The sequence below is a fragment of the Arthrobacter sp. STN4 genome (assembly GCF_024539665.1).
Classification (GTDB): Bacteria; Actinomycetota; Actinomycetes; order Actinomycetales; family Micrococcaceae; genus Specibacter.
Map to the genome: position 1 here is coordinate 1 of NZ_JAKZGX010000022.1, position 55565 is coordinate 55565.

General features: G+C 68.0%; 54 protein-coding genes (1 of these 54 running past the window's edge). 25 read left to right on the forward strand and 29 right to left on the reverse strand.

Annotation, left to right across the window (positions count from 1 at the left end; translation table 11 throughout):
• On the reverse strand, positions 1-286 hold a 286-nt coding region (locus tag MMF96_RS14400; protein WP_256883928.1), incomplete at its 3' end, for a hypothetical protein.
• Between the two features lie 345 nt (positions 287-631).
• Here MMF96_RS14400 and MMF96_RS14405 point away from each other — a divergent pair.
• Both MMF96_RS14405 and MMF96_RS14410 read left to right on the forward strand, forming a co-directional pair.
• Complete coding sequence (locus MMF96_RS14405; protein WP_256883929.1) at positions 632-2143, forward strand: NCS1 family nucleobase:cation symporter-1; 1512 nt, start codon at positions 632-634, stop codon at positions 2141-2143.
• Positions 2144-2184: 41 nt separating this feature from the next.
• Complete coding sequence (locus MMF96_RS14410) at positions 2185-2913, forward strand: aspartate/glutamate racemase family protein (protein WP_176617523.1); 729 nt, start codon at positions 2185-2187, stop codon at positions 2911-2913.
• Here MMF96_RS14410 and MMF96_RS14415 read toward each other — a convergent pair.
• Entirely contained in the window at positions 2910-3890 is a 981-nt protein-coding gene (locus tag MMF96_RS14415) for a zinc-binding dehydrogenase (RefSeq protein ID WP_256883930.1), read from the reverse strand. The genes MMF96_RS14410 and MMF96_RS14415 overlap by 4 nt on opposite strands.
• Positions 3891-4043: 153 nt before the next feature.
• On the opposite strand from MMF96_RS14415, the gene MMF96_RS14420 reads away from it, so the two are divergent.
• The gene (locus MMF96_RS14420; protein ID WP_176617522.1) at positions 4044-4823 is read left to right on the forward strand and encodes an SDR family oxidoreductase; all 780 of its coding nucleotides are present in this window, start codon (positions 4044-4046) and stop codon (positions 4821-4823) included.
• Between the two features lie 95 nt (positions 4824-4918).
• Here MMF96_RS14420 and MMF96_RS14425 read toward each other — a convergent pair whose 3' ends face one another.
• From MMF96_RS14425 to MMF96_RS14455, 7 genes are all read right to left on the reverse strand, one after another.
• The gene (locus MMF96_RS14425) at positions 4919-6397 is read right to left on the reverse strand and encodes a nucleobase:cation symporter-2 family protein (protein WP_176617521.1); all 1479 of its coding nucleotides are present in this window, start codon (positions 6395-6397) and stop codon (positions 4919-4921) included.
• 108 nt (positions 6398-6505) lie between these two features.
• Positions 6506-7417, reverse strand: a complete 912-nt coding sequence (gene pucL / locus MMF96_RS14430; protein ID WP_176617520.1) for a factor-independent urate hydroxylase — start codon at positions 7415-7417, stop codon at positions 6506-6508.
• Positions 7418-7419: 2 nt separating this feature from the next.
• Positions 7420-7758 (reverse strand): hydroxyisourate hydrolase, encoded by a 339-nt coding sequence (gene uraH, locus MMF96_RS14435; protein WP_176617519.1) that lies wholly within the window; start codon positions 7756-7758, stop codon positions 7420-7422.
• Positions 7755-8252, reverse strand: coding sequence for a 2-oxo-4-hydroxy-4-carboxy-5-ureidoimidazoline decarboxylase (gene uraD / locus MMF96_RS14440; RefSeq protein WP_176617518.1), 498 nt, complete (start codon positions 8250-8252; stop codon positions 7755-7757). The genes uraH and uraD overlap by 4 nt, the downstream gene beginning before the upstream one ends.
• Before the next feature lie 253 nt (positions 8253-8505).
• Positions 8506-8973, reverse strand: a complete 468-nt coding sequence (bcp, locus tag MMF96_RS14445) for a thioredoxin-dependent thiol peroxidase (RefSeq protein WP_176617517.1) — start codon at positions 8971-8973, stop codon at positions 8506-8508.
• A gap of 139 nt (positions 8974-9112) precedes the next feature.
• Positions 9113-9478 (reverse strand): helix-turn-helix domain-containing protein, encoded by a 366-nt coding sequence (locus MMF96_RS14450; protein ID WP_176617516.1) that lies wholly within the window; start codon positions 9476-9478, stop codon positions 9113-9115.
• A 13-nt stretch (positions 9479-9491) separates the two neighbouring features.
• Positions 9492-10970 (reverse strand): amino acid permease, encoded by a 1479-nt coding sequence (locus MMF96_RS14455; RefSeq protein ID WP_176617515.1) that lies wholly within the window; start codon positions 10968-10970, stop codon positions 9492-9494.
• 102 nt (positions 10971-11072) lie between these two features.
• On the opposite strand from MMF96_RS14455, the gene MMF96_RS14460 reads away from it, so the two are divergent.
• Both MMF96_RS14460 and MMF96_RS14465 read left to right on the forward strand, forming a co-directional pair.
• On the forward strand, positions 11073-12116 hold the full coding sequence (locus MMF96_RS14460) for a Gfo/Idh/MocA family oxidoreductase (RefSeq protein WP_306295905.1): 1044 nt from the start codon (positions 11073-11075) through the stop codon (positions 12114-12116).
• A 53-nt stretch (positions 12117-12169) separates the two neighbouring features.
• The gene (locus MMF96_RS14465) at positions 12170-13429 is read left to right on the forward strand and encodes an MFS transporter (protein ID WP_176617513.1); all 1260 of its coding nucleotides are present in this window, start codon (positions 12170-12172) and stop codon (positions 13427-13429) included.
• A 15-nt stretch (positions 13430-13444) separates the two neighbouring features.
• On the opposite strand, the gene MMF96_RS14470 is transcribed toward MMF96_RS14465, so the two are convergent.
• The gene (locus MMF96_RS14470) at positions 13445-14215 is read right to left on the reverse strand and encodes a sulfite exporter TauE/SafE family protein (RefSeq protein ID WP_256883931.1); all 771 of its coding nucleotides are present in this window, start codon (positions 14213-14215) and stop codon (positions 13445-13447) included.
• A 102-nt stretch (positions 14216-14317) separates the two neighbouring features.
• Positions 14318-15790, reverse strand: coding sequence for a DUF2079 domain-containing protein (locus tag MMF96_RS14475; RefSeq protein ID WP_256883932.1), 1473 nt, complete (start codon positions 15788-15790; stop codon positions 14318-14320).
• A gap of 42 nt (positions 15791-15832) precedes the next feature.
• Between MMF96_RS14475 and MMF96_RS14480 the strand changes: the two genes are divergently transcribed.
• Positions 15833-16333 carry a DUF456 domain-containing protein gene (locus MMF96_RS14480; protein WP_256883933.1) on the forward strand — a complete coding sequence of 167 codons (501 nt, stop codon included), beginning with the start codon at positions 15833-15835 and terminating at the stop codon, positions 16331-16333.
• A gap of 22 nt (positions 16334-16355) precedes the next feature.
• On the opposite strand, the gene MMF96_RS14485 is transcribed toward MMF96_RS14480, so the two are convergent.
• Positions 16356-16826 (reverse strand): hypothetical protein, encoded by a 471-nt coding sequence (locus tag MMF96_RS14485; protein WP_176617509.1) that lies wholly within the window; start codon positions 16824-16826, stop codon positions 16356-16358.
• Between the two features lie 56 nt (positions 16827-16882).
• Complete coding sequence (locus MMF96_RS14490) at positions 16883-17701, reverse strand: metal-dependent hydrolase (RefSeq protein ID WP_176617508.1); 819 nt, start codon at positions 17699-17701, stop codon at positions 16883-16885.
• A gap of 139 nt (positions 17702-17840) precedes the next feature.
• On the opposite strand from MMF96_RS14490, the gene MMF96_RS14495 reads away from it, so the two are divergent.
• Together MMF96_RS14495 and MMF96_RS14500 are read left to right on the forward strand one after the other, a co-directional pair.
• The gene (locus MMF96_RS14495) at positions 17841-18326 is read left to right on the forward strand and encodes a thioesterase family protein (protein WP_176617507.1); all 486 of its coding nucleotides are present in this window, start codon (positions 17841-17843) and stop codon (positions 18324-18326) included.
• Positions 18327-18392: 66 nt separating this feature from the next.
• The gene (locus tag MMF96_RS14500) at positions 18393-19034 is read left to right on the forward strand and encodes an NADPH-dependent F420 reductase (RefSeq protein WP_375141444.1); all 642 of its coding nucleotides are present in this window, start codon (positions 18393-18395) and stop codon (positions 19032-19034) included.
• Positions 19035-19043: 9 nt separating this feature from the next.
• Here MMF96_RS14500 and rraA read toward each other — a convergent pair whose 3' ends face one another.
• Both rraA and MMF96_RS14510 read right to left on the reverse strand, forming a co-directional pair.
• Complete coding sequence (rraA, locus tag MMF96_RS14505) at positions 19044-19526, reverse strand: ribonuclease E activity regulator RraA (protein ID WP_256883935.1); 483 nt, start codon at positions 19524-19526, stop codon at positions 19044-19046.
• A 51-nt stretch (positions 19527-19577) separates the two neighbouring features.
• The gene (locus MMF96_RS14510) at positions 19578-20225 is read right to left on the reverse strand and encodes a GntR family transcriptional regulator (RefSeq protein WP_256883936.1); all 648 of its coding nucleotides are present in this window, start codon (positions 20223-20225) and stop codon (positions 19578-19580) included.
• A gap of 83 nt (positions 20226-20308) precedes the next feature.
• Between MMF96_RS14510 and MMF96_RS14515 the strand changes: the two genes are divergently transcribed.
• Both MMF96_RS14515 and MMF96_RS14520 read left to right on the forward strand, forming a co-directional pair.
• Positions 20309-23158: an FAD-binding and (Fe-S)-binding domain-containing protein gene (locus MMF96_RS14515; RefSeq protein WP_256883937.1), complete on the forward strand. Its 2850-nt coding sequence runs from the start codon at positions 20309-20311 to the stop codon at positions 23156-23158.
• 92 nt (positions 23159-23250) lie between these two features.
• Positions 23251-23676, forward strand: coding sequence for a universal stress protein (locus MMF96_RS14520; protein ID WP_176617502.1), 426 nt, complete (start codon positions 23251-23253; stop codon positions 23674-23676).
• A 67-nt stretch (positions 23677-23743) separates the two neighbouring features.
• Here the strand turns inward: MMF96_RS14520 and MMF96_RS14525 are convergent, their stop codons facing one another.
• Both MMF96_RS14525 and MMF96_RS14530 read right to left on the reverse strand, forming a co-directional pair.
• Positions 23744-24037 (reverse strand): hypothetical protein, encoded by a 294-nt coding sequence (locus tag MMF96_RS14525; protein WP_176617501.1) that lies wholly within the window; start codon positions 24035-24037, stop codon positions 23744-23746.
• 131 nt (positions 24038-24168) lie between these two features.
• The gene (locus MMF96_RS14530; RefSeq protein ID WP_256883938.1) at positions 24169-26133 is read right to left on the reverse strand and encodes an acyl-CoA dehydrogenase family protein; all 1965 of its coding nucleotides are present in this window, start codon (positions 26131-26133) and stop codon (positions 24169-24171) included.
• A gap of 224 nt (positions 26134-26357) precedes the next feature.
• On the opposite strand from MMF96_RS14530, the gene MMF96_RS14535 reads away from it, so the two are divergent.
• Complete coding sequence (locus MMF96_RS14535) at positions 26358-28376, forward strand: glycogen debranching N-terminal domain-containing protein (protein WP_176617499.1); 2019 nt, start codon at positions 26358-26360, stop codon at positions 28374-28376.
• Between the two features lie 1196 nt (positions 28377-29572).
• On the opposite strand, the gene MMF96_RS14540 is transcribed toward MMF96_RS14535, so the two are convergent.
• The gene (locus MMF96_RS14540) at positions 29573-32722 is read right to left on the reverse strand and encodes a glycoside hydrolase family 38 C-terminal domain-containing protein (protein ID WP_176617498.1); all 3150 of its coding nucleotides are present in this window, start codon (positions 32720-32722) and stop codon (positions 29573-29575) included.
• Positions 32723-32839: 117 nt separating this feature from the next.
• Here MMF96_RS14540 and MMF96_RS14545 point away from each other — a divergent pair, with 117 nt between their 5' ends.
• Positions 32840-33940 (forward strand): serine hydrolase domain-containing protein, encoded by a 1101-nt coding sequence (locus tag MMF96_RS14545; protein ID WP_176617497.1) that lies wholly within the window; start codon positions 32840-32842, stop codon positions 33938-33940.
• Here the strand turns inward: MMF96_RS14545 and MMF96_RS14550 are convergent.
• From MMF96_RS14550 to MMF96_RS14570, 5 genes are read right to left on the reverse strand one after another with little or no spacing between them, the layout of a single operon-like run.
• Positions 33937-35370 (reverse strand): NAD(P)/FAD-dependent oxidoreductase, encoded by a 1434-nt coding sequence (locus tag MMF96_RS14550; RefSeq protein WP_176617496.1) that lies wholly within the window; start codon positions 35368-35370, stop codon positions 33937-33939. The genes MMF96_RS14545 and MMF96_RS14550 overlap by 4 nt on opposite strands.
• A gap of 9 nt (positions 35371-35379) precedes the next feature.
• The gene (locus tag MMF96_RS14555) at positions 35380-36333 is read right to left on the reverse strand and encodes an ABC transporter substrate-binding protein (protein WP_176617495.1); all 954 of its coding nucleotides are present in this window, start codon (positions 36331-36333) and stop codon (positions 35380-35382) included.
• Complete coding sequence (locus MMF96_RS14560; RefSeq protein ID WP_176617530.1) at positions 36330-37082, reverse strand: ABC transporter permease; 753 nt, start codon at positions 37080-37082, stop codon at positions 36330-36332. The genes MMF96_RS14555 and MMF96_RS14560 overlap by 4 nt, the downstream gene beginning before the upstream one ends.
• The gene (locus MMF96_RS14565; RefSeq protein WP_176617494.1) at positions 37079-37735 is read right to left on the reverse strand and encodes an ABC transporter permease; all 657 of its coding nucleotides are present in this window, start codon (positions 37733-37735) and stop codon (positions 37079-37081) included. Before MMF96_RS14565 ends, MMF96_RS14560 begins: the two co-directional genes overlap by 4 nt.
• The gene (locus MMF96_RS14570) at positions 37735-38937 is read right to left on the reverse strand and encodes an ABC transporter ATP-binding protein (protein ID WP_371131006.1); all 1203 of its coding nucleotides are present in this window, start codon (positions 38935-38937) and stop codon (positions 37735-37737) included. The genes MMF96_RS14565 and MMF96_RS14570 overlap by 1 nt, the downstream gene beginning before the upstream one ends.
• Positions 38938-39073: 136 nt before the next feature.
• Here MMF96_RS14570 and MMF96_RS14575 point away from each other — a divergent pair, with 136 nt between their 5' ends.
• Complete coding sequence (locus MMF96_RS14575) at positions 39074-40087, forward strand: glutathione S-transferase family protein (protein ID WP_256883940.1); 1014 nt, start codon at positions 39074-39076, stop codon at positions 40085-40087.
• Between the two features lie 221 nt (positions 40088-40308).
• On the opposite strand, the gene MMF96_RS14580 is transcribed toward MMF96_RS14575, so the two are convergent.
• Positions 40309-40944: an NADPH-dependent F420 reductase gene (locus tag MMF96_RS14580; protein WP_256883941.1), complete on the reverse strand. Its 636-nt coding sequence runs from the start codon at positions 40942-40944 to the stop codon at positions 40309-40311.
• Positions 40945-41071: 127 nt separating this feature from the next.
• On the opposite strand from MMF96_RS14580, the gene MMF96_RS14585 reads away from it, so the two are divergent.
• The 7 genes from MMF96_RS14585 to MMF96_RS14615 all read left to right on the forward strand — a co-directional run bounded on the left by MMF96_RS14585 (position 41072) and on the right by MMF96_RS14615 (position 47220).
• Complete coding sequence (locus tag MMF96_RS14585) at positions 41072-41572, forward strand: MarR family winged helix-turn-helix transcriptional regulator (RefSeq protein WP_371131005.1); 501 nt, start codon at positions 41072-41074, stop codon at positions 41570-41572.
• 152 nt (positions 41573-41724) lie between these two features.
• Positions 41725-42777, forward strand: a complete 1053-nt coding sequence (locus MMF96_RS14590; RefSeq protein WP_256883942.1) for an iron-siderophore ABC transporter substrate-binding protein — start codon at positions 41725-41727, stop codon at positions 42775-42777.
• An 11-nt stretch (positions 42778-42788) separates the two neighbouring features.
• Entirely contained in the window at positions 42789-43838 is a 1050-nt protein-coding gene (locus MMF96_RS14595) for a FecCD family ABC transporter permease (protein WP_375141445.1), read from the forward strand.
• Between the two features lie 71 nt (positions 43839-43909).
• Positions 43910-44914 carry a FecCD family ABC transporter permease gene (locus MMF96_RS14600; protein WP_375141447.1) on the forward strand — a complete coding sequence of 335 codons (1005 nt, stop codon included), beginning with the start codon at positions 43910-43912 and terminating at the stop codon, positions 44912-44914.
• A 2-nt stretch (positions 44915-44916) separates the two neighbouring features.
• Complete coding sequence (locus tag MMF96_RS14605) at positions 44917-45771, forward strand: ABC transporter ATP-binding protein (protein ID WP_256127963.1); 855 nt, start codon at positions 44917-44919, stop codon at positions 45769-45771.
• The gene (locus MMF96_RS14610; protein ID WP_256883943.1) at positions 45768-46733 is read left to right on the forward strand and encodes a siderophore-interacting protein; all 966 of its coding nucleotides are present in this window, start codon (positions 45768-45770) and stop codon (positions 46731-46733) included. The genes MMF96_RS14605 and MMF96_RS14610 overlap by 4 nt, the downstream gene beginning before the upstream one ends.
• Positions 46734-46806: 73 nt before the next feature.
• Entirely contained in the window at positions 46807-47220 is a 414-nt protein-coding gene (locus MMF96_RS14615; protein ID WP_176617488.1) for a VOC family protein, read from the forward strand.
• A 38-nt stretch (positions 47221-47258) separates the two neighbouring features.
• Here the strand turns inward: MMF96_RS14615 and MMF96_RS14620 are convergent, their stop codons facing one another.
• Positions 47259-47720 carry a MarR family winged helix-turn-helix transcriptional regulator gene (locus MMF96_RS14620; protein WP_256883944.1) on the reverse strand — a complete coding sequence of 154 codons (462 nt, stop codon included), beginning with the start codon at positions 47718-47720 and terminating at the stop codon, positions 47259-47261.
• A 102-nt stretch (positions 47721-47822) separates the two neighbouring features.
• Between MMF96_RS14620 and MMF96_RS14625 the strand changes: the two genes are divergently transcribed.
• The 5 genes from MMF96_RS14625 to rpsN all read left to right on the forward strand — a co-directional run bounded on the left by MMF96_RS14625 (position 47823) and on the right by rpsN (position 51488).
• A complete protein-coding gene (locus MMF96_RS14625; protein ID WP_256883945.1) occupies positions 47823-49646 on the forward strand; it encodes an ABC transporter ATP-binding protein in 1824 nt (607 codons plus the stop codon).
• A 73-nt stretch (positions 49647-49719) separates the two neighbouring features.
• Positions 49720-50520, forward strand: coding sequence for an SGNH/GDSL hydrolase family protein (locus MMF96_RS14630; protein ID WP_176617485.1), 801 nt, complete (start codon positions 49720-49722; stop codon positions 50518-50520).
• 253 nt (positions 50521-50773) lie between these two features.
• Positions 50774-51010: a 50S ribosomal protein L28 gene (rpmB, locus tag MMF96_RS14635; RefSeq protein ID WP_113716244.1), complete on the forward strand. Its 237-nt coding sequence runs from the start codon at positions 50774-50776 to the stop codon at positions 51008-51010.
• Entirely contained in the window at positions 51010-51177 is a 168-nt protein-coding gene (gene rpmG / locus MMF96_RS14640; RefSeq protein WP_044574616.1) for a 50S ribosomal protein L33, read from the forward strand. The genes rpmB and rpmG overlap by 1 nt, the downstream gene beginning before the upstream one ends.
• 5 nt (positions 51178-51182) lie before the next feature.
• Complete coding sequence (gene rpsN, locus MMF96_RS14645; RefSeq protein ID WP_176617484.1) at positions 51183-51488, forward strand: 30S ribosomal protein S14; 306 nt, start codon at positions 51183-51185, stop codon at positions 51486-51488.
• An 82-nt stretch (positions 51489-51570) separates the two neighbouring features.
• Here rpsN and MMF96_RS14650 read toward each other — a convergent pair whose 3' ends face one another.
• The 4 genes in view from MMF96_RS14650 to MMF96_RS14665 are tightly spaced (at most 34 nt apart) and all read right to left on the reverse strand, a layout consistent with a single transcriptional unit that may run on beyond the window.
• Complete coding sequence (locus MMF96_RS14650; RefSeq protein WP_256883946.1) at positions 51571-53244, reverse strand: glycoside hydrolase family 13 protein; 1674 nt, start codon at positions 53242-53244, stop codon at positions 51571-51573.
• A gap of 26 nt (positions 53245-53270) precedes the next feature.
• A complete protein-coding gene (locus MMF96_RS14655) occupies positions 53271-54173 on the reverse strand; it encodes a carbohydrate ABC transporter permease (RefSeq protein WP_256883947.1) in 903 nt (300 codons plus the stop codon).
• Positions 54174-55064 (reverse strand): carbohydrate ABC transporter permease, encoded by an 891-nt coding sequence (locus MMF96_RS14660; RefSeq protein ID WP_176617482.1) that lies wholly within the window; start codon positions 55062-55064, stop codon positions 54174-54176.
• 34 nt (positions 55065-55098) lie between these two features.
• Positions 55099-55565 carry the 3' end of an extracellular solute-binding protein gene (locus tag MMF96_RS14665; RefSeq protein WP_306295908.1) on the reverse strand. 739 nt of this gene lie beyond the right edge of the window, so 467 of the gene's 1206 nt are visible here — the last part of the coding sequence; the start codon falls outside the window, past its right edge; its stop codon occupies positions 55099-55101.

A 55565-nucleotide genomic window follows, 5' to 3' on the forward strand; every position in this document is an offset into this window, starting at 1 on the left:
ACGCCCGGTACTTCCGCTCGATCTCCTCATTGCCCGGGAACACCGGCTCCTGGTCCGCAGGAATCGTGTTCACATAATCCGTCGTCGTGACCATCGGCACGCCAACACTCTGCGCCCCGGCACGCTGCAGCAAGCTACGCATAATGAACTGCGCCCGCTCCGTGCCACGCTCACCAATCAACGCATCCAACGACTCCAACCACTCAGCAGTCTCCTCCGGATCACGATCAGGCAACGCACCAGTCAACCCGCTCAAAATATGGGAGTTATCGTCTCGAAGAAACATGTCAACCTGTCTGTTTGAAGGCGTCCGGGCGTCGTGCGCTGTGCGGCCGTGGTTCCGGGGGGAGGGGACCACCTTGCGAATCGTTTTCGTAAGGTGAGAATTGAATCTTGTATCTTGAGAATATCGGGCCCCCGTCCGTGAATCAAGCTCGAACGCCGGTCCCCATGGAGTGTGGGGCGTGATGTGCGCCACTTGACACGGTGTGAACCACATCATAAAGTCTTCTCACTATTCAAAAATTGGTTTTCACGATACGAGAAATCGAGGCGTGGAAAAAACGAACAGCGGAGCCAAGGCATGAACGCTCGGATACCCAATGATCTTGAACCGGCAATGGTGCCGGCCATGACTGACCGCCTGCCGGCAGCGGCGCATGCAACGGAGCATGTGCCCTACGCAACCCCGGAGGGATACACGCTCAGCGCCACACTCTTCAACCAGGACCTTGCGCCCACCCGGAAAAAGGGGCGCCGCTGGTCGTCCTACAGCATCTTCACGCTCTGGGCCAACGACGTCCACAGCCTCGGCAACTATGCCTTCGCCATCGGCCTGTTTGCGCTGGGTCTGGGCGGCTGGCAAATCCTGCTGGCCCTGGGCATCGGCGCCGCGCTGCTGTTTGGGCTGCTTAACTTCTCCGGGTTCATGGGCGTGCGGACAGGTGTCCCGTTCCCCGTCATGAGCCGCATCAGCTTCGGCATCAAGGGCGCCCAGGTGTCCTCGCTGCTGCGCGGCGGCGTGGCCATTGTCTGGTTCGGCGTACAGACGTTCCTGGCCTCGGTGGTCTTCCGCGTCATGCTGGTGGCGGTCTTTCCCCCACTGCACGGGCTGGACAAGAGCCTGATCCTGGGCCTGTCCGCGCTTGGCTGGCTGACGTTCATTGCGCTCTGGATTGTCCAGGTGGTCATTGTCAGCTACGGCATGGACATGATCCGCAAGTACGAGGCCTTTGCGGGCCCCATCATCCTGGTCACGATGGCCACGATCGCCATCTGGATGTTCATGCGTGCCGGCGGCTCGATCGCCTGGACCACCAACCATGCCTTGACCGGTGGCGAAATGTGGCGCACCATCTTTGGCGGCGGCGCCCTGTGGGTGGCCATCTACGGAACCTTCGTGCTGAACTTCTGCGACTTCACCCGCTCGGCCAAGAGCGAGAAGTCCATCGTTCGCGGCAACTTTTGGGGCATCCCGATCAACATGCTCCTGTTCGGGGCGATCGTGGTGGTCATGGCAGGGGCCCAGTTCAAGATCAACGGTACCATCATCCAAAGCCCGGCCGATGTGGTCCACCTCATTCCGAACACCTTCCTGCTGGTGGTTGCCTGCCTGGCGCTGCTGATCCTTACCGTGGCGGTGAACCTCATGGCCAACGTCGTGGCACCCGTGTACGCGCTCACCAACCTCTTCCCGCGGCACCTGAACTTCCGCAAGGCGGCCATCATCAGTGCCACGATCGGGCTGGTCATCCTGCCCTGGAACCTGTACAACAACCCCGTCGTGATCGTGTATTTCCTGGGCGGGCTGGGCGGCCTGCTGGGCCCGCTGTTCGGTGTCATCATGGCCGACTACTGGCTGCTGCGCCGCGGCAAGGTCAACGTGCCGCACCTGTATACGACCGACGAAAACGCCAGCTACCACTACCGCCGCGGCGTCAACCCCAAGGCGATCGCCGCACTGGTACCCGCCGGCGTCGTGGCCCTGCTCATCGCCTTCATTCCCACGTTCCACGAGCTGTCCTCCTTCTCCTGGTTCTTCGGTGCGGGCATCGCGGCCGTAACGTATTACTGGATCTCGGACCGGAACCAAAGCTTCACCGAAGCGTCCGGCGAACCCATCGCCGTCGCGAGCACCCACTGACCCGGCACCCAAACAGCCAAACAAGCAAGAAAGGGACTGCCATGCGCATCCTCGTGGCCAATGTCAACACCACAACGTCCATGACGGACTCCATCGCGGCGCAGGCGCGCAGTGTGGCGGCCCCAGGCACCGAGATCATCGGCATCACGCCCCGCTTCGGCGCCGAGTCCTGCGAGGGAAACTTTGAAAGCTACCTGGCGGCCGTTGCCGTCATGGACGCGATCACCAACTACCCCGAACCGTTCGACGCCGTCATCCAGGCCGGCTACGGCGAGCACGGCCGGGAGGGCCTGCAGGAACTCCTCGAGGTGCCGGTCGTCGACATCACCGAGGCGGCGGCCAGCACGGCCATGTTCCTGGGCTACAAGTATTCGGTGGTGACCACGCTGGACCGTGCCGTCCCCCTGATTGAGGACCGGCTGAAGCTGGCGGGCCTGGACGCCCGTTGCGCGTCGGTGCGGGCCAGCGGCCTGGCCGTCCTGGAACTCGAGGAGGATCCGGAGCGGGCCGTGGAGTCCATTGTCCGCGAATCCGAGCTCGCCGTGACGCGGGACAGGGCGGAAGTCATCGTCCTGGGCTGTGGCGGCATGGCCGGGCTGAACGAGTTGGTCAGGGAACGCACGGGCGTGCCCGTGGTGGACGGCGTGGCTGCCGCCGTCACGATTGCCGAATCGCTGGTGCGCCTCGGCCTGTCCACCTCCAAGGTGCGCACGTACGCGCCGCCGCGGCCCAAGAAGGTGACCGGCTGGCCGATCACGGGACCTGCCTAGTCCAGCCTACTTATAGTCGCGATGTAGCGGCCGACCACTCCGCCGGCACGCAGCTTGTCAATCGCGCCAGGGATCTCGGCTTGGGTGATGAGGTTCATCGGCGGGTTCAATTCGCCGGACTTCATCAGCCCGTACAGTGCCTCGAGGTCTTCCTTGGTGCCGGACTTGGAACCCTTGATGCTGAGTTGGTTGATGATGATCGGGTAGGTGTTGATGGTCGCTTCCAGGCGGCCCATGCCGACCTGGACCAACGTCCCAAACTCAGCGAGTGTCTCGATTGCGGCGGCCGTGGTGGTCCCAAAACCCGCGTAGTCGACAATGAGGTCGAGCTTCTTGTCCTTGAACGCGTCGATCGACTCGGCGACGCCCGCCAGCCCAATCTCATCGGCCAGTTTCCGTGTTTCCGGATTGATCTCCGCCCCATACACTTTGGCGCTGGAGAGCGCGGCGACGCGGGCGCCAATGTAGCCCAGGCCGCCGAGGCCAATCACGCCAACCTTCATGCCCGGCTTGGCGCCGCCGACAGTCATGATGGCGTGATACGCGGTGAGGCCGGCGTCAGTCGCCATCGCACCAAGTTCAAATGAAACCTCGTCGGGCAGCTTGACCAGGTTGTCCGACGTCGCGAGCAGTTTTGGCCCGAATCCGCCGTCCCATTTGCCGTAGCCGAGGGCGTCGCCGTCAGCCATGACAGGGGCCAGGCCGACGCGGTCGCCGACCTGCCACTGGTCCATGCCCTCGCCAACCTCGACGATCACGCCGGCATTTTCGTGGCCCATGGTGCGCGGCAGCACGGGAAAAAGAGGCATCCAGCCTGGATCATCCAGGGCTGTCACATCGGAGTGGCAGACCCCGGCAGCCTTGACCTCGACCACAACCTGGCCGGGACCGGCCTTCGGCTCGGCGACCCCGTTGAACCCGAGAGCCTTGTCGGTGCCCGTAAACTGCCATGCCTTCATGACGCTTCCCCTTTTCATGCGTTTGAATGTAAGACAATGTGCATAACGCCCAAAACCCCGGATTCTTCCCGCGGACCGCAGGCGCAGAATCCATGGGCGAGAATGGACAGGCGGGCCTGCGTTCCCGCGCCAACTACTTTTTTATGCGGCAACGATAGACAGGAGAAGCCCATGGCGGAGACCGACACCCCCGCAGGCAGCGGCGCACCGGCGAAGATTGCCGTGGTCACAGGCGCCGGCTCGGGAATCGGCCGGGCCGTGGCCCGGGAATTCCTGCGCCACGGCTTCGGGGTGGTCCTGGCCGGCCGCCGTGCGGCGGAGCTGGGGGAAACCGCCGAGGGCCACCCCCAGGCGCTGGCCGTGCCCACCGACGTGACCCGGCCGGACGACGTCGAAAACCTCTTCCGTGCCGCCGTGGACCGGTTTGGCCGGGTGGATGTGCTGTTCAACAACGCCGGCACCTTTGGCCCGGCGGCCGCGGTGGACGAGATCTCCCCGGCGGACTGGGACGCCGTGCTGGCCGTGAACCTCACCGGCTCCATGCTGTGCGCGGCCGCCGCCGTCCGCGTCATGAAGGCACAGCAGCCCGGCGGCGGGCGGATCATCAACAACGGCTCCATCTCGGCCCACTCGCCGCGGCCCAAATCCGTCGCCTACACCGTCACGAAGCACGCCATGACGGGCCTGACCAAGTCGATCGAGCTCGACGGGCGGGCCTTCGGCATCAGCTGCGGCCAGATCGACATCGGCAACACGGCCACGGACATCATGGCCACCCTGGACGTCGCCACCGGAGCGCTCCAGGCGGACGGGAGCCGGCTCGTGGAACCCACCTTCCCCGTGGCCGACGCCGCCCGCACCGTGCTGCTGATGGCCCAGCTCCCCGCCTCGGCCAACATCGGCTCGCTCGTCATCACGGCCGCGGGAATGCCGTTCATCGGCCGCGGCTGAACGCGGCAAAACCCCCGGCCCACCACGAACGACGCCGGCACCCGCCCTGTGGAGGCGGGTGCCGGCGTCGTTCCGGTGGACAAACTGGACGGGGGTCAGTGCTGCGGGTCAGGTTCCAGCACCGGGACCTCCTTGCCGTCGGCGTCGATCAGCTTCCCTTCCTCGCAGCGGTCCCCATGCTGCAGGCTGCCCAGCACCTCCGGGGAAATCCGCCGCTCGGTGCCGGCGGCAAACACGGAGGGGTTCTCCGGGTTGCCGCGCTTGAGGTGGTTGAACAGCACGTTCAGCACAATGGCCATGACGGCGGCAGAGCTGATGCCGGAGTCGAAGATGGTGCCGAACCAGGCCGGGAAATGGCTGTAGAAGGTGGGCTGGACGATGGGGATGACACCGAAACCCACCGACGTGGCCACGATGACCAGGTTCATGTTGTTCTTGTAGCTGACGGTGGACAGGGTGCGGATGCCGCTGGCCGCCACCGTGCCGAACAGGACGATGCCCGCGCCGCCGAGAACCGCCGTCGGGACGGCGGCGACCACGCGGCCCACGATGGGCAGCAGGCCGAGCACCAGCAGGATCACGCCGCTGGCCGTGACCGCAAAGCGGCTCTTGATGCCCGTGATGGCCACCAGACCCACGTTCTGGGCGAACGCCGTCTGGGGGAAGGAGCCAAAGACCGGGGCCACCGCGCTGGAGACCATGTCCGCCCGCAGCCCGTTGCCGAGCCGGCGCGAGTCCACCTTGGTGCCGATGATCTCGGAGACGGCCAGGATGTCCGCCGAGGTCTCCACCAGCGTCACCAGGATGACAATGACCATCGAAATGATGCCCGCGGCCTGGAAGGTCGGCATCCCGAAGTGGAACGGCGACGGGAAGGCGAAGACCGGCCCGGTCCCCACCTTGGAGAAGTCGGCCTTGCCCATGAACACGGCCACGAGGGTGCCGATGACCATGGCCAGCAGGATGGACAGCCGGGAGATGGTGCCGCTGCCGATCTTGCTCAGCAGCAGCACGATGGCCAGGGTCAGTCCGGCCAGGCCGATGTTGGCCGGGCTGCCGAAGTCCGGCGCCTTGCTGTTGCCGCCCATGGCCCAGCCGGCAGCCGTCGGCATCAGCGTCAGGCCGATGGTGGTGATGACGGTGCCGGTGACCACCGGCGGGAAGAACTTGATGATGCGCTGGAACACGGGGGTGATCACCAACCCGATCAGCGAGGCGACCATGACGGAGCCGAAGATCGACTGAATGCCGCCGCCGCCGTTGAGGATGGCCAGCATCGTTGCCACGCCGGCAAAGGACGTGCCCTGGACCAGCGGAAGCTGCGAACCGAAGAACGGCACGCCAAGGGTCTGGAGCAGGGTGGCCAGGCCGCCCATGAACAGGCAGGCGGCGATCAGCAGGCCGACGTCCGCCGAGCCCAGGCCGGACGCCTGGCCAATGATCAGCGGGACGGCGATGATGCCGCCATACATGGTCAGGACATGCTGGAAGCCGTACGCGAAGCTGACGCCGATGCCGAGTTTTTCGTCCTCGGGACGGACAGCCTTGGTGGTTGAAGCGTGGATCTTGGTCATAGCGGACCTCCTTGTCTGCTTACCCTTGGTATGCGTGCAACCCGCTTTGGGAGTTGCCGCCGCGGGCGGACGGGGGTTGCCTCCCCCGCCCGCCCTTTTTGGTGCCGGCTAGCAGAAGCCGGCCATGCCCTCCCAGGCGTTGCCGGCGTCGGTGCCGTTTTCACGGACCACGGTGGCCTCGATCAGCCCGTAGGGGCGGTCCGCGGCGAAGAGCACCTCGCCGGGGTTGTCCTGGCCGAACGGGGACAGGTCCACCACAAAGTGGTGCTTGTTCGGCATGGAGAACTTGATCTCGTCGATTTCCTCGTGCGCGTCCATGACCTTTTTGCCCATCTCAAACAAGGTCTGCTGCAGGGCGTGGGAATAGCCCTCGGTGAAGCCTTCGAGCAGGAGCGCCTTGACGTCGTCGTAGGTCTTGTTGAAGTCCAGGGTGGCGACGGCGGCTGGGTTGTAGCGCCAGCGGGCCGCGACGTCGGTGGACATGACCCGGTCCGTGGTCTCGGCCAGCGTCGTGTACTTGTCCTTCGGGTAGCCGACAAAGCCTGACTCAGTGGACTTGAGCACTGTCAGGTCCTTCAGCCCGCCCAGCACGTGGACCGTGTCCCCGTCCTTGACCACGACGGCGGTGCGCACCTCCTGGCCGTTGCGCACGAAGGAGTGGTTGTGGCCGGTGCCGTTGGCCTGGATGCGGTCCCAGGCATAGGACTCAGCGGCCCAGCGCCCGCCGGTGACCCAGTCGAAGGAGCTGGTGAAGTGCTCGGCGAGGCGCTGCAGGAACGCCTCGGGGGAGCCCACGCCGTCGCGGGCCAGGGAGAAGATGGTGTTCTTCTGGGTGTCTGTGGCCACCACGTGCCCGTTGTCGCCCTCGAGGTGGGCGGCCGTGAAGTCCCCGCGCAGCTGGGAGGTGACGTTGAGGTCCTCAATGCTGTGGCGGTCGGTGTCGCGGGTGATCTTGACAAGGCGGACCTCGGCCTTGCCGTACTGGTTGGCTCCCAGGATGATGTTGCTGTTCGTGGTCATGATCAGTTTCCTCTGTACGTTGAATAGGCGAACGGGCTCAGCAGCAGGGGCACATGGTAGTGCGCCTGGCCTTCCGCAACCGTGAATGTCAGGGCCACCTCCGGGAAGAAGGTGTCCGTGGTGATGCCGGCGAAGTAGGCGCCCGTGTCGAAGCGGAGGCGGTAGTCGCCGCCCGGCAGCGTCGCGGGGCCAAGATCTTTCACCCGCCCGTCAGCATCAGTGGTGCCCGTCGCAATCTGATGCCATGCCCCGCCGTCGCGGGCGTAAAGCTCGACGGCGACACCTGCCGCGGGCTGCCCCGCTGCGGTATCCAGAATGTGGGTGGTTATCAGGGAGCTCATTGGCTCATCACTCCTTTGAGGCGCAGCACGGCGATTTCGCGCAGCTGCTGCGCCACGATGGGGGCTTCTTCTTCGGCGGTGTTGGCCAGGCGCCGCTCCAGCGCGGCCAGGATTTCCTGCGGGGTGCGGCCGGCGGCCCGGATCAGGAACACCTGGCCGAACTTTTCCTCATAGGCGCGGTTGCCTTCGGCCAGGGCCCGGGCAAGTTCCGCGTTGGCAGGGTCGACGCCGGACTGTTCCCTGCGCGAGAGCCTCGCCTCCGCGCTGTTGCCGGCGGCCTGCTCTCCGATGCGCGGATGGTGCGCCATGGCGGCGGCAACTTCCGTGCCGGAAAACGGGGCGGCAGCCTTGAGCGCATGGCTGAAGAGCTCGTTCAGGGTGGTGAAGGGGCGGGCCGCGGCGATCTCATCGATCCACCGCTGGTTGTCCACGCACGGACGAAGCGTTGCGTCCAGCTGCGCCCTGTCCGCTTCGTTGAATTGTTGCAGCAACATGTTTGCTGTCCTTGTAACTCAAATGCTGGCATCCACGGCGTAGGCTATACGAATTGAAAATTAATTCTCGTATCGTGGAACTGTTATTTCAGCATATGCAATAGTGAACAGCATCACACGGGGGTTGTCAATCCCCCGGGCGGACATTGCGGCGCGCCGCCTTGAAGCTGCGCCAAGTTAACGCCCAAGGGGCGCGCCACGGCAGAAGTGGCGCGCCCCTTGGGGCCCTGCAGCACGCAGGGGGGTGGTCCGGCTAGAGTCCCAGTTCGCGGCGCAGGCGCGCAACGTGGCCGTCCGCGGCGACGTTGTACCCGGCGGACCGGACGGTGCCGTCGGGGTTCACCACCACCGTGGAGCGCAGCGTGCCGATCAGCGTGGTGCCGTTGACCTTCTTCTCACCCCAGGCGCCCCAGGACTCCGCCACCTCGTGGTTGAGGTCCGAAAGCAGGGGGAAGTTCAGCCCGAAGTCCGTGGTGAACCTGGCCAGGTCCTGCTGCGGATCGGTGGAGATGCCCACCACGTCAACGCCGGCATTGTTCAGTGCGGACAGGCTGTCGCGGAAGTCGCAGGCCTCGGTGGTGCAGCCCGGCGTCGCGGCCTTGGGGTAAAAGTAGACCACCACCGTGCGTCCGGCGTAGTCGGCCAGCGAGACCTGTTCGCCGTCGGCGTTGGGCAGGGAAAAGTTCGGTGCCGGTTTTCCGGCGGCAAGTTGTGCAGGCATGGTGCTCCCAGGTTGGTTGATCTGACGCCACATCATTGTATTTTCATATTATGGAATATGAATTTTGTCAGATGAAAAGATTCTAGAATGGCGGGCGGCAGCGGTCAACGTTTGTGACATCGGCCGGACGCTGCCCGCATCAGCCGTCCTGCTGCGCCGCCAGCCAGGCCAGGACGTCGTCGCGGCGGATGCGCCGGTGCGAGCCGCGGTACTGGACCGGGATCTCCCCGCGGTCGGTCAGGTTGCGCAGGAAGGTGTGGGAGATCCCGGCCAGCCCCGCCGCCTGCGAGGTGGTCAGCAGCTCCGCCACGCTGGAAACGGTCACCGCCTCGCCCCGGGAGAGCCGGGCCAGGAGGTCGACGACGGCCTCCCGCGCGGCCGGTGCCAGCCGGTGCGCGGTGCCGTCGACAAAGACTGTGATGTCGGTGCCGCCCGCCAGGGCCCTGGCCAGGGCCGCCTGCTCGTTGCGGCCCACCCCGGTCACCTTCGGCGCATCCCCACTCATGCCAGCCACGTTATCAGCGTGATTCGGCGCTGCCCAGTGCCGCCTTCTCCCCGGCCGCCTCCTGCTGCCACAGGGCAATGCGCGCCTGGTGGTTCGGATCCCGGCGCATCACGGCATACACGGCGCCGATCACGGCAAACCAGACGGGCGTGACGGCCAAGGCAACGAGGGTGTCCGGCTGGGTGGTCAGGGCCCACAGGATAAAGACGAAGAATGCGAACACCACGTACACCATGGGCTTGCCGCCCGGCGTCTTGAACGTCGAGGCTGCCGCCAGCCGCGGGCGGCGCTTCCGGAATGCCAGGTAGCTGGCCAGGATGATCGACCACACGAACATGAAGCAGACGGCCGAGACGGTGGTGACCATGTCGAACGCCTTGCCGACGTTGTCGCCCGCGTAGAGCAGCACGACGCCGGCCAGCAGCAGGATGCAGGAGAGGAACAGGGCGTTGCGGGGCACCTTGCGCCGGGACAGGCGCCCGAACACCTTGGGGGCGTCGCCGTCGTTCGCCAGGCCGTAGACCATGCGGGAGGTGGAGTAGATGCCGGAGTTGGCGCTGGACATGGCGCTGGTGAGCACCACCAGGTTCACCACGGTGGCGGCAATGCCCAGGCCGGCCAGGGCGAACATGCCGATGAAGGGGGAGTGCCCGGCCCTGAAGCCCGTCCACGGGGTCACGGACATGAGCACGATCAGCGCGCCGACGTAAAAGAGCATGACGCGGATGGGGATGGCGTTGATGGCGCGCGGCAGGTTCTTCTCGGGGTTCTTGGTCTCGGCCGCGGCGGTGCCCACCAGCTCAATGCCCACGAAGGCGAACACGGCGATCTGGAAACCGGCCACGAAGCCCATGAACTCGTGCGGGAAGAAGCCGCCGTGGCTCCACAGGTTCGTGAAGGAGGCGGTGCCGGCGCTGGACGTGAAGCCGGTAAAGATCATGACCAGGCCCACCACGATCAGCGCCACGATGGCAACGATCTTGATCAGCGCAAACCAGAATTCCGTCTCGCCAAACGCCGCCACGGTGGGCAGGTTGAGCAGCAGCAGGATCAGCACCGTGGCCACCCCGGGCAGCCAGAGCGGGACGCCCGGGATCAGCTCGCGGGCATAGCCGGCAATCGCGATGACGTCCGCAACGCCCGTGACCACCCAGCAAAACCAGTACGTCCAGCCGGTGAAGAAGCCGGCCCAGGGGCCCAGCAGGTCGCCGGCAAAGTCGCTGAACGTCTTGTAGTTGAGGTTGGACAGCAGCAGCTGGCCCATGGCGCGCATGACAAAGAACAGCATGAAGCCGATGATCATGTATACAAAGATGACGGACGGGCCGGCCACCGAAATGGTCTTCCCCGAACCCATGAACAGGCCCGTGCCGATGGCGCCGCCGATGGCCAGGAGCTGGATGTGCCGGTTCGACAGGGCGCGGGTGAGTTGTGGATTGTCATTGCCCCCGCCGGCGGTGCCGGTGGTGGCCGTGGTGCTTGCGCGCTGCAAAGGAATACCCCTCAATGCTGATGGAAAGTGACCTGGATTACCCGGTCCGTTGTATACATTACAACGTCTTGGGGGTGTTTCCGTGCCGGGTAAAATATGGCCATGACGGCAAAGATACGCACAGCCCTGCTCGGCTTCGGGCTGGCCGGCAGCACTTTTCATGGCCCCTTCCTGGACGCCCTGGACGACTTCGCCCTCGAGGTGGTCGTCACCGGCGACCCCGCACGGCAGGCCGCGGCGCGGGCCGCCCACCCGCAGGCCAGGGTGGTGGACCGGCGGGAATGGTCCCCGGCCGGCAGCGGCGTGGACCTGGTGGTGGTGGCCACCCCGCCCGCCAGCCACGCGCCACTCGCGCGGGAGGCGCTGGAAGCCGGGTGCGCCGTCGTGGTTGACAAGCCCTTCACCCTCACGAGCGGGGAAGGGGAGGAACTCATCGCGCTCGCCCAACGCAGGGGACTGGTGCTCACCACGTACCAAAACCGCCGGTGGGACGGGGAGTACCTGACGCTGCGCAGGCTCCTCGCCGAGGGGGCCCTGGGCGAGGTGCGGCGATTTGAATCACGCCTGGAGCGGTGGCAGCCGGCCGTGACGAAGGAGTGGAAGGCGAAGGCGGCCGCAGCGGACGGCGGCGGCATCCTCAACGACCTCGGGAGCCACCTGATCGACCAGGCGCTGCAGCTGTTCGGCCCGCCCGTGCGCGTCTACGGGGAGGCTGCCGCCCGCCGGCCCGTGGAGAGGGCCGACGACGACGCCTTCGTCGCGCTGGAACATGCCGGCGGCGTGGTGTCCCATCTGTGGATGAACCTCAACGTGGCCCAGCGCGGGCCCCGGATGCGCGTCCTGGGGTCCGAGGCGGCCTTCACCAAGCAGGCGATGGACCAGCAGGAGGTACAGCTTGCCGCCGGGATCCGGCCGGGCGACCCTGGCTATGGCGTGGATCCGAAGGAAAACTGGGGCGTGCTGGGGCGGGACGGCGCCCTGGTGCCCGTGCCCACCGAACGCGGAAACTTCACGGCCTTTTACGAGGGGCTGGCGCAGGCCCTGCTGCGCGGCGGGCCGGTGCCGGTGGACCCGGCCGGCTCCGTGGCGGTGCTGCGCGTCATTGAACAGGTGCGCGGGCAGCTCTCCGGGCCCGCCGCAAAGTAAGCTGGGGCCAGGGAGCCTCTCCCGCCGGGAGGGCAGCCAAAAATGGGGGCACGGTGACGGAAAGCAAGCACGGCGCGCATAGCGGGGCGGCCCTGTCCGAACCCACAAACAACGTCAGGAACCGCTGGACCCTGTCCGTGGTGCTGGTCAACGTCGGCATCAACACCGCCTTCTTTGGCCCCATCCAGGTGCTGCTGGGACAGCAGGCGATCCACTTCAATGAGGGCGACAAGGAAGCCATCCTGGCCCTGGTGACCGGGGCCGGGGCCGCGGTGTCCCTCGTGGCCAACCCCCTGTTCGGCACCTTCAGCGACAGGTCCCTCTCCCGCTTTGGCCGGCGCGTCCCCTGGGTGTTCATCGGCGCCCTGCTGGGCACCATCGGGCTGCTGGGCCTGGCCGTCGCCCCCGGCGTTGCGGCCATGACGCTGCTGTGGTGCCTGGTGCAGCTGGGCTGCAACGGCGCGCTGGCCGCCGTCACGGCCGCGGTGCCGGACCAGGTGCCCGTGCGCCAGCGCGGCACCATCGGCGGGCTGGCCTCCATGGGCACGGTGGTGGGGATCCTGCTGGGCGCGGCCGTGGGCGCCGTCGTCGCCGGAAACTTCGTGCTGGGCTACCTCCTGTGCGCCATTGCGCTCACGGCCGGCATGGTGCCGTACCTCTTCCTTTCCAACGACCACGTGCTCTCCGCCGCCGACCGCCCGCCGTTTTCCTGGGCCAGGTTCTTCACGGGGTTTTGGATCTCGCCCCGGCGCCACCCGGACTTTGGCTGGGCCTGGCTTACCCGCTTCCTGGTCAATGTCGGCAACCACCTGGTGACCCTGTACCTGCTGTTCTTCCTCCGCGACGCCGTGGGTTTTGCCAACCCGGAATTCGGCGTGCTGGTGCTGACGGGCATTTACGCGGTGCTGACGCTTGTCACCGCCGTCATCGGCGGGCGGTGGACGGACCGGGTGGGCCGGAGGAAGCCGTTCGTCATCGCCTCCTCCGCCATTATTGCCCTGGCGGCCCTGATCCTGGCGTTCGAGCCCACCTGGACGGGTGCCTTGGCGGGCGCCGCCGTGCTGGGCATCGGCTACGGGGCCTACCTGGCCGTGGACTTTGCCCTGCTCACCCAGGTGCTGCCGTCGGCGGCCAGCCGGGGCAAGGACCTGGGCGTGATCAACGTGGCGAACTCGCTGCCGCAGGTCATTGTCCCGGTCATCGCGCTGCCGCTGGTGACCGTCTTCGGCGGCTACGTGACGCTGTACGTTGTGGCGGCGGTGATCGGCCTGCTCGGTGCGGTGTTTGTGGTGAAGATCAAGGGCGTGGACTGAGCCGGCCGGCACGGCTCAGGAGAAGAAGACCATCTTCAGCAGCGCGGCCGTGCCCACCACGATGATCGTGGCCCGCAACGCCATGGGCGGCAGCTTCCGGCCAAACCGGGCACCCACCATCCCGCCCAGCAGCGAACCCACCGCAATGAGCGCGGTGACCTTCCAGTCGATGTAGTGCCAGGCCACCACCATGAACGTGATGGCGGCAATGCCGTTGACGGAGGTGGTCAACACGTTCTTCACCGCGTTGATCTGCTGCAGGGCCACGGTGGTCATGATGCTCATCAGCCCGACAATCAGGATGCCCTGCGCGGCGCCGAAGTAGCCGCCGTACATGCCCAGCACAAAGATGGCGGCGACCAGCCCGGCACTGCTGCGTGAGGGGCCCCCTCCGGGGCCGGTGTAGCGCCGCTTGGCCAGCAGCCGCTGCAGCGACGGGCCGAAGGCCACCATGAGCAGGCCGATGACGATCAGCACGGGGACGATGGTGCCAAAGGCCGACGCCGGCAGCACCAGCAGCAGCAGCGCCCCCACCAGCCCGCCGATGGCCGACGCCGGCAGCAGCCGCTTGATCATGTCCTTGTTGGGCCTCAGTTCCTTGCGGTACCCCCAGGTGCCGGACAGGCCCCCGGCCACGAGGCCGATGTTGTTGGAGATGTTCGCCGTCAGCGGCGGGTAGCCGAACAGCAGCAGGACGGGGAACGTCACCAGCGTGCCGGACCCCACGACAACATTGATCATGCCGGCCCAAAAGCCCGCCAGAAATATTGCCCCCGCTTCAAGCATGTGCCGTCCGTATCCTTATGTGGGCTGGAAGTTTTCACCAAGGGCCCGCACGCCGGGGCGGCAGGGCCTTTCAAAGTATATTGTCCGGCCGGTCCGGTGCCGCTACCCGGCCGCCCGCCTGGCCACCTGGAAGTGGCCGTCGGCATGGTCGGTGACGTAGCGGCTGCCGGGGAAGCGAGACTCTGCCTGCAGGGCGGTGGAGTCGTCGGCGTCGCCCGGGTGGCCGGAGACGTCCAGCAGCACATAGTCCGGAGCCGGGTTCCTGTTGCCGATCCAGTACACCTGGTCCCGGTCCACGAGGTAGCTCATGAGGCTGATGTCCGTCTCCACCGTGACGCCTGCGGGGACGGCGGCCAAGGCACTGCGGGCCGCGGCGTTGCCCGCCGTGGGAAAGCCCTGGGCAGGGTTGGCGAACCTGCCGAACGCGAAATGCCCGCCCAGCGCCACGGCAAGCAGCGCCATGGCCACTCCGGACAGCAGCCGCAACCTTGCCGAATCGAGCACCCTGCGCCGGGACAGGGCATCGATGGCGGCGCAAAAGACCATCGGCATCAGCACGGCGCTGTACTGCCATTCCTGCCCCCAGTAAAAGGGCAGCTCACCGAGGAAGCGCCAAGCCAGCGTGGGCAGCACCAGCAGCACCAGCGGCGAAAACAGGGCCAGGCCGGCCGTGACGGCAGCCAGCAGCAGGACCGTGGCCACCTTGTCCTTTTGGAACAACGACGCCGGGTCCCGCAGGAAGCCGTCGATGTCCAGTTGGCCCTGGTAGGCCCAGGCGGAGCCGTGGTTGAAGGCCGGCAGGATGAGCCGGGTGGACAGCACAAACCAGGCCACACCCCAGGCTGCCAGCCACAGTCCGGCCGGCCTGCGCCCGCGGTGGGCCATGACCAGGCCCAGCACCAGCACTGTCAGGCCCATGTCCTCCTTGACGAAGACCAGCAGTGCGGCCCAGATCCAGGCCTGCCGCCATTTTTCCTCGAGCAGCGCACAGAGCGAGAGCGCCAGCAGCGGCACGGCGAACGCTATCTCGTGGAACTGCGCATCCACGGCCGACTGCAGCCCCCAGCTCAGGGCATAGGCGAAGCCCAGGCAGGAACCCGGAACCCGGCCCAGGCGTTTGAGCGCCAGCCGGGCCACCACGGCAACCGAGACGGCGAACAGCAGGTTTTGCACCACCAGCAGGGTAAAGGCGCTGGGAAAAAGCCGGTAAACGGGGCCCAGCAACACCAGGATGGGGTGGAAATGGTCGCCAAGGAGGTTGAAGCCCTGGCCCTTGATGCTCACAATGGGCGCCTGGAAATGCGCGTAATCCTGGGCCAGCTGGGTGAAGATGCCCAGGTCCCAGGACCGGATGGCGAAGCTGGTCCACTGCAGCGACGAATACACCATGTAGACCGCAAAGGCGCCGGCGCCGAGCAGCGCGGCCAAGGCCGCCGGGCTGCCGGCTACACGGCGCAGCCCCACAACACGGCGCAGCCCCACAACACGGCGCAGCCCCACAACCCCGGGGGCAATGCCCGGGGTTCGCTGCCGTGCCCGGCCGGTTTCCGGGCCGCTGTCCTTGGTTGCAGTCACGCTTGAAAGTCTAACGGGGGCGGGGTCTGGCAGGATGGGCGGATGGACGCACAGCTCATCTGGACAGTCATTTGCGGCCTCGCGATCCTGGTGGGGGCCGCCGGGGTGATCATTCCGGTGTTGCCCGGCAGCCTGCTCGTCGCCGCCAGCCTGCTGGCCTGGGCCTTCGCCGTGGGGCAGCCGGCGGGTTGGGTGGTGTTTGGCGTGGGTGCGGCGTTCGTGGCGGCCGGGATGCTGTCCGGTGCCGTGCTGACGGGCCGGGCCATGAAGGCCCGGCAGATCCCTGGCCGCTCCGTCGTTGCCGGGCTGGTCCTGGGCGTGGTGGGGTTCCTTGTGGTCCCGTTCGTGGGCCTGCTGCTTGGTTTTGTCCTGGGCCTGTTTCTGGCCGAACTGGTGCTCCAGAAGTCCGTGAAGCCGGCCGTTTCATCCTCCGTGGCGGCGCTGAAGGCCACGGGTTTGGGCATGCTGGCCGAATTCGGCTTCGCGTCGCTGGCGGCCGGGACCTGGGCGGCGGGCGTGCTCGTGTATTTCCTCACCAGGTAACACCCCGCGGAACCGTAGCGGCTCAGGGCAGCTGGAGGTCCACGTGCAGGTCGGCCATCGGTCCGCCGCACTTTTCGTTGCCGCCCACCCGGGTCCAGTTCAAGGTGTTGGACTGCTGGCCCAGCACCTTTCCGGAGGCGTCAAAGGCACGGAAGGTCACGGACGACGCTGGTTGCGTGCCGACCTTGAGCTGCCACGACCCGTCGGGCTGCCGGGCCAGCAGGACGGACCCGGATGAGGACTTCCGGGCGAAGGTGGGCGTGAGCGGGACACACTCGGCCCCGACGCAGGCCGTGACGGAATCCACCTGCGCCGCCGTGGCCTGGTTTCCCGCCAGGGTCAGCATCACGCGGTTGTGCCAGGAGGCGGGGGCGCATCCGCCGGAGTCCTTGTCCATCACGATGGCGCCAATGATGAACGCCATGCACACGGCAGCCACGAACGGCACCACGAAAAATTCGACGCGGCGGCGGGGCGGACGGACTGCGGGCATGCAGTCATGCTAGCCAACGGATCTGTGCGTTTCCTTACAATTTGCTGGTGCGTTGGTCAACCCAGCCAGCGCGCCGACGTGCCAATAATCGCCAGTACGACGTACCCGCTCAGGGGCACCAGCAACACCCATTCGCGCCAGGAGCCGGCATTGCCGAGCACGGGAACGGCCACATTTCCGTTGCGCTTCCACACCCCCCGGACCAGCGGCAGCTTCCGCGCCAGCTTCGGCGGGCGGATCCGCAGCGGCCAGAGCAGGTTGCAGCCGCCGGTCGTCAGCATGTCCCCGGCGAGGTGGACGGCCACGCCCAGGCCCACGGCCAGCGGGAACCAAAACTGGTCCTGAGGTGCAAAAAACGTGATGAAGACGCCCACGGCCAGGCCCACGACCCACGGGAACCGGCGCATCGAGTCGGGGATGAACTTCAGCGCCTTGGCCGCGAACGACGCCAGCAGCACCGTCAGGACCCCGGCACCGGGAAAGACCAGGCCAAACGGCTCCACCTGCGCCGTCCACATGCCCGCCAGCATGGAGATGAACACAAAAACAGCCATGCCCAGCAGCGAATGGGTCCCGTGCCGGTGCCCCCCGGACAGCCGCCCCACCTCGATGCACAGGAGGTTGGAAACCGGCGGCAGGGAGTGGGCGATGGTCGCGTTGCGGTGGTCGGCGTCGGGCAGCAGCGCCGCGCCCGCCGTGACGATGGTGCCGGCCAGCACCCCGGCCGCACCGACGTGCAACAGCCCCAGTCCGGCGTCGAACCCCTGCGGCAGGAACGGCAGCACCGCCGCGGCAGCGCCCGTGTCGACATGGAAGCGGGTGGTCAGGGCCAGCCAGGCGGCCGCCCCGCAGGCGGCGTGGTGGGGTCCCATCATGGCTTTTCCTCTCGGCGGGGGTGGCTCCCTCAACGCGTGGAGGAAAATCTGCACCCTCCACAGTAGGGCCCCGGGACGGCAAAGTCCCGTTGGCGGGCCCGTGCCCGGCAAAAATGCGCCGGCGCGATACGGTAGGCCCATGGCAACAGATTCAAGGCACGACGGCGGCATGCGGCTGACCGTCAACGTCCCCATGCGCTGGGGAGACATGGACGCGTATGGGCACATCAACAACGTGGAGGTGCTGCGGATACTGGAGGAAGCCCGCATCCACGCCTTTGGCCCGCCGGCGGGGACCGGGCTGCCGGGCCTCGAGGTGGAGCTGCCCATCTTTTCCGAGCTGCCGGACGGCACCCAGGCGCTGGTGGTGGAGCACCGGGTGAAGTACCTGGTGCCGTTGAACTACCGCAACGTCCCCGCCCGGATCGAGGTGTGGGTCAGCTCCGTCAAGGGGGCCAGCATCACGGTGGCCTACGCCATTTTCGACCCGGTCACGGGCCTCAAGTGCGCCATCGCGGAGACCTCCATCGCGTTCTTCCATGGGGGCACAGGCACCGTCCTGCGCATTTCGGCGGAGAAGAAGGCGCAGCTGGCGCCCTTCCTGGGGGAGCCGAACTTCCGCTGACCCGTTGCCCGGCGCAACGTGGCGCAACACGGGAATTTTCCCGGAATGCCGGGCCGTTGTGTGGATATGACAACACTGGGAATCATCGGGGCAGGACACATCGGCAGCCAGATTGCACGCAAGGCCGTGCAGCTGGGCCATGAGGTGGTCATCAGCAACTCGCGCGGGCCCGAAACGCTCGCCGGACTCGTGGCGGAGCTGGGGCCGCGCGCCCGGGCCGCCACGGTGCAGGAGGCGGCCGAGGCGGCGGACGTCGCCGTTGTCACCATCCCCTTCAAGAACTACCGGGACGTTCCGCCCGGACCGCTGGCCGGCAAGGTGGTCATTGACACCAACAACTACTACTGGGAGCGCGACGGCCACATCCCCGCCTTGGATAACGGCGAGGCCACCACCTCGGGGCTGCTGCAGGAGCACCTGCCCGGCTCGAAGGTGGCGAAGGGCTTCAACCACCTTCCGGCGGCGGACATCACCGGCACGGGCACCCCGGCCGGCACCGCCAACCGCCGGGCCCTGGCCACAGCCAGCGACCATGCTGACGCCGCGGAGGTGGTGACCCGGCTGTATGACGAGTTCGGCTTCGACACCGTGAACATCGGGCCGCTGTCCGAAAGCTGGCGGGTGGAACGCGACCGCCCGGCCTACGGGGTGCGCCAGAACGCGGCGGAGCTCACCGCGAACCTGGCGAAGGCGCCGCGCCTGCCCTAGCGCCCCGGCCTACGCCACCGGGTTGCCGCGTTCGACGAGGATGCCGTCCGCGTCGGCGTAGACCATGGCGCCCGGCCATACGGTGGTGGCTCCGAGCTGGACCGGGACGTCGGCCTCCCCGGTGCCTTCCTTGCCGCTCTTCGCCGGATTGGTGCCAAGGGCCTTGACGCCCAATGGCAGGGTGTCCACCACCACGCTGTCGCGGATGGCCCCGTTGATGATCACCCCGGACCAGCCGTTGTCCACGGCTGACTGGGCGATCATGTCCCCCATGAGTGCGGTTTCCAGGGAGCCGCCGCCGTCGACCACCAGGACGGCACCGTTGCCCGCCGTTGCCAGCACGGCCTTGGCCAGCGCGTTGTCCTGGAAGCAGCGCACGGTGCGGGCCGGGCCGCTGAATGCGGTGCGCGTGCCGAAGTTGCGGAACTGCAGGGAGACCGAAGCCAGTTCGGCCCCGCGTTCGTCAAAAAGGTCAGCCGTGGTGAAGGTCATGGCGCCAGCATAGGCGCTGCCGGGCGCCGGGGGCAGGCATGGGCCGTTTCGTTACGTCCCCAACGCCTCCGCGAGGCGCTCGCGGGCGGCAGCCAGGTGGCCGTCCAGCGTGGCGGCGGCCCCCTCGGCATCCCCGGCCGCCAGCTGGACCAGGATCAGTTCGTGTTCGGCGTGGATGGCGGCGCTGTCCAGCAGGTGGAGTGCCTGCACGCGTGTCATGCACAACCGCACCTCACTGACCAGGGAGCGGTACATGCGGGCGATCCGTTCATTGCCGACGGCGTCCACCAGTGCCGTGTGAAAGCGCATGTCCGGCTCCACCAGGGCGAGGTCCCCTGCGCCGGCCAGGGCCAGGATGTCCGCATTGGCCCGCACGGCCTCCTCCGGCACGGTGTGCGTGGCGGCCAGCCGGCGCAGGATTTCGCTTTCCAGGTAGGCGCGGGCCAGGTAGATGTCACGGACGGATTCCGGGCCCAGCTCGGCCACCCGGGCGCTCTTGTGCGTGCCGCGGACCAGCAGGTTTTCGCCCACCAGCTTTTCAATCGCGGCCTTGGCGGTGGGACGGGCCACGCTGTAGGACGTGGCGATTTCCAGCTCGGTCACGGCGGTCTCGGACGTGAGGCTGCCGCTGAGGACTCGCCCGCGAAGGTCGTCGGTCACGGCGTCCACCACGGTTTTGGTGGCCAGGGGGCGGGTCATGGGCTGCCTTTCCTCGGGTTGTCCAGCGTTCCTGTTTGAGTATACTTGTCAGACAATTAATTTACGAGGACAGGGATGTGGTCATGTCGACGCTGACAGGACAGGAATCGGTCGCCACCATCCGGGCCGCCATGGCGGACCCGGGGCAGACCACAACGCGGGCGCTGGACCTGCACGCCCACGCCCACGACGCGTCCCACTTTTACCTCCTGCCGCAGGCCGTGGCCGTGCCGCGCAACGCCCGGGAAGTCGGACAGCTGTTCCGGGCCGGCGCGGCGGCCGGGCTGCCGGTGACGCTGCGCTCCGGCGGCACCAGCCTCAGCGGGCAGGGCGTCACGGACGGGCTGCTGGTGGACGTGCGCAAAAACTTCCGCGGCATGGAGGTGCTCGACGGGGGCGCCCGCGTGCGCGTCCAGCCCGGCACCACGGTGCGCGCCCTCAACGCCCGCCTGCTGCGGTTTGGCCGCAAGTTCGGCCCCGACCCCGCCAGCGAGGTGGCCTGCACCATCGGCGGCGTGGTGGCGAACAACTCCTCCGGTATGGCGTGCGGCACCACCGACAACGCCTACCGCACCCTGGAATCCCTGACCGTGGTGCTGCCCGGGGGCACCGTGGTCGACACCGCGGCGCCCGATGCCGATGCCCGCCTCCGTGCGCAGGAACCGGAGCTGTTCAACGGCCTGCTGGAACTTCGCCGGCGCGTCACGGACAACCCCGAATCCACGCGCATCATCCGGCACCAGTTCGCCATGAAAAACACCATGGGCTACGGGCTGAATGCGCTGCTGGACTTTGCCGGACCGGCGGAAATCCTGGCCCACCTGATCGTGGGCAGCGAGGGCACGCTCGGCTTCGTGGCCGAGGCCGTGTTCCGCACCGTGCCGCGCCTGGCCCACGCAACGTCCGGGCTGCTCGTGTTCACCGACCTGGAGGCGGCCAACACGGCCCTGCCCGAACTCGTCGCCAGCGGCGCCGCCACGGTGGAACTCATGGACGCCGCCTCGCTCAGGGTGGGGCAGGGGCTGGCCCGGGTGCCCGGCGTCGTGCGGGACCTGCACGTGGACCGGCAGGCAGCCCTGCTCGTGGAATACCAGACCGGGGATGCGGCGGAGCTTGCCGGGCTGGAGGCCGGGGCCGCAGCGCTCGCCGGCACGCCGGGCCTGGCCGCCCCGGCCCGTTTCAGCACGGACGCCCAGGTCCGGGCCGGGCTGTGGCACCTGCGCAAGGGCCTGTACACCTCCATAGCCGGGGCCCGGCCGCAGGGCACCACGGCACTGCTCGAGGACGTGGTGGTGCCGGTGCCCGCGCTGGCCCGGACCTGCCTGGCTCTGGGGACGCTGTTTGGGAAGTACGGCTATGAAAATTCGGTCACCTTCGGCCACGCCAAGGACGGCAACATCCACTTCATGCTCACCGACCGGTTTGCCAGCCCGGACGAGCTGGCACGGTACGCCGCGTTCACGGAGGACATGGTGGACGTGGTGCTCGGCGAAGGCGGCTCGTTGAAGGCCGAGCACGGCACCGGGCGGGTCATGGCGCCGTTTGTCCGCCGCCAGTACGGCGATGAACTGTACTCGGTGATGCGCCGGATCAAGGAACTCTTCGACCCGGCCGGCCTGCTCAACCCCGGCGTCCTGCTCGACGACGACCCCTCCGCGCATCTGCGCCACATCAAGGCCGCCCCGCCCGCCGTCGATCCCGAGGTGGACCGCTGCGTCTCCTGCGGCTACTGCGAACCGGTCTGCCCCAGCAAGGACCTCACGCTCACCCCGCGCCAGCGGATTGTGACCCTGCGCGCCATCGAGGCGGCCCGCGCGGACGGCGACACCGCCCTGGCCGCGGCGCTCGAGGCGGACTACAACTACGCCGCCGTGGACACCTGCGCCGTGGACGGCATGTGCCAGACCGCCTGCCCGGTGGACATCAACACCGGCAACCTCGTCAAGCACCTGCGCCGGGACGCGTCCGGGAAACTGGAAAACGGGGTCTGGGAGGCGGCGGCCGGGCACTGGGGCGCCGTCACCTACGGGGCCGGGCTGGCACTGTCGGTGGCCGCGAAGGTGCCCTCCGGCGTCGTGCTTCCGGCGAACCGGCTGGGCCGGAAGGTCCTCGGCGCGGACACCCTGCCGCTGTATTCCCCCGAGCTTCCCGCCGGAGGGAAGGCCCGACGCCGGCCTGCGCCTGCCGGGGCACCGGCGGCCGTGTATTTCCCCGCCTGCGTGAACGCCATGTTTGGCCCGGCCGCCGATTCCTCCCCGGGTGTCCAGGCCGGCTTTGAGGAATTGTGCGCCCGGGCCGGGCTGGAGCTGTTGGTGCCCGAGGGCATTGACGGCGCGTGCTGCGGCACGCCGTGGTCGTCCAAGGGGATGGCGGCCGGGCTCGCCGGGATGCATGCCCGGACCCTGAAGCTGCTGCGGGAAGCCACGCGGGACGGCGAGCTGGAGATCATTTGCGACGCCTCCAGCTGCACCGAGGGACTCATCCACACCGTGGAAACCGAAGTGTCGGCGCCGGGGCAGCGGGCCCTGCGCGTGGTGGACGCCGTGCAATTCACGGCGGAACGGATCCTGCCGCTGCTCGGGGAATCGTGGACGCGGATTGATTCGCTCGCGCTGCACCCCACCTGCTCCTCGACCCGGTTGGGCCTGAACCCCGCACTTGAACAGGTTGCCGGCGCGGTGGCCGCCACCGTGAAGGTGCCGGAGAGCTGGGGCTGTTGCGGCTTTGCCGGGGACCGCGGCATGCTGCACCCGCAACTGACGGCCTCGGCCACCGCCGCCCAGGCCGCAGAGGTGGCCGCGATGGGCGCCACGGCGCACGCCTCCTGCAACCGGACCTGTGAGCTGGGCATGGCCCGGGCCACCGGCGCCGGCTACCGCCACGTGCTGGAACTGCTGGCCGGGGTGGCCGCCGGCCGCGAAACGTTCGGTTAGTTGCCCCACCTTCCGCCCTATATGCCCGCTTCTGTGGATAGGCTGGTTGTTAATAGTGCTGGTGCCCCACCCCAAACGAAGGATGTATGAAAATGGCGGGAATTATCATCGTCGGCGTCGACGGCAACTCAACCTCCATGAAGGCTGCCCGCGTGGCAGCCAACCTGGCCAAATCCCTTGGCTCCACCCTGCGCGTGGTGACGGCCTACGGGGAGGACAAGACCGAAAAGGTTGAGATCGGCAACGACGAATGGTTCCTGTCCACCGCCGACGAGGCCGAGCGGGTGGCGCAGCGCGTGGCCGACGAGCTGAAGATCAGCGGCGTGAAGACCGAATACTCCTCCGCCCTGGGCAAGCCGGCCGACGTCCTGCTTGAGGAGGCCACCAAGCTCAAGGCCGAGCTCATCGTGGTGGGCAACGTGCGCATGCAGGGCCTGCGGCGCGTGCTGGGTTCCGTTGCCAACGCCGTCTCCCACAACGCCCCGTGCGACGTGTACATCGTCAAGACCGACGACTGATTTTGTGCCCGGCCGTGAGGCCGCTGCGAAACCCCCGCTGCCGGCAGGCCGCGGGGATTTTGTGGTTTCAGGCCGCTTCCTTCCGGTCCGCGGGCCGCTCCTGGACCGGGCGGGCCCGGGGCGCCTGGACCACGATGGTCCTGCTGGAGTGCCGCAGCACGGCCGGGACACCGCTCACCACGGGCCGGGCCTTCACCGCGGCCTCCGTGATCCGCCGTGCCGCGCCCACCAGGCTGTAGATGACCGCCACGACGGAGGTCACGGACACGAAGGCGACGGTCATGATGGCGAACATGAGCAGGCCCAGCATGAGCGTGCCGATGTAGACCAGCAGATAGTAATTCAGGTGATTGAAGTCCACGGCAATACCCCATATCGTCCACAAGCATGCGTACGTTCCTACGGTAGGCACCCGTTTGGCCTGGTGAAACACGCCCCCGGCGTGCCGCAGGAATGAAACCAATATGTAATGGTTTTCGCCCGGCCGTTACCTTAGCGGTACCTGCGGTGCTGGTTCTCCCGGGTCGTGGGGCCGGGCGTGGCATCGGCGATCCACGGGCCCGTGCCCTCGGAAACATCGATGATGCCGTCTTCAAGCCACGCGTAGTCGCCGGCCAGGAGGGAGGCGGAGAGGGAAGCATCGGCGTCGTCCGTGTTGTGCCAGAGTTCGTCGAACAAGGCCTCGATCCGCAGGCGCGACTGCCCGGCAAAGGCGTCGGCGAGCTGGAGTGCCGACCGGCCCTGGACGGGGTCCTTGAGCCGTAGCATTTCAACCCGGCTGCAGCAGGCGGCGATGGCGAACAGCTCGGCGCCGATGTCCACGATCCTGCCCAGGAACGCCTGCTTGTATTCGAGCCGGCCCTGCCAGCGCCCCATCCCGTAAAACGTCTGGCGGGCCAGGCGCCGGGATTCGCGTTCCACGAAGCGCAGGTGCTTGGCCAGTGGTCCGAACTCGCTGTAGGAGCGCGGGTCCAGGCCCTTGCCCACCACCAGCTGCGGCAGCCACTTGGCATAGAAGCCGCTGGCGGCCACGGCGGCCCTGCCCTTCTGCTGCAGGGTGGCGGTGGTGGAGGCGAGGTCGCCGGCGGCGGCCAGGTGCGCGTCCACGGCTTCGCGGGCAATGAGCAGGTGCATGATCTCCGTGGAACCCTCAAAGATCCTGTTGATGCGCAGGTCGCGCATCAACTGCTCGGCGGGCACGGCGCGCTCGCCGCGGGCCGCGAGGGATGCGGCCGTTTCATAGCCGCGGCCGCCACGCACCTGCACCAGCTCGTCGGCGCATTTGTAGGACATTTCCGAGGACCACAGCTTCGCCAGGGCCGCCTCGATCCGCACGTCCTTCATGCCGGCGTCGGCCAGTGCCGCGGAGAGCTCAAACACGGCCTCCAGCGCAAACGTGGTGGCCGCCATGAACGCCAGCTTCTTGCCCACGGCCTCGTGCCGGCCCACGGGGTGTCCCCACTGGGTGCGGGCGTTGGACCATTCGCGGGCGATCTTCAGCGACCACTTGCCGGCACCGGCGGCCATGGCCGGGATGGACAGGCGCCCCGTGTTCAGGGTGGTCAGCGCGATCTTCAGGCCCTGGCCTTCGCGGCCCAGCCGGTTTTCCACTGGAACCCTCACCTGGTGGAAGCGGGTGACGCCGTTTTCTATGCCGCGCAGGCCCATGAACTTGTTCCGGTGCTCCACCGTGATGCCGGGGGAGTCGGCCTCCACCACGAACGCGGTGATGCCGCCGGTCTTCCTGCCGTTTTCATCCACCCCGTGCGAGGGCACGACAGCCATGACCACCACGAGCTCGGCGATGACGCCGTTGGTGGTCCACAGCTTCACGCCGTCCAGGACGTATTCGCTTCCGTCCGCGGTGGGCACGGCGGCGCAGGCCATGCGCGCGGGGTCGGATCCGACGTCGGGCTCGGTCAGGAGGAAGGCGGTGACGGCGCCGGCGGCGCAGCGGGGCAGGTACTTTTGCTTTTGTTCCTCCGTGCCAAAGACCTTCACGGGCTCCGGCACGCCGATGGACTGGTGGGCGGAGACCAGGGCGCCGAAAGAAGGGTGGACGGTGCCGAGGATGGCCAGGGCTCGGCCGTAGTAGGTCAGGTTCAGCCCCAGCCCGCCGTACTTCCGCGGGATCTTCATGCCGAAGACGCCCAGCTTGGCGAGCCCGGCGAGGTATTCGTCCGGTATCAGGGCGTCGCGTTCAATGATGGAGGGGTCTATGGTGCGGGCATATGACTGAAGCTTTTCGAGGAAGGCGTCCCCGCGCGCCACGTCGTCGTCCGGGGCCTGGGGGTGCGGGTGGATCAGGCTCAAGTCAAAATCGCCCAGGTACAGTCCCTTGGCAAAGCTGGGCCGCTCCCACTCGGTTTCCCGGGCCGCCTCGGCCGCATTGCGCGCGTCTTCGGCCGTGACCTGTGCGGGGGCCGTGGCCGCCGGGCCGTCAACGTGTGTGCTCATGACTACCTCGATTCCGCCGGCGCCGATGACAGGAACCGGCATGCGGAGCTCAAGACTCGCTCATGCCTTGATGCTACCCGTGGGTAGGTGGGGCGGCAATGGCAGGGCCCGGACTGTGTGCATTTGCCGTCGTTAACGGCAGGATGGATCCAGGAGCACCCAGCCGCCGCCTTCAGTCCGCAGCCCGAAGTCCACCGCCCGAAGTCCACCGCCAGGAGGATGCCATGTCCGAACGCCAACCCTTTCTCCATGACCTGAACGTGCAGCTGGCCGCGCCCATGCAGGCCTGGTCCGGTGCGGATGGGCAAATTCGCCCGGACGGGGCCCAGGGCATCTATGTCGCCGACACCCGGGTCGCGGGGGAGGCCCTGCTGACCGTCAACGGAATGGAGCCGGAGCAGCTGGGCGCCTCCGGTTCCTCGTTTACGGCCGCGGTCCGGGACGTGGGCGGTTCCTTCGCTGATCCGCTGCTTGTCCTGGTCCGGCGCCGGACGGTGGAGGCCTCGCGGGTTGTCGAGGAGTTTGTGCTGCATTCCGACCTGCCGGGGGATGCGGACGTGTCGCTCGAGTTGAGGGTGGGCGTCGACTTTTCGCCCATGGCCGCCGTCAAGTCGGGCGGACCCCGGGTGCTCGTCGTGCCCGTCCCGCGCGAGGACCGCTGGGAGGCCTCCGCCGGAGCGGTCACGGCGTCGTTTGCGGCGCCGGGCGCTGCTGGCCAAGCCGTGGCGGACGACGGCGCCCTCGTGTTCCGCTGGGACCTCGCCGTCCCTGCGCGGGGCAAGGCGGAGGCGGGCTGGTCGGTTGAGGCTGCGGACGGCCGGTCGCCGGTGGCGGCTGCGGCCGCAGGCCCCCGCCCGCTGGAAGTCACTGCCCGTGACCCGCGGCTGAAGGCGCTGGCAGCCCGGGCGCAGCAGGACCTGGCCGGCCTGCGGATGTCCACCGTGGACCGGCCGGGGGATGCCTTCCTGGCTGCGGGCGCCCCGTGGTTCTTTACCTTGTTCGGGCGCGATTCAATCATCGCCGCACGCATGATGTTGCCCGTGGACCCGGAGCTGGCAGCGGGCACGCTGCGCACCCTGGCCGCACGCCAGGGCCGGGAAAACAACGCCGAAACGGCCGAGCAGCCCGGGAAGATCCTGCACGAACTTCGCCGCGGCGAGCTGGTGCTGCCGGGCAACTCACACAATGAACAGCTGCGGCTGCCACCCGTCTACTACGGGACGGTGGATGCCACGCCGCTGTGGATCAGCCTGCTGCACGACGCCTGGAGGTGGGGCATGCCGGAGGACCCGGTGCGGGAGCTGCTGGGCAACCTGGAGGCCGCCCTCGGCTGGTTGCGTGACTGGGGGGATGGCGACGGCGACGGCTTCCTGGAATACCTCGACACAACCGGCCACGGGCTGGCCAACCAGGGCTGGAAGGACTCGGCGGATTCAATCCGCTGGCAGGACGGTTCGCTGGCCCGCGGACCCATTGCCCTGGCCGAGGTCCAGGGCTACGCCTACCGGGCGGCACTGGACGGGGCCGCCCTCCTTGACGCCTTTGGCCGGCCGGGCGGGGCGCAGTGGCGGTCCTGGGCGGCGTCGCTGGCGGAGCGTTTCCGTGCTGGATTCTGGTGCCGGGATGCCTTGGGGCCCTATCCGGCCATCGCGCTCGACGCGGACAAGCGTCCCGTGGACGGGGTGGCCAGCAACATGGGCCACCTGCTGGGAACGGGGCTGCTGTCCCGTGAAGAGGAGGCGGCCGTGGCTGACCGACTCATGGGACCGGGCATGTTTTCCGGTTTCGGCATCCGCACCCTGGATGCTGCAAACGCCGCGTACTGGCCGCTGCGCTACCACTGCGGCTCGGTCTGGACGCACGATTCCGCCCTCATCCTCGGCGGGCTTGCCGCCGCGGGCCACTCCGCGGCGGCCGCCCGTGTGGCACTGGGGCTGGTCAATGCCGCGGAGGGATTTGGCTACCGGCTGCCCGAGCTGTTTTCCGGCGATGCCGCGGACCAGGGCGGCGCGCTGCCCTATCCTTCCTCGTGCCGACCGCAGGCGTGGGCCGCCGCCTCGGCCGTGCCGATCCTGCTGGCCACCCTCGGGCTGGAGCCGCAGGGGCCGGGACGGCTGCCGCTTGCGGCGCCGAAGGTGCCGACGCCGTTCGGGGGCTTCAGCGTCTCCGGCCTCCAGGCCGGCGGCCTGCAGTTCAAGGTGGAGGTAGACGAATCCGGGGCCACCGCCCTCAGGCCCATGTAGCCTCCCCCACCTCCAACGCTCGGTTGCAATCGGGCGTGTTTCCCCAAACCCTCCCGCGCGAATGGGGGTGTTTTTCCGATCCCTTCCGCGCTTACCCCGCGTCGACCCGCGATCGGGGGCGTGTTTTCCAACGCCCGGTTGCAACCGGGGCTGTTTTGGTAGACGCTGCCGCACGTTCGAGGGCGTGCTCATCGAGGCTGGGTTGCAACCGTCGGGAGGACTCGGCTGGGTGACGGGGCCTGCATCACTGTGGTCACGCCGTGGGCCGCAGCCCCGGCAGCTGGGCGGAACGGGCGTGTCGATCCCCTGCCTGTTGGGGCCCTATAGGGATGCAGAAACCGGCGTGTTCCCCCGGAGGCGGAGCCTTCAATCGAGTCCCGGGCCCGGGCACGGGCCGGTCCGTGTGCAGGGCCGCCGGTACACCCGAAAGGGTCGCAGGATCAACCCAGAAGGGCTGGCGGAGCACCCGCCCCACCAAATAAAATAGAACACATTTGCTAACGTCTATGGTGTTTAGCGTAGGTAGTATCTATAACGGGTGTATGGACGAGCCGGTTGGTGACCCCGGCAACGGGGGATCCCCCGCCACGGACGAGGGGGCGGCACTCATTGCCGCCCTCACCCTGCCCTCCGTTGAACCGTTCGGCCCGGACGTGCCGGAACCGGCCGGGCTGCCCGCCCACCTCCCCGGAACCGGACCCAGACCCGTCTGTCGCTGGCAGTTTGGTGGCTTCGGATGCCGGTTCCGATGGCGGGGTTCCGGTGCCCGGTGGTGGGCCGGTTGCTGGGCGTGCGGGGTTGGCGGGGGTCGTGGAAGGCCTGGCCGCCGGTGTGGCCGGCGGGGTGGTTGATGGTGTGTTGGAGGACCCCGTGCAGGACCACGTGGCCCAGCTGGATGCGGTGCGGGACGGGGCTGTCGTGGCCGAACCTCCCCTGCCGGCGGCGCAGCTCATCGTCACCGTCCCGGTGCTGGGCCCGCCCGGGGTGAGGAATGAACCGGCCGAACTCGCCGGACACGGCCCCATCACCGAAGAAACCGCACGCAAGCTGTTGGCCGGGGCCGGGACATTCCTGCGCCTGCGCCTCCTGGTGGACCCGGTGACGAACACCTCACCGACCACACCACCAGCCACCACACCAACACCAACAAACCAGACCCCGACAACCAACCCCCACCCGGGACCCGAACCACCCACTCAGGCGCCGCGCTTCAGCCTCAGCGTCAGGATTTGGAACGGGCGCAGTGTGACATGTAGGCGCCCGTCAGTGACGGTGAGGGAGCCGGCGTCGTACGGCTGCTCGAGGAGGTTGTTTTCCACCGCTGACGCCACGGGGAACGAAGCCGACAACGCCACCCGTGCCCGCGCCCCGAGCGGCTCGTACAGGCGCACAATCACGTCGCCGCTGCGGTCATCGGCCAGCTTGACGGCCTCAATCACGGCAGCCTGGGAGTCGGCGCGCACCAGGGGTTCAACAGCGATGCCTTCATCAGGCACGGCGCGCCACGGCAGGTTGAGGGCATACCCGGCGGCTACGGCATCGGCCACTTCAGCGCCTACCACCAGCCCATAGCTGAAGGAATGCGGGCCCTGGTCAGTCCCGGGGTCTGGGAAACGGGGTCCCCGCAACAGCGACAGCCGCACGGTGGTGAAGCTGGAGCCGTTGGCGCCGGGGTGGCGGGAAACGTCGTGCCCGTACGTGGAATCGTTGATGACCGCCGCGCCGAAGCCGGGTTCGCCCACATGGACCCAGCGGTGCGCGCACACCTCAAAGCGGGCGTTGTCCCAGGACGTGTTCTCATGCGTGGGGCGCTGGATGTGCCCGTATTGGGTCTCAAACCGCGCCTGGTCCGTATGGATGTCCAAGGGGAACGCGGCTTTCAGCAGCGTCTCCTGTTCGTGCCAGTCCACGTCGTTGTGCACCGTGATGGTCTTCGAATCCGGGGAAATCCGTACCTGCTGGGTGATGTGCGAGGCCCGGAAACTGCGCTTGATGGTGATCTCCGCGTGGCCGTCCAGGACCGCCATGTCCAGCGAATCCAGTTCACGGATGTCGGCCACGGTGTTCTTGTAAAACTCGTCGATGTCCCACGCATCCCACATGTTCGGGAAGTCGGCGTGCAGCTGCAGCAGGTTGGCGCCCTGCCCGGCCGGCACCAGCTCGCGCTCCGCCGCCACATCCACGATGGAGGTGATGACGCCGTCCGGACCGAACCGGACGCTGACCAGCCCGTTATGCACGACGACGTCCGCTCCATCCCGCTCCACCGTCACGTCCGCCGTGGCCGGGTCCGGGACGCCCGCGCCCAGCGCGGCGATGCCGCGGCGTGGGTAGGGGGAGGCGTTGAAATGGATGAGGGCCCCGCTGGCCGGGCTTGTGGGGACCCGGGCCTCGGCAGGCTCGAGCAGCGGGAGCAGAACGACCGGCGGGGCCAGAACGGCCAGCGCCTCGGCGATGATCTCCTCAAGGTCGGCGGCGATTTCGGCGTAGCGTTCGGCCGCTTCGCGGTGCACCCAGGCGATGGAGGAGCCGGGCAGGATGTCGTGGAACTGGTGCAGCAGCACCAGCTTCCACAGCCGGTCCAGTTCCCCGTACGGATAGTCCAGCAGCCCGCGCACGGCCGCCGTGGCACTCCACAGTTCTGCCTCGCGCAGCAGGTGCTCGCTGCGCCGGTTACCCTGCTTGGTCAATGCCTGGGAGGTGTACGTGCCGCGGTGCAGCTCCAGGTACAGCTCCCCCTTCCACACCGGGGCGTTCGCATATTCCGCCTCGGCGGCCGTAAAGAAGTCCCGTGGCGCGGCGATGGTGACCCGCGGGGAACCTTCGAGGTCGTGGGTGCGGCGGGCCCGGGCCAGCATTTCGCGCGTGGGCCCGCCGCCGCCGTCGCCCCAGCCGAAGGGCACCAGCGAGTGGTTGGACGCGCCCTTGTCCCTGAAGTTGCGCACGGCATGGGCCAGCTCCTGCCCGGACAGCTGGGAATTGTAGGTATCCACGGGCGGGAAGTGGGTGAACACGCGGGTGCCGTCGATGCCCTCCCAGTTGAAGGTGTGGTGCGGGAACTTGTTGTCGGTGTTCCAGGAGATCTTCTGCGTCAGGAACCACTTCGCCCCGGCCAGCTTCACAATTTGGGGCAGCGCGGCGGAGTAGCCAAACGAGTCCGGCAGCCACACCTCCTGGCACTGGATGCCGAAGTTTTCGCGGAAGAAGCGCTGGCCATACGTGAATTGCCGGGCCATGGCCTCGGACCCGACCATGTTGGTGTCCGATTCCACCCACATGCCGCCCACGGGGATGAAGCGTCCGCCGGCCACTGCCGCCTTCACCTTGGCGTAGACCTCGGGGCGCTGTTCCTTGAGCCATTCATACTGCTGCGCCGAGGACATGGCGTACTGCAGCCCGGGATGGTCCGCCAGCAGCTGCACCACATTGGACGTGGTCCGGGCCACCTTCCGGACGGTTTCGCGCACGGGCCACAGCCACGCCGAGTCGATGTGGGCATGCCCGACGGCGGTGAGCCGGTGTGCGCTGGCGTTCGCCGGCCGGGCCAGCACCTCCGCCAACCAGGTGCGGGCCGCCGCGGCGGTGCCGGCAATGTCCGTCAGGGACATGGCGTCGAGCGCGCGTTCCAGGGCATAGAGGATGTCCCAGCGGCGCGGATCGCCCAGGTCCAGCTCGGCCGCCAGCTGCGAGAGCACCTCCAGGTCCTGCACCAGTTCCCAGACGTCGGTGTGGAAAATATTAATGTCGGCCCGGGCCAGGGTGTATCGCGGCTCCGGTCCGGCCGTGGACTTTTCGCCGAGCATTGTTGGCACAAAGGGGTTGTCCGTAAACACAAAGGGGTTGGCCGCCGCCTCGACAAAAAGATCCACCGCCTCCCCGCCGCGGGCCCGCTCCGCAACCGGCACCCAGGTGTTCAGCGGGTTGAGGGCCTTGACCGGGGTGCCGTCCGGGCGGTACACGAGCCCTTCCGCCTGGAAACCCGGCCAGGACTGGCTGAACCCCAGGTCCACCACCAGTTCGACGGCGTGCCCCGCGGCTTCCGGCGGGACCGTGCCGGTCACGTGGATCCAGCTGGTGCCCCAGGCCGGACCCCACGCCTGTCCGACAGCAAACGGCGCAAAGGAGGCTCCGGCGTCGTGCGCGGGACCCTCCGAGCCGCCCGCCGGCGTGGCGCCGGTGCGGGCAAGCTCCAGCGCCACGGCCGGGTCCACCGGCTCACCGGCCCCGCCCTCGACGTGCCAGGCCGTCAAATCCAGCGGCGCCACGGGCGTGTGGATCGCCGGCCGGATCCGCTCCGCCAGGACGCGTTTAAGGCGGTTCTCGATCAGGGTGTGCTTGTCATGCATGCGTAGCTGCCTTCCAGACCGGGCGGGCGGTGCTCGAATTTTCAGTCTAGTGGGGGGCGCCCCGGGACGGCCCGGCGAAGTCCCCATGGCGCGCCGCTTCTTCCCTAGAGTGGTTCCATGACCTTTGCCACCGCCGAATTCGCCTCCGTCCGCACCCTTTTTGACTCCATGCTCGACGCCGATCCCACCTACAGCGCCCAGCTCGCCGTCTACCACGACGGCGTGAAGGTGGTGGACCTGGTGGGCGGCCCGGACTCGTCCGCGGACTCCCTGACCGGCGTGTTTTCCTGCTCGAAGGGCGTGGCGGCACTGGCGTTCAGCCTGCTGGTCCAGGACGGGCTCATGGACGTTGACGCCCCCGTTGCCTCCTACTGGCCCGAGTTTGCCCGCCACGGCAAGGGCGGCGTCCTGGTCCGCGAACTGCTCTCGCACCAGGCCGGGCTGGTGGGCGTGCAGGGCGGGTTCGCCATGGAGGACTACAACGACCTTCCCGCCGTGGCGGACCGGCTCGCCTGCATGGCCCCGCTGTGGCGCCCGGGCAGCGGCACGTTCGGCTACCACGCCCTGACCATGGGCGTGTTCCTGGAGGAGCTGTGCCGCCGGGCCACGGGGGAGCGGCTTCAGGACGTCTACAACCGGCGGATCCGCGAACCTTACGCGGCGGACATGTTCCTGGGCCTGCCCGAGTCCGAGGAACCGCGCTTCCGCCCGGTCCGCTATGCCGACGAGCCGGCCGGCTTCCTGGATCCGCACTCCATTGCGGGCATGTCCGGCAATGTCCAGGCCGGCAACCTGCTGGCCCTGCCCAACCTCCGAAGCGTCCGGGCGGCCGGCAGCTGCAGCGGCGCCGGGGTGGGATCGGCCGACGGCCTGGCGCGTGTCTATGCCGGCGCCATCACCAGCGTGGACGGACGGCCTGCCTACCTGTCTCCGGAAACCATCGGGGTCATGGCCCAGGAGCAGGTCTGGGGCCTGGACAGGGTCTTTTGCGACACCGGTGCCTTTGCCGTCACCTTCATGAAACCGCACCCGCGCATGGACTTTGGCAGCGCCTCGGCATTCGGGCACGACGGCGCCAACGCGGCCCTGGGCTTCGCCGACCCCCTCTACGGGGTGGGGTTTGGCTACGTCCCGGCGTGGAACGAGGAAGGCGGCACCGCCGGCCGGGCCATGCAGCTCAGCGCCGCGGTGCGCAGGGCGGTGCTGGCCCTGCGCTAGTGGAGGTCCGCCAGGGCTGATTCAACGGCCCGGTGGAACGTGGGGTAGGCGTAAATCATGGTCCTGAGCGTGTCCACGGGGACGCGCGCGTGCACGGCCAGGGCCAGCATGGACAGCACCTCCCCGCCGGAAGGCCCGACGGCGGCCGCGCCCACCAGGGTGCCGCTGTCCGCGTCCTCGACGAGCTTGATGAAGCCGCGGGCCTGGTGGATCCATCCGCGGGAGGAATCGGCCAGGGACGTGAACCCGGTCCGGACGTGCAGCCCGGCGTCCCGCGCCTGCCGTTCCGTCATCCCGACGGCCCCCATTTCCGGGTCCGTGAACGTCACCCGCGGCACCGCACGGGAATCCGTGGTGCCCCTGTCCGGCCCGCCGAAATGCTGCGCCAGGATCTTCCCGGCCACAATGTTCGCATGGTACATCGACATATGGGTGAACGCGCCGGCACCGGCGGCGTCGCCGATCAGGTGGAGGCCGTCCGCCACCTGCAGGTGGCCGTCCAGGGCCGGGGCATTTTTCCCGTCCCAGGCCACCCCTGCCGCGGCCAGGTCCAGGGTACCCAGCGTGGAGGAGCGCCCCGTGGCGACCAGCAGCTGCTCCGCCGCCAGCCGCGCAACGGCCGGGCCGGCGTCGTCCGCGCCCGTGGAGTCCGGGCCGGTGGCCAGTTCCACGGAGAAGCCGGCCGCGGAATGGGACACCGACGTGGTGCTGGTGTTCAGCAGCACGTCAATGCCTTCGCGGCGGAACACGTCGGCGAGCAGTTCGGAAGCTTCCGGTTCCTCACGCGGAACCAGGCGGGGACCGCGTGCCACCACTGTGACGTGCGTGCCGAAGCGGGCAAAGGCCTGCGCCAGCTCGGCCCCGACGGGGCCGCCGCCCAGCACGATCAGCGACTCAGGTGCCGCTTCCGCCCGCAGGGCTTCCCGGTTGGTCCACAACGGGGTGCCGGCCAGGCCGGGGATGGGCGGCACGGCGGGGTTCGTGCCGGGGTTGAGCACCACGGCCAGGCGCGCCGAGAAGGTGGACTCGCCGCCGTCGTTCCCGGCAACGGTGACCTGGCGCGGGCCGGACAGCCGCCCGGTGCCGCGGACCAGCCGGCCGCCCTTGTCGGTGAAGCGTTTGGCGGCGACGGCGTCGTCCCAGTTGTCGGTGGCCTCCTCGCGGATGCGCCGGGCCGCCACGGAAAAGTCCGGCTCCACGGTGGCCTGCCCTGCCAGCCCGGGCACGCGGCGGGCCTCGGCCAGGGTGCCGGCCGCCCGGATCAGCATTTTGGACGGGATGCAGCCATAGTAGGGACATTCCCCGCCCACCAGTCGGGATTCCACCCCCACCACGGACAGCCCGGCGGCGGCCAGCTCCCCGGCCAGGGACTCGCCTCCGGGCCCCATTCCGACCACAACGACGTCAACGGTTTCAGCGGGGCCGGTCATGGCAACTCCTTATTTGGTAAGTCCCTTTTCCTTCAGCCAGGCGGCTGCGGCATCCTTGGGGTCCATCTTCTTCGGACCGCTCACCTCGGTGTTAAGCGCGATGAGGTCCTCGGTGGTGAGCAGGCCGGAGACCATGCCCAGGGCCATGTTGGCCGCGTCGGAAATCTTGTCCGTCTTGACCAGCGGGACCACCTGCTGGGCGAGCCAGTTGTTCTTGGGGTCGGTCAGCACCACGAGCTTGTTTTCGGGGATGGCCGGTGAGGTGGTGAAGATGTCCGCCACCTGGATGTCGTTGTTCAGCAGCGCCTTGACGGTGAGCGGGCCGCCGCCGTCGCTGATCGGGGTGAACTTGGCCGGCACGCAGTTGTACTTCGCCTTCAGGCCGGCCAGCCCGTAGGGGCGCGTCTGGAACTCCGGCGGCGCACCGAGGGTGAGCTGGTTGCACACCTTGGCGAGGTCCTCAATGGACTTCAGCTTGTACTTGGCCGCGGTTGCCGCCGTGACCACCATGGCGTCCTTGTCCTCGGCCTTCGCGGCGCTGAGCACGGACAGCCCGGCCGGCATCGCCTTGGGCAGTGCGGCCACCACCTGCTCGGGCGTGGTGGCCGTGGTCTTGGGGTCAAGGAAGCCGAGCAGGTTGCCGGTGTAGTCGGGGACCACATCGATGGAACCGTCCTCCACGGCCTTGACGTAGACCTCGCGGGAGCCAATGTTCAACTTGGTGGTGGTCTTGATCCCCGCGGCGTTGAGGGCGCCGGCGTAAATTTCGGCGATCGTGGCGCTTTCCGGGAAGTTCGCGGAGCCCACCACCAGTGAGCCCGTGCCGGCGGTGCCGCCGGCGCTCGCGGTGGAGGAATTCGTGGCCAGCGGGCTGCCGCTGCAGGCCGTGGCCGCCAGCAGGACGGAGAGGCCCGCGGCTGCGCCCAGTACGGTCCTGCGGGTGGGTCGGGAAAGGTGCGTCATGGTGTTCCTCCTGTTGTGGTGGCTGTGGGGACATCGGCCGGACCGTGCCTGGCCTCTTGCAAACCTGGTGAAACGGCCAGGCGCTGCAGCAGGACCAGCAGGCCGTCGATGGCGATCGCCAGCACCGCAATCACCACAGCCCCGCCCAGCACCTGACCGTAGTCCTGCACGGCCAGCCCGTCAATGATAAACCGGCCCAACCCGCCGAGGCTGATGAACGCCACCACGGCGACCGTGGCCACCACCTGCAGCACGGCGGAGCGGAAGCCGCCCAGCATGACGGCCAGCCCGTTGGGCACCTCGACCCGGAACAGCACCTGCCATTCGGTCATGCCCATGCTGCGGGCGGAGTCCACAATGCCCGGTTCGACGGCGGAGATCCCGGCGTAGGTGCCGGTCAGGATGGGCGGGACGGCCAGCAGCACCAGCGCCCACACGGCTGGCATGAGCGAAAGCGTGGACGTGGCCAGGAGGGCGAACAGGGTCATGATGCCCAGGGTGGGCAGGGCGCGCAGCACGCCCGAGAGGGATACCACGACGACGCGTCCCCGGCCCGTGTGCCCCACGTAGAGCCCGATGGGGACCGCGATGGCGAGGGAGATCAGCAGCACCAGGCCGGAATAGCCCAGGTGCTCGACGATGCGCTGCGGGATGCCCAGGGGCCCCTGCCAGTTGGCGGGGTCGGTGAGCCACTGCCAGCCCTGGCTGAAGGGGCCGCCGGGCGTGTACTTGGTGGCGGGCAGGCTCATGCGGGCACCCCCGCCGGCCTGGGCGTGCGCAGCCACGGGGTCAGCAGCCGTTGGAGCAGCACCAGCACCGCATCGACCAACACGGCCAGCACCAGGGTCCCGATGATGCCCACGAGGATCTCGGTGGGGAAGTTGCGCTGCAGCCCGTCGGTGAAGAAGAAGCCCAGGCTGGGGATGCCGAGCAGGGCGCCCACCGTGACAAGGGAAATGTTGCTGACGGAGATGACGCGCAGCCCGGCAAAAAGGACCGGCACGGACAGCGGCAGGTCCACCGCCAGGAACCGCTGGAGCGGCTTGTAGCCCATGGCGGTGGCAGCCTGGCGGATGCCGTCGTCGACGGAATTGAGCGCGTCCAGGGTGGAGCGGACCAGCAGGGCCACGGCGTAGATGGTCAGGGCCACAATGATGTTCGCAAAGTCGAGGATCTTGGTGCCCAGGAGCCCGGGCAGGATCACAAACAACGCCAGTGACGGGATGGTGTACAGCAGCGACCCCGCCGAGAGGATGAACGCACCCAGCCCCGTGTTCAGACGGGCCAGCTGCGCCAGCGGAATGGCGATCACGGCGCTGAGGGCCAGCGGGACCACCGCCTGCACCAGGTGGGAGCCGGTGAGCGAGAGGACCTGGGGCAGGTTGGCCAGGAACCAGTCCATCAGGGGCGGCCTTCGCCGCGCTGGCGGGCCACCCGGGCGGCGTCGATGGCGGCCAGCACCTCGGGTGCCCTGACGACGCCGGTGACCGATCCGGCGTCGTCCACGGCAACGCCCAGCCCGGACGGCGAGGACAGTGCGGCGTCGAGTGCATTGCGCAGGGAGTCCCCGGCGCGGAACAGGGAGCCGCCGGGCAGCAGGGAGCCGCCGGGGCCGGGCGCCAGCCAGCCCAGGGGGCGGTTGCCGGCGTCGACCGCCAGGCGCCAGGCCGGGGCATCGGTAGCCGCGGCCTCCAGGGCCACGGCGTCCGTGGCCACGGACGGGGCCGGGTGGAGCGGGACGGACGTGCCGGCATGGAAGGACAGGTGGCGGAAGCCGCGGTCCCGGCCCACAAACGCGGCTACGAAGTCGTCGACGGGGGCGCGCAGGATCTCCTCCGGCGCAGCATATTGCGCCACGCGCCCGCCCGTGGCAAACACGGCCACCTTGTCGCCCAGGAGCGTGGCCTCGTCGATGTCGTGGGTGACGAAGACGATGGTCTTGGCGAGGTCACGCTGGAGCCGGAGCAGTTCCTGCTGCAGTTCGGCGCGGACCACCGGGTCCACGGCGGAAAACGGCTCATCCATGAGCAGCACGGGCGGATCCGCCGCCAGGGCCCGGGCCACCCCGACCCGCTGCTGCTGACCGCCGGAAAGCTGGTTGGGGTAGCGCCGGCCCATGGCGGCGGAGAGGCCCACCGTGTCCAGCAGCTCGGCGGCGCGGGCACGCGCCGTGGCGCGCGGGACCCGGTTCAGGCGCAGCACGGTGGTGACGTTGTCCATGACGGTGCGGTGCGGCAGCAGCCCGGCGGACTGCATGACGTAGCCCATGGAGCGGCGCAGGGCCGGGGCGGGAATGGTGCTGACGTCACGCCCACCCACGGTGATGGTGCCGGAGGTGGGCTCCACCATGCGGTTGATCATCCGCAGCGACGTGGTTTTCCCGCAGCCCGACGGGCCCACGAAGACCGTGATCTTGCCGGCGTCGATGCCCAGGTCCAGGTTTTCGACGGCGGGCTGGCCGGCCTGGTAGCTTTTGGCCACGTTGTGGAATTCAATCGTGGCGGAACCGGGCCTGCCCAGGGGCTGGCCTGCGGCGGTACTGGTGTCGGCGGTTGCTGAAACATCCGGCACGACCATTTGCGGGTCCTCACTGTTGGTGACAATCACCTGCTGCCTTTGATCATAGGCAGGCTGATTTTGCCGAGTAAAGCAAGGTTTGGGCCGGCCGGGGCAAAAGCTGCGGATTCCGGCGGGTCGGTTTCGCTAACTGCGGACATCGCAGGCGGCATAGGCTGGGGGCATGGACACGAAGAACACCGGCGGGACGGAATTCAGCACCAAGGGCATTTACGTCACGGACAGCGAATACACCCGCGACACAAACTACATTGAAACCCGGATCACCCGGGACGGCGCTGACGGGTATCCCGTGGAAGCGGGCCGATACCGGCTCGTCGTCTCACGGGCCTGCCCCTGGGCGCACCGCTCCACGATCGTGCGCCGGCTGCTGGGGCTCGAGGATGCCATTTCGATCGGCGTGTGCGGCCCCACGCACGACGTCCGCAGCTGGACCTTCGACCTGGACCCGGACGGGCTGGACCCGGTGCTGGGCATTCCGCGCCTGCAGGAGGCCTACTTCAAACGCACCCCCAACTACCCGCGCGGCATTACCGTCCCTGCCATTGTGGACGTGCCGAGCGGGGCCGTGGTGACGAACAACTTCCCGCAGATCACGCTGGATTTTTCCACCGAGTGGCGTGACTTCCACCGTGACGGCGCGCCGGAGCTGTACCCGGAAGCGCTCCGTGAGGAGATCGACACCGTCAACAAGCGGGTCTTCACGGAGGTCAACAACGGGGTGTACCGCTGCGGTTTTGCCGGGAGCCAGGAAGCATACGACGCCGCCTACGACCGCCTGTTCACGGCGCTGGACTGGCTGGAGGAGAGGCTTGCGACGCAGCGCTACCTGGTGGGGGACACCATCACCGAGGCGGATGTGCGGCTGTTCACCACACTGGTGCGCTTCGACGCCGTCTACCACGGGCACTTCAAGTGCAACCGGAGCAAGCTCACTGAAATGCCGGCGCTGTGGGCCTACGCCCGGGACCTGTTCCAGACGCCCGGCTTTGGCGACACCGTCAACTTTGAGCAGATCAAACAGCACTACTACATCGTCCACGAGGACCTGAACCCGACGCAGATCGTACCGAAGGGCCCGGACACGTCCGGCTGGACGACCCCGCACGGCCGCGAGGTGCTCGGAGGGCGCCCGTTCGGCAACGGAACGGCCCCCACGCGTCCCGTCGACGCCTAAACGGCCGCCCGGCCCGCCCGGCCCGCCCGGCCCGCCCGGGAGTCACGAGAGTACAGCTGTGGCGGCCTCCCTGCGAGGGAGGCCGCCACAGCTGTACTCTCGGCGCCGGTTCTCTCGGCGCCGGTTCTCTCGGCGCCGGTTCTCTCGGCGCCGGTTCTCTCGGCGCCGGTTCTCTCAGCGCCGGTTCTCTCAGCGCCGGGGCCCCGAAGGGCTGGTTTGGGTCAGCCGACGATCTTCAGCCCGGTGTTCCAGTTGAACGTCTCGAACGCGGGGTTGGCCTGGAGGGTCATGACCAGGAACTGGAAGCCTTCAAGCTCGCGGGAGCGCTTGAGGGCACCAACCACGATGGGCCGCATGCCGCCGTCGGAGACGAGGGAGGAGACGGCTGCCGTCGCGTCGGCGTTGTCCCCGGCGATAAAGACGTCCAGGGTCTGGCCGCCGGCTTCGCCGGCCACGAGCGTGCCGGCGAAGGTGGTGTTGAAGGCCTTGACGACGCTGGCGGGGGTGAGGGCGGCGATTTCCTCGGCGGCCGAGGTGCCCGGGGCGACGACGAGCGAGTCGAAGGTCTCGAAGTTCACCGGGTTGGTGATGTCAATGACGGTCTTGCCTTCCAGGGCGTCCCCGTAGTTGGACACAATTTTCTTGGCGTCGTCAAACGGCAGTGCCAGCACCACGATGTCGCCGGCGGGGGCCGTGCCCACGGTGCCGGAGGTGACGTTGCTGCCCAGTTCGGCGGCGAAGCTGCCGGCCTTTTCCGCGTCGCGGCCCAGTACCTCGACGCTGCGGCCGGCGGCGAGTGCGCGTGTGGCAATGCCGCGGGCCATGTTTCCGGTGCCGATGATGGTGATGGTGCTCATGGTGTTCCTACTTTCCAAGGGGTTTGCTGGAAGTCATTACTTGAAGCTACAACTAAATATAGGCCGGTTTAGTTGAACTGTCAAGTAAAAACTTTGGAACGTGTCCCACCCGCCCGCACATGGAAAGATGGTGTCCATGATTGAACAGGGGCCACGCTGGCTGAGCGTGGATGAGCGCGCGGCGTGGCTGGCGCTGCTGTCCACCACCACGTTGCTGCCCGGCGCGCTCGAGGGTCCGCTCCAGCAGGCGGCCAGGCTTTCGCTTTTTGACTACAATGTCCTGGCCATGCTCTCGGAGGCTGCCAGCCGCACGCTGCCCATGAGCGAGCTGGCGGCGCGGACGAGTGCCTCGCTGTCCCGGCTGTCACACGTAGTGAAGAAACTGCAGGCGCGCGGGCTGGTGGAACGGGCCACGCATGCCGATGATGCCCGTGTCACCGCGACCACCGTCACCGCGGAGGGCCTGGCGCTGATCACGGAACTGGCGCCGATCCACGTGGCATCCGTCCGCGAATTGGTCTTTGACCACCTTGACGAACAGGATGTGGCCGACCTGGCCCGCATTGGCCGCAAGCTCATGCGCGGGCTCGATGCCAACCACTGGATCCTGCGCACGCCGGCGCCCTAGGCATCCGCGCGCCGTGCTCGTATCCCACAGTGGCGCATCACGAAAATCCAATACGTCACACTAGTGTTCCCTAATGCCTGAAATCTCCGCTAGGGTAGGTAAGGCTTACTTAACTACAGCCGTCATCTACCTGCCTACGGTGAGGAACAATTGTGGAATTTTCGCGTCGACATGGATTCTCGTTCGGACTGCTGGCAGCCGCGGCTGCCGCCGCCACACTGGCAGGGTGCTCCACCGGAGCTACCGGCACCGTGGGAAACGCTGCGGAGAACACCGCCGCGGACACCTTTCCCGTCACGGTCCGGCACAAGTTCGGCAGCGCCGTCATCAAGGCCGCCCCGCAGCGGGTCGCCACAGTGTCCTGGGTCAACGACGACATCGCCATCGCCCTGGGTGTCATCCCGGTAGGCATGCCCAGGAATGACTGGGGCGGCAACGACCAGGGCTCCACCCCGTGGAAGGATGCCGCCCTGGCGAAGGCCGGCGCCGCCCTTGGCACCGACAAGGCCCCGGTGCAGTACTCCGAAGCCGACGGCGTCAACTTCACCGAGGTGGCCAAGACCAACCCGGACGTCATCCTCGCCGCCTATTCGGGGCTGACACAGGAGGACTACGACAAGCTCAGCAAGATCGCCCCGGTCGTCGCCTACCCGGAAGCACCCTACGGCACCTCCTGGCAGGACGCCACCACGTTGATCGGCGCCGCCCTCGGCAGGTCGCAGGCCGCGAAGGAGCTCGTCGCCGCCACGGGGAAGACCATTGCGGACCAGGCCGCCAAGTACCCGGCCATCACGGGCAAGACCTTCATCTACGGCAATCTGGAGCCGGCCAAGAGCGACGGCGTGAACGTCTACCTCTCCGGTGACAACCGGCCCAAGTTCCTCACCAGCATCGGGATGGAGCTGGCCCCCGTGGTGGTTGCCGCGGAAAAGGGCACAAAGGACTTTTTCATGCCTTGGTCCGCCGAGAAGGCCAATGAGCTGGACTCGCAGGTGTTCGTCAGCTGGGTTCCCGACGCCACGACGAAGGACGCCATCGTGGCGGACCCGCTGCTCGGCCAGATCCCGGCCATCAAGAACGGCGCCTTTGTGGCGGATTCGGACAACACGCTGACCTTGGCAATTTCCGCCTCCTCCCCGCTGAGCCTGCCCTGGGCGCTGGATGCCTTCCTGCCCCGGCTTGGCGCCGCGGCCGCCAAGGCTTAGGGCTGGACGCGATGGGCGCAGCCGCCCTTGAAGCCCGGGTTCCTGCCGCAGCCTGCGCTTCAGTGGCCGCCAGGCCGAGGATGCTGTGGCTGGCCACCGTCGTGGCCGCACTGGCGCTGTTGGTCCTCTTGTCGCTGGCCGTCGGCGCCCGGAGCGTTTCCCTCCCCGCCGTCCTGGACGCCCTGGTCCGCTTTGATGCGGCCGACGGGGACCACGCCGTCGTGGCCGCGCGCCTGGTCCGCACAGTGGCCGGCCTGGTGGTGGGGGCCTCCCTGGGGCTGGCGGGGACGTCCATGCAGGGCGTGGCCCGCAACCCGCTGGCGGACCCGGGGATATTGGGCGTCAACGCCGGCGCGTCGCTGGCCGTGGTGGCCGGCATCTTTTTCCTGGGCGTCGCGGGGGTCTCCTCCTACCTGTGGTTCGCCTTTGCCGGCAGCGCCGTGGCTGCCGCGGTGGTCTACGGCGTGGCCAGCCTGGGCCGCAGCGGGGCGACGCCGGTGAAGCTGGCGCTCGCCGGGGCCGCTGTGGCCGCCGGGATGGGCTCGCTCATGAGCGCCATGATCGTCTCGAGCCAGGACTCCCTGGAACTGTTCCGTACCTGGCAGGTGGGCGCGCTCGCCGGCAAGTCCTGGGGATCCATTGGCGCCGTGCTGCCCTTCGTGGCGGCGGGCGCCGTGATCCTGCTTTCCACGGGCAGGTTGCTGAACACCCTTGCGCTGGGGGATGACACGGCGCGGGGCCTGGGCCGGCGTCCCGGGATGGGGCGGGCTGTTTCCGCCGTGGGGATTGTGCTGTTGTGCGGCTCCGCCACGGCGCTGGCCGGGCCCATCTCCTTCATCGGCCTGGTGGTGCCGCACCTGCTCCGGGCACTCGTGGGATCCGACTATCGGTGGTTGCTGCCGCTCTCCGCCGCAGCCGCCCCGACGGTGCTGCTCGCGGCGGACATCGCCGGACGCGTGGTCCTGCTGCCCGGGGAGGTGCCAGCCGGTGTCCTGGCCGCCTTGATCGGTGCGCCCGTGTTCATCGCCGTGGTGCGGCGAGGACGGCGGGCCGAACTGTGAGCGTCCTGCACAGGACACGGCAGCCTGCCGCCGTGGGTGCCGCCGTGGGTGCCGCCGCCGGTGGCGCCTGGGTGCGCCAACTGCGCCGGGCGTCCTGCCGGCGTCGTGCCTGGGTCCTGGCAACCCTCGCCGCCACAGTGGCGGCGCTGTTTGTCGTGAACATCCTGCTGGGCAGCTACACCGTAACCATCCCGGACTTCCTGCGGCTGCTCGGCGGGGCGGACATTCCCGGCGCCCGCTTCATCGTCATGGACAACAAGTTGCCGCAGGCCGTGTTGGGGCTGCTGGCCGGGGCGTCGTTCGGCACGGCCGGTGCCGTTTTCCAGGCGATGCTGCGCAATCCGCTGGCCAGCCCGGACATCATCGGCATCAGCTATGGGGCCAGCGCCACCGCCGTTGCCGCGATTGCACTCTTTGGCGTGACTGGCGCCGGGGTGTCCGCGGCGGCCATGGCCGGGGCCCTGGCCGTGGCTCTCCTCATCACCTGGCTGGCGCGCGGCCGCGGCGGGACGGGGCTGGTCCTGGTGGGCATCGGGGCAGCCGCCTTCATGCAGGCGGGAGTGACATTCATGCTGTCCCGCGCGGACATCAACAACGCCCAGGACGTCATGGTCTGGCTGAGCGGCTCCCTGGGCCGGGCGAATTGGCAGCGTGTGGCCTTCCTCGGCCTGGCCCTGCTGGTCCTGCTGCCTGCCACCGGTCCGGGGGTGCGCCAGCTGCGCGGCCTGGCCCTCGGCGACGATACCGCCGCCGGGCTCGGCTTCAACATTCCGCGCGCACGCCTGCTGCTGACTGTCCTCGGCGTGCTGCTGGCCGCCCTGCCCACTGCCGCGGCCGGGCCCATCGCCTTCGTCGCGTTCCTCTCCGGGCCCATCGCCCGGAGGCTTAACAACGGCGCCACGTCCCTGCCGCTGGCCTCACTGGTGGGCGCCGCCATTGTGCTGGCCGGCAATTTTGCCGCCGTCAACGCGGTCCCCGGAACCACGCTGCCCGTAGGCGTGGTGACCGGCGCGCTCGGTGCCCCATTCCTTCTCTGGCTCCTCGTCTCATCCAACCGCACCAACCAAGGAGGCTGACCATGCCCCCCGAAATGCCCCTCGAAGCGCATGCCACACGACTGGGCGCCCGCAACGTGACACTCGGCTACGCCGGGGCACCCATCGTGGAGGGGCTCTCACTGGAGCTGCCCGCCGGGAAGGTGACCATTATTGTCGGTGCCAATGCGTGCGGGAAATCCACGCTGCTGCGCGGGCTGGCCAGGCTGCTGGCCCCAGGCCCAGGTGCCGTCCACCTCAACGGGACGGAGATCCACAAGTTGCCCACGCGCGCCCTGGCCCGCGAACTGGGCATCCTGCCCCAGGGCCCAACAGCGCCCGACGGCATTACCGTTTCCGAGCTGGTGGGGCGTGGGCGCAGCCCCCACCAGGGGTGGTTCCGGCAGTGGACGGACGCCGACGACGACGCCGTGGCGGCTGCGCTTTCCGTCACCGGCACGCTGGAGCTGGCCGCGCGCAATGTGGAGGAACTGTCCGGAGGGCAGCGCCAGCGCGTCTGGATCGCCATGGCATTGGCCCAGGAAACCGGAGCCCTGCTGCTCGACGAGCCCACGACGTACCTGGACCTGGCCCACCAGGTGGAGGTGCTGGACGTGGTGTCCGAGCTCAATGCGCGGCGGCAAACCACGGTTGCCATGGTGCTGCATGACCTCAATCTGGCGGCGCGGTATGCAGACCACCTGGTGGCCATGAAGGCCGGCCAGGTGGTGGCCCAGGGTCCGCCGGGCGCCGTGCTGACCGCGGCGCTGGTGCGTGAGGTGTTTGGCCTGGAATCGGTGGTTGTGCCGGATCCGGTGACGGGGACGCCGCTGGTGGTGCCGTTGGGGCGGCGGGCCGCGGTGCTTCGCCCGCGTTTGCGGCAAGGCGTGCCGGCATGAGCGCCGGGGCGTCCCTGGTTGAGGCTCCGGCCCGGCCACTGCGGACTTTTGCCCTGACCGTGGCGGCCGTGCGTCAGCTGACGCCACACTTCCGGCGCATTACGTTCACCGGTGGGGACCTGGCGCTCTTCGGGACAGGTGCCGGCGGCGAAACGCTTGACCTGCGCATCAAGGTGCTCATTCCGCCGCCCGGGCGCGGGCTGCCCGAGCTGCACGCGGTGCGAGGGTCCCTGCAGGACGGCTGGTACCCGGCCTGGCTTGCCGTGGACGAAGTCGTGCGGGGGGTGATGCGCACCTACACGGTAAGGGCGCTGCGGCCGGCCGTGCCGGCATCGCCGGATTTCCCGGGTGCCCCGGCGGAACTGGACATTGACTTTGTGCTGCACCCTGGCGCCTCCGGTCCGGCTGCGTTGTGGGCCGCGGGTGCCCAGCCGGGGGATCCGCTGCTGGTAATAGGACCGTGCGCCCGCTGGGGCCGCTGCCTGGGCATCGAGTTCGCACCGGGCGGCGCAGGGCGGGTGCTGTTGGTGGGCGACGAAACCGCCGTGCCGGCCATTGCCGCGATCCTGGAATCGCTGCCCCCGCACATCATCGGGCATGCGGTCCTGGAGGTGCCCACGGCGGCCGACTTCCTGGACATCCATTCGGCAGCCCGGGTGGAGGTGCGGTGGCATGCGCGCAACGGCGCGGCACACGGAACGCTGTTGGACGCGGCCGTCCGCAACGTCATCCTGCCCGCGGCCAAACGGCAGGGGGATGAGCCTGAGGAGGTTGACGTGGACTCGGCCGTATTGTGGGAAACGCCCGAATGCAGGCCCGGGCACGGCCTGTATGCATGGATTGCGGGCGAGGCCGCGGCCATCCGCGGCCTGCGCCGTTACCTGGTGCGCGACGTCGGAATGGACCGCAATTCGGTGGCCTTCATGGGCTATTGGCGGATGGGCCAGGCGCTTGCCGCATAGCTGATGACAGCGCGGGGGATCGGGGGCATAATGTCTTGCATCACAGTGCGAGCAACCCCCAAGGAGCACCGCCATGTCCGTTCAACTCAACCCCTATTTGAACTTTCGCGACAACGCCAGGCAGGCCATGGAGTTTTACCACTCGGTCTTCGGTGGCAAGCTTGACCTGAGCACCTTCGCCGAATTCCACGTCTCCGAGGACCCTGCCGAGGCGGACAACATCATGCACGGCCAGCTGGCAGGCGACAACGGCGTGGTGCTCATGGCCGCCGACGTCCCCCAGGCCATGGACATCAAGCCCAATTCAACCGTCTCGCTCTCCGGCGACGACGAGGAAACCTTGACGGGCTACTACAACAAGCTCTCCGAGGGCGGCACCATTGGCGAAAAGCTGGCCAAGGCACCCTGGGGTGACACCTTCGGCATGTTCACCGACAAGTTCGGCGTGCCGTGGCTCATCAACATTTCGGGAACCCCCGCCGCGTAGCTGTTCCTGGCCGCAACGCCAGGCGGGGCGGGCCGGGGTTAGCGGCCCAGCAGGGCCAGGATCCTGGCCAGCTCGGCGCGGTCTTCGGCAGCGAGGCGGGCAAAGTACTCGCTGGACCTGTCCCGGCGCTGGGCCGTGATGTCCGCAAAAAGCTGCTGCCCGGCCGCCGTTGCCACCACCAGGGTGGCGCGGCGGTCCGTGGGGTCCGGATCGCGGCGCACCAGGCCCTTGGCTTCAAGCTGGTCCACCACCTCGGTGGCTGAGCGCGGGGCAATGCGCAACCGCTCCGCAAGGTCCTTCAGCCGGACGCCCGGCGCGGAGGGCCCTGCAGGCGCGCCCAGTCCCGGCGTGCAGGCGCGCAACAGCGTCATGAGCGCCCGCCATTGGTGCGGCGTCATCTCCCACGGCGCCAGCTGCTCGGCCCAGGTGCGGCGCAGGCCGCGGAAGGCGGAGTGAAACAGCTCGCCCAGGTCTGCGGGTTGGTCTCCGGAGGAAGTCATGGTGCCAGTCTAGCCAGCTTGACCCATAACCTCATAGTGAGGTAACCTCCTGAATAATTGGTGCGACTCCCGCACCCGGCACACCATCTGGAGGTGCAGCCCATGACGGAGAGCAAAAAACCGCCCCACGCCGGCCGTGGACCCGCCCCCGTCAGCCCCGCCGACCAGGCCCAGCTTGCACGCCACCCCGTAAGCGCCAGGCGCATCGCGGCACTGTTCGCGCCCCACAAGGGGACCATCGCCGCCGTCGTGCTTCTCATCAGCGCCTCCAGCGTGATCGGCCTGGCGCAGCCGTTCCTGGTCCGCGGCATCATCGACACCGCCCTGCCGGAGCGGAACATCACATTGCTCGCCTGGCTGGCCGGCGCCATGATCGCCGTCGCCGCGGCCACCGCCGCCATTGGCGTGGTGCAGACGTGGATGGCCACCGGCATGGGCCAAATGATCATGCACGCCCTGCGGGTCCGCTTGTTCACCCACCTGCAAAGGCAGTCGCTGGGATTCTTCACCCGGACCCGCAGCGGCGAGGTGCAGTCGCGCCTGAACAACGACATCGCCGGCATGCAGTCGGTTATCACCTCCACGGCCACCGGCGTCGCATCCAACCTGACCACCGCGGTCGCCACGGCCGTGGCCATGGTGGCGCTCTCGCCCCAACTGTCCCTCCTGTCCCTGGTGGTCATCCCGCCCGCCGTCTGGTTCTCCCGCCGCGTGGCCCTGCTCCGGCGCGACGTCACCTCCACCCTGCAGGCCGAGCTCGCCACCATGAACACCCAGGTCGAGGAGGGGCTGTCCATCTCCGGCGTCCGCCTGGCGAAGACCCTGGGCACCACCGGCCGGGACGCGGCCCTCTACACGGCCAGCTCCGAGCGCCTGATCGGCCTGGAACTGCGCTCGCAGCTGGCCGGGCGTTGGCGCATGGCCACCATGGGCATCATCTTTTCCGCCATCCCGGCCCTGATCTACTTTGCCGCCGGACTGCCTGCGAACGGCATGAGCATTGGCACCGTGGTGGCGTTCACGGCCCTGCAGTCCACCATTTTTCGCCCCATCATGGGCCTGCTGAACCTCGGCGTCCAGTGGGTCACGGCCATGGCGCTGTTCAGCCGCATCTTTGAATACCTTGACCTGGTCCCGGAGGTCACGGCACCGTCCCACCCGATCCCGTTGGATCCCGCCACGGTGCGCGGTGAGGTGCGCTTTGAAAACGTGCGTTTCGCGTACGACGGCGGGCCCGACGTCCTGCGCGGAATCGACCTTGCGCTGCCCGCCGGCTCGGCAACCGCCGTCGTGGGCCCCACGGGGTCCGGAAAGTCGACCCTTGGCTCGCTGCTTCCCCGCCTGCACGATGTCACGGCCGGGCGCGTGACGATTGACGGCGTTGACGTGCGCGACATCGCCCCGGAGGTCCTGGCCCGGATCGTGGGCGTGGTGTCGAAGGAAAGCTACCTGGTCCACGCCTCGATCCGCGACAACCTGCTGCTTGCCGCGCCCGACGCCGGGGATGCCGCACTGTGGCAGGCGCTCGGGGCAGCCCGGATCGCCGATCTCGTGGCCGGACTCCCCGGCGGCCTGGACACGCTGGTCGGCGCCCGCGGCCACCGGTTTTCGGGAGGGGAACAGCAGCGGCTGGCCATCGCGCGCACCATCCTGCGCAACCCGCGCGTCCTCATCCTCGACGAGGCAACGTCCGCGCTGGACAACACCACCGAGGCGCAGGTGCAGGCGGCGCTGGACCACCTCGCCGTCGGACGGACCACCCTGACCATCGCCCACCGGTTGACCACCGTGGAGGATGCGGACCAGCTGGCCGTCCTGGCCGGCGGGGAACTCGTGGAAACGGGCACGCCGGCGCAGCTGCGGGACGCCGGGGGAGCGTATGCGGCCCTCATCGCATCCGCCGGGCAGCTGGAGCCGGCCGCGTAGGCGCCAAAAACGGACCGGCCGGGGGCGGACATAGGATTGACCTGGTCAAGGCAGGTGCAGCAAGGAGGCGGGCGTGGAATATACGGAACGGTACGTGGCACTGGGCGACTCGTTCACCGAGGGGCTCGGCGACACGGACCCGGCGCTGCCCAACCAGGTGCGGGGCTGGGCGGACCGCACGGCCGAACAACTGGCCGCCGCCTGCCCGGGGGATTCGTTCGGCTACGCCAACCTGGCCATCCGCGGGAAGAAAATGAAGCAGATCCTGGCGGAACAGGTGGACGCGGCCGTGGCCATGAACCCCACGCTTGTCACCATCTACGCCGGCATCAATGACATCCTGCGGCCCAAGGTGGACATCGACGCCATGCTGGCTGCCTACTCGCTCGCCTTGGCCAAGCTGGCGGGCACGGGCGCCCGCGTGCTCGTCTTCACCGGATTTGATGCCAGCAGCTCCAAGGTTTTTGCCGGCATCCGCGGCCGCACCGCCGTCTACAACGAGCTGCTGCGGGAAGTGGCGGAGGTGCGCGGTGCTGAACTGGTCGACTACTGGCGCTTCCGCGAATACAACGACTGGCGGCTGTGGGGCGTGGACCGCATGCACATGTCCACGCCCGGCCACATCAACATGGCCAACCGGGTCCTGGAACGGCTGGGTGGGACGGCCCGCATCCCCATGCCGGAGCTGCCGCCCGTCCCGGTCCGGACCACCGCCGAAACGCTGAAGGACAACGCCGCCTGGACCCGCGAATACGTGGGACCGTGGATTGGCCGCCGCCTGCGGGGGGTGTCGTCCGGGGACAACCTCTCCGCGCGCTGGCCGGAGCTGCATTCGCCGCGGCGCAGGGGCCATGATAAGGACGATTGGTCTTAATGGCCCGCCAGCCACTAGACTGGGTAGGCGCCAGGTGGCGCGGAGCGTGTGCAATTGCTCCGGTTTGCGGTGAATATGTTCCCGCGGGCCGGTAGTTAGGGGCTCAAGTTGCGTGCATTCGGGTATTCGCCGGACGGCCTTTTCCATCATCATTGTCAATGAATTGTGGGAATCATGCTGTCCAGGGGCGGACGCTGCCTTGGCGCACGGTTTGCAGCAGCGGACCGTTTCCATTCATTTATTAGGAGTGATCATGGCAGCACACTGCCAGGTGACCGGAGCCGAGCCGGGCTTTGGACATAGCATTTCGCACTCGCACCGCCGCAACAAGCGCCGGTTCGATCCGAACATCCAGAAGAAGCGCTACTGGGTTCCGTCCCTGCGCCGCAATGTCACCCTGCAGGTTTCTGCCAAGGGGATCAAGGTCATCGATGTACGCGGAATTGACGCCGTTGTTGCACAGATTCTGGCACGAGGGGTGAAGCTCTAATGGCAAAGGACAAGGACGTACGTCCCATCATCAAGCTCAAGAGCACGGCCGGTACCGGTTTCACGTATGTGACCCGCAAGAACCGCCGCAACACCCCGGACCGCCTGGTCCTGAAGAAGTACGATCCCAAGATCCGCCAGCACGTTGAATTCCGAGAGGAGCGCTAAAGACTATGGCCAAGAAGTCCATGATCGCCAAAAACGAGAAGCGCAAGGTCATCGTCGAGCGTTACGCTGAAAAGCGCCTCGAACTGAAGAAGGCCCTCGTTAACCCCGCCTCCACTCCGGAAGAGCGCGAAGCTGCCCGCCTGGGCCTGCAGAAGCTCCCCCGCAACGCTTCGCCCGTGCGCGTCCGCAACCGCGACGCCATCGACGGCCGTCCGCGTGGAACGCTCCAGAAGTTCGGCATCTCCCGCGTGCGCTTCCGCAAGATGGCACACGCTGGCGAACTGCCCGGCATCACGAAGTCCAGCTGGTAAATTCCGGTTCTAAAAAGGGCGGCAACCTTCGGGTTGCCGCCCTTTTTTGGCGCCAGCGAAAGCGACGCGGCCTACGCCCGGCCTACAGCTGCAGCCAGGCCGTTGCCGCCCCGGGCAGTGAACCCGGCAGTGAACCAGGCAGGAGCCCGGCACTGGCCAGGAGCACCTCCCCGGCCGGCAGCGTGAAGGGGTCCGTGCCGAAGTTGGTGATGGACGTCCACCCGTTCGGGCGGCGGAACGCCAGGACGTCCTCGCGCCCGGTTTCCAGCCACTCCAGCGACTCTGCGGCCTGCAGCCGCGACCGCAGGGCGAGGGCGGCACGGTACATCGACAGCGTGGAATCCGCCACGCCGTCCTCCGCCTCGACGGACGATTCGGCAAACCAGGCAGGCTGCGGCAGGTGGGCATCCCCCGTGCCGAAACCGAAGGACGCCCCGGCCCGGGTCCAGGGCAGCGGCACGCGGCAGCCGTCGCGGCCCATGTCCACGCCCGGGTTGCGGAAGAACGACGGGTCCTGGCGTTGCCCCGCCGGAATGTCCGCCACCTCCTGAAGGCCCAGTTCCTCGCCCTGGTACAGGTAGGCGGAACCCGGCAGGGCCAGTTCCAGGAGGGTCGCGGCGCGGGCACGGCGCAGGCCGAGCGCGGCGTCGAGCCGGGGCACGGTGCCGCCGCTGAGCAGCCACGCCGAGCCCTGCTTGGCCGTGTCGCCGTTCCGCGCCGGCAGCCCGTAGCGGGTCGCATGGCGGACCACATCGTGGTTGGAGAACACCCAGGTGGTGGACGAACCGGACTCCGCGGCGAGGCCCAGGTTGAACGTGATGATGTCCCGGAACGCCCCGGCGTCGAAATCGGCCTCGAGCAGGTCAAAGTTGAAAGCCTGGCCCAGTCCGTCCGCACTCGCGTAGCGCGCCCTGCGGTCCGAGGCCACCCAGGCTTCGGCCACGGCCGTGCGGGCGGGGGTGTAGGCATTGAACACGGTGCGCCACCCGGCGTAAATGTCGTGTACGTCATCGCGGTCCCACAACGGGTGGTTGCCGTCCTTGGGCGTGGCGTCGAGTTCGGCCTGGCTGGGCAGGTCCTGGCCCAGGTCCTTCGCGAGGCCGTGCGCCACGTCGATGCGGAAGCCGTCCACGCCCCGGTCCGACCAGAAGCGCAGCGTCTGCTGGAAGTCCGCATGGACCTGGCGGTTGTTCCAGTTCAGGTCCGGCTGTTCCTTGGCGAAAAAGTGGAAGTACCACTGTCCGTCGCCCACGGGTTCCCAGGCGGGCCCGCCAAAGGTGGACACCCAGTCGGCGGGCGGCTCGGCACCGTCCGGGCCCAAACCGTCCCGGAAGATGTAGCGGTCGCGGGCGGCGGAACCCTTCGGGGCGGCCAGTGCCTCGCGGAACCACTCGTGGCGGTCGGAGGTGTGGTTGGGCACGATGTCCACGATCAGGCGGATGCCAGCGGCGTGCAGGGCCTGCGTCATGGCATCAAAGTCGTCCAGGGTGCCCAGGCGGGGGTCAACGTTGCGGTAGTCGTCGACGTCGTAGCCGCCGTCGGCCAGTGCCGAGGGGTAGAACGGGCTGAGCCAGACGGCGTCGATGCCCAGCTCCGCCAGGTACGGGATGCGGGAGGTGATGCCGGGCAGGTCGCCGATGCCGTCGCCGTTGGAATCGGCAAAGGAGCGGGGGTAGATCTGGTAGACGGCGGCCTGGCGCCACCAGGTCTCGTCGGGGGTGGGCAGCTGCCGTGCCGTGGCAAGTGTTTCAGTCATGGGGTTTGTTCTCCTTGGGTGGTGGTTTATTTGATGGCGCCCTGGGTCAGCCCGGACATGACCCAGCGCTGGGATATGAGATAGACGATGATGGCCGGGGCCATGGCCATCAGGTACGACGCGAAGGACACGTTGTAGTTGTTGCTGAACTGGGTCTGGAAGATGTTCTGCAGCACGGGCAGGGTCTGCAGGGCAGGGTCTGCCGTGATCAGCGTCGGCATCATGTAGTCGTTCCACGACGCCAGGAAGGCGAAGATGCCCACCGTCGCGCTCATCGGGGCCAGCAGCGGGAAGACCAGCCGCCAGAACACCTGCCAGGTGCTGGCGCCGTCGATCCTGGCACTTTCCTCCAGCTCGGCTGGAATGGAGCGCAGGAAGGCGGTGAAAAGCATGACGCTGAAGGACAGCTGGAACATGATGTGCAGGATGGCCACGCCCACCGGGTTGTCCAGGTGCACCATGCCGGTCAGCTTCACCTGGGACAGCGCAACCACCGGGAACGGCAGGAACATGGCGGCCAGCAGGTAGAAGAAGGACCAGCGGAACACGCGGTTTTCCCAGTTGTGTGAAATGGCGAAGGCGGCGAACGAGCTCAGGGCGATGGTGCCGGCCACCGTGACGGCGGCAATGAAAACGGAGATGGCGAAGCTGCGGGGGAAATCCGTGAGCGTCCACGCCTGGACAAAGCCGTCCAGGCTCAAGGGGAAGGGCAGCGAAAATGCGTTTCCGTCAACGGCCTGCCTGGTGGTCTTGAAGGCCATCACGCAGCTTGCATAGAGCGGGACCAGGACGGTGAGGGAGCAGAGGGCAAGGATGATGGTCAGCGCCCAGCTGCCGCGCCGGGCCCGGGATGGACGACGGCGGGGGCGGCTCCCCGCGGTGGCGGGAGCCGTGTGCGTGGCCGGGGCGGGCATGACTTGGGTGCTCATCTAAAGGGCCGCCTTTCCGCGGGTGGTGCGCAATTGAAGCAGTGCGATGACGATCGCGATCAGGAAGAAGATGGTCGCGTTGGCCATTTGGTAGGAGTAATCGCCGTTGGAAAAGCCGTTGAAGATGGACATGGCAACGCTGGTCGTGGAGGTGCCGGGGCCGCCCCCGGTCAAGCCGACAATGATGTCGTAGGTGTTCATGAAGCCCTTGAATCCCAGGATGAGGTTGATGACCACATAGCCGGCGGTCAGGGGGACGGTGATGGAGCGCAGCTGGCGCCAGCCGCCTGCCCCGTCGAGGGAGGCGGCTTCGTAGACATCCGAGGGGATGGCCAGGACGCCGGCGATGTAAATGAGCAGGGTTCCCGGGATGGCCTGCCAGGCGGTGACCACCACGATGGCAAGCCAGGCCAGGTCCGGGTTCGCCAGCACGCTTTGCTCCAGCGGCCCGAAACCGACGGCCGAGGCAACACTGGGCAGCGAGTTTGAGAACAGGTAGTTGAAGACATAGGCGATGACAATGCCGGAGACCACCATGGGCAGCACAAAAACCGCACGGAGGGCGATCCTTGCCCGGATCCTGGAGGTCAGGGCGATGGCCAGCAGGAACGCGACCACGTTGACCAGCAGCACCGTCACGACGGCGAAGCCAATCGTGAACAGGTATGCCGCCAGGATGGCCGGGTCGGAGAAGACGGCAATGTAGTTGGTCAGGCCGATGAACCTGAAATCGCCAAAGCCGACGGAGTTCGTGAAGCTGAGGGCGATGCCCATGACGGCAGGAACCATGATCGCCAGGGTGAACAGGATGACGGTGGGCAACAGGAAGAGATAGAAGACGGGTTCGACGCGGCGTCGCCGCCGGACCGGAGCCGGGGATGAAAGGGCCATGATCTTTACTCGATTCGTGGGTGCGGGACGGCGGTCAGGCGTTGCGCAGGGCGAGCCGGGACCAGTCGGAGTCCAGGGTGGCCAGTTCCGGCCCGGGGGCGGACCCAAGGGCGATGGCCTGGGCATAGTTGGCCACGGGGATGGAGGCCGGGATCAGCTGCGAGGCGCCCAGGTAGAAGGCGGCGCCGTCGTAGTATTTCTGCATGCCGGCCAGTGCGGGGTTCCTCGCCGGCGGGGAATCCGTCCGGACGCCGAAGCCGTTGTTGTCGGCATTGTATTTGTCGTTGACCTCCGGCTGCATGAGGAAGGACAGGAACTGGCGTGCCGCCGCCTTCTTTTTCGACGCTTCCGGGATCCACAAGGCGAGGTCGACGTTCACGCGCACCTTGAGGTCTGCAGGGTCTTCGGTGACCGGGAGGGGGAAGGTGCCCAGGTTCATCGTGGGCGCGGTCTTGGCAATTTCGTTCAGTGCCCACGGGCCCTGCAGGTACATGGCCGCCT

What these genes read in the sequence shown, in the direction of transcription:
- MMF96_RS14470 (WP_256883931.1), bottom strand. Translation starts at nt 14,215, where the DNA reads ATGCTTGAAGCGGGGGCAATATTTCTGGCGGGCTTTTGGGCCGGCATG.
- MMF96_RS14615 (WP_176617488.1), top strand. Translation starts at nt 46,807, where the DNA reads ATGTCCGTTCAACTCAACCCCTATTTGAACTTTCGCGACAACGCCAGG.
- MMF96_RS14415 (WP_256883930.1), bottom strand. Translation starts at nt 3,890, where the DNA reads ATGAAAAGGGGAAGCGTCATGAAGGCATGGCAGTTTACGGGCACCGAC.
- MMF96_RS14420 (WP_176617522.1), top strand. Translation starts at nt 4,044, where the DNA reads ATGGCGGAGACCGACACCCCCGCAGGCAGCGGCGCACCGGCGAAGATT.
- MMF96_RS14545 (WP_176617497.1), top strand. Translation starts at nt 32,840, where the DNA reads ATGACCTTTGCCACCGCCGAATTCGCCTCCGTCCGCACCCTTTTTGAC.
- MMF96_RS14595 (WP_375141445.1), top strand. Translation starts at nt 42,789, where the DNA reads ATGGGCGCAGCCGCCCTTGAAGCCCGGGTTCCTGCCGCAGCCTGCGCT.
- MMF96_RS14495 (WP_176617507.1), top strand. Translation starts at nt 17,841, where the DNA reads ATGGCAACAGATTCAAGGCACGACGGCGGCATGCGGCTGACCGTCAAC.
- MMF96_RS14650 (WP_256883946.1), bottom strand. Translation starts at nt 53,244, where the DNA reads ATGACTGAAACACTTGCCACGGCACGGCAGCTGCCCACCCCCGACGAG.
- MMF96_RS14625 (WP_256883945.1), top strand. Translation starts at nt 47,823, where the DNA reads ATGACGGAGAGCAAAAAACCGCCCCACGCCGGCCGTGGACCCGCCCCC.
- MMF96_RS14660 (WP_176617482.1), bottom strand. Translation starts at nt 55,064, where the DNA reads ATGGCCCTTTCATCCCCGGCTCCGGTCCGGCGGCGACGCCGCGTCGAA.
- MMF96_RS14480 (WP_256883933.1), top strand. Translation starts at nt 15,833, where the DNA reads ATGGACGCACAGCTCATCTGGACAGTCATTTGCGGCCTCGCGATCCTG.
- MMF96_RS14535 (WP_176617499.1), top strand. Translation starts at nt 26,358, where the DNA reads ATGTCCGAACGCCAACCCTTTCTCCATGACCTGAACGTGCAGCTGGCC.
- MMF96_RS14555 (WP_176617495.1), bottom strand. Translation starts at nt 36,333, where the DNA reads ATGACGCACCTTTCCCGACCCACCCGCAGGACCGTACTGGGCGCAGCC.
- MMF96_RS14620 (WP_256883944.1), bottom strand. Translation starts at nt 47,720, where the DNA reads ATGACTTCCTCCGGAGACCAACCCGCAGACCTGGGCGAGCTGTTTCAC.
- MMF96_RS14500 (WP_375141444.1), top strand. Translation starts at nt 18,393, where the DNA reads ATGACAACACTGGGAATCATCGGGGCAGGACACATCGGCAGCCAGATT.
- MMF96_RS14450 (WP_176617516.1), bottom strand. Translation starts at nt 9,478, where the DNA reads ATGAGTGGGGATGCGCCGAAGGTGACCGGGGTGGGCCGCAACGAGCAG.
- MMF96_RS14610 (WP_256883943.1), top strand. Translation starts at nt 45,768, where the DNA reads ATGAGCGCCGGGGCGTCCCTGGTTGAGGCTCCGGCCCGGCCACTGCGG.
- pucL (WP_176617520.1), bottom strand. Translation starts at nt 7,417, where the DNA reads ATGACCACGAACAGCAACATCATCCTGGGAGCCAACCAGTACGGCAAG.
- MMF96_RS14460 (WP_306295905.1), top strand. Translation starts at nt 11,073, where the DNA reads ATGACGGCAAAGATACGCACAGCCCTGCTCGGCTTCGGGCTGGCCGGC.
- rpmB (WP_113716244.1), top strand. Translation starts at nt 50,774, where the DNA reads ATGGCAGCACACTGCCAGGTGACCGGAGCCGAGCCGGGCTTTGGACAT.
- MMF96_RS14560 (WP_176617530.1), bottom strand. Translation starts at nt 37,082, where the DNA reads ATGAGCCTGCCCGCCACCAAGTACACGCCCGGCGGCCCCTTCAGCCAG.
- MMF96_RS14565 (WP_176617494.1), bottom strand. Translation starts at nt 37,735, where the DNA reads ATGGACTGGTTCCTGGCCAACCTGCCCCAGGTCCTCTCGCTCACCGGC.
- MMF96_RS14520 (WP_176617502.1), top strand. Translation starts at nt 23,251, where the DNA reads ATGGCGGGAATTATCATCGTCGGCGTCGACGGCAACTCAACCTCCATG.
- MMF96_RS14605 (WP_256127963.1), top strand. Translation starts at nt 44,917, where the DNA reads ATGCCCCCCGAAATGCCCCTCGAAGCGCATGCCACACGACTGGGCGCC.
- bcp (WP_176617517.1), bottom strand. Translation starts at nt 8,973, where the DNA reads ATGCCTGCACAACTTGCCGCCGGAAAACCGGCACCGAACTTTTCCCTG.
- uraD (WP_176617518.1), bottom strand. Translation starts at nt 8,252, where the DNA reads ATGTTGCTGCAACAATTCAACGAAGCGGACAGGGCGCAGCTGGACGCA.
- MMF96_RS14490 (WP_176617508.1), bottom strand. Translation starts at nt 17,701, where the DNA reads ATGATGGGACCCCACCACGCCGCCTGCGGGGCGGCCGCCTGGCTGGCC.
- MMF96_RS14585 (WP_371131005.1), top strand. Translation starts at nt 41,072, where the DNA reads ATGGTGTCCATGATTGAACAGGGGCCACGCTGGCTGAGCGTGGATGAG.
- rpsN (WP_176617484.1), top strand. Translation starts at nt 51,183, where the DNA reads ATGGCCAAGAAGTCCATGATCGCCAAAAACGAGAAGCGCAAGGTCATC.
- MMF96_RS14540 (WP_176617498.1), bottom strand. Translation starts at nt 32,722, where the DNA reads ATGCATGACAAGCACACCCTGATCGAGAACCGCCTTAAACGCGTCCTG.
- MMF96_RS14485 (WP_176617509.1), bottom strand. Translation starts at nt 16,826, where the DNA reads ATGCCCGCAGTCCGTCCGCCCCGCCGCCGCGTCGAATTTTTCGTGGTG.
- MMF96_RS14510 (WP_256883936.1), bottom strand. Translation starts at nt 20,225, where the DNA reads ATGACCCGCCCCCTGGCCACCAAAACCGTGGTGGACGCCGTGACCGAC.
- MMF96_RS14655 (WP_256883947.1), bottom strand. Translation starts at nt 54,173, where the DNA reads ATGAGCACCCAAGTCATGCCCGCCCCGGCCACGCACACGGCTCCCGCC.
- MMF96_RS14530 (WP_256883938.1), bottom strand. Translation starts at nt 26,133, where the DNA reads ATGAGCACACACGTTGACGGCCCGGCGGCCACGGCCCCCGCACAGGTC.
- MMF96_RS14410 (WP_176617523.1), top strand. Translation starts at nt 2,185, where the DNA reads ATGCGCATCCTCGTGGCCAATGTCAACACCACAACGTCCATGACGGAC.
- MMF96_RS14580 (WP_256883941.1), bottom strand. Translation starts at nt 40,944, where the DNA reads ATGAGCACCATCACCATCATCGGCACCGGAAACATGGCCCGCGGCATT.
- rpmG (WP_044574616.1), top strand. Translation starts at nt 51,010, where the DNA reads ATGGCAAAGGACAAGGACGTACGTCCCATCATCAAGCTCAAGAGCACG.
- MMF96_RS14405 (WP_256883929.1), top strand. Translation starts at nt 632, where the DNA reads ATGACTGACCGCCTGCCGGCAGCGGCGCATGCAACGGAGCATGTGCCC.
- MMF96_RS14575 (WP_256883940.1), top strand. Translation starts at nt 39,074, where the DNA reads ATGGACACGAAGAACACCGGCGGGACGGAATTCAGCACCAAGGGCATT.
- uraH (WP_176617519.1), bottom strand. Translation starts at nt 7,758, where the DNA reads ATGAGCTCCCTGATAACCACCCACATTCTGGATACCGCAGCGGGGCAG.
- MMF96_RS14515 (WP_256883937.1), top strand. Translation starts at nt 20,309, where the DNA reads ATGTCGACGCTGACAGGACAGGAATCGGTCGCCACCATCCGGGCCGCC.
- rraA (WP_256883935.1), bottom strand. Translation starts at nt 19,526, where the DNA reads ATGACCTTCACCACGGCTGACCTTTTTGACGAACGCGGGGCCGAACTG.
- MMF96_RS14425 (WP_176617521.1), bottom strand. Translation starts at nt 6,397, where the DNA reads ATGACCAAGATCCACGCTTCAACCACCAAGGCTGTCCGTCCCGAGGAC.
- MMF96_RS14550 (WP_176617496.1), bottom strand. Translation starts at nt 35,370, where the DNA reads ATGACCGGCCCCGCTGAAACCGTTGACGTCGTTGTGGTCGGAATGGGG.